The sequence below is a fragment of the Kitasatospora sp. NPDC032150 genome (genome assembly GCF_055579945.1).
In genome coordinates this window covers 112,356-159,129 of record NZ_JBVIMH010000018.1, presented here as the reverse complement: position 1 = coordinate 159,129, position 46,774 = coordinate 112,356, and the positions used below count along the sequence as shown (strand labels likewise).

General features: G+C 72.4%; 44 protein-coding genes, 1 tRNA gene and 1 pseudogene (1 of these 46 running past the window's edge). 26 read left to right on the top strand and 20 right to left on the bottom strand.

The genetic code is table 11. The features are described 5' to 3' along the window. Together ACZ5ON_RS22165 and ACZ5ON_RS22160 are read left to right on the top strand one after the other, a co-directional pair. Positions 1–84 (top strand): annotated as a pseudogene (locus tag ACZ5ON_RS22165) (transposase); the annotation flags it as partial. A gap of 209 nt (positions 85–293) precedes the next feature. After that, positions 294–1,175: an alpha/beta fold hydrolase gene (locus tag ACZ5ON_RS22160; protein ID WP_465595238.1), complete on the top strand. Its 882-nt coding sequence runs from the start codon at positions 294–296 to the stop codon at positions 1,173–1,175. Positions 1,176–1,281: 106 nt separating this feature from the next. On the opposite strand, the gene ACZ5ON_RS22155 is transcribed toward ACZ5ON_RS22160, so the two are convergent. After that, a complete protein-coding gene (locus ACZ5ON_RS22155) occupies positions 1,282–1,629 on the bottom strand; it encodes an ARMT1-like domain-containing protein (protein WP_465595235.1) in 348 nt (115 codons plus the stop codon). 287 nt (positions 1,630–1,916) lie between these two features. Between ACZ5ON_RS22155 and ACZ5ON_RS22150 the strand changes: the two genes are divergently transcribed. After that, entirely contained in the window at positions 1,917–2,792 is an 876-nt protein-coding gene (locus ACZ5ON_RS22150; RefSeq protein WP_465595232.1) for a sigma-70 family RNA polymerase sigma factor, read from the top strand. Between the two features lie 386 nt (positions 2,793–3,178). Here the strand turns inward: ACZ5ON_RS22150 and ACZ5ON_RS22145 are convergent, their stop codons facing one another. Beyond that, positions 3,179–3,664, bottom strand: coding sequence for a MarR family winged helix-turn-helix transcriptional regulator (locus ACZ5ON_RS22145; protein ID WP_465595229.1), 486 nt, complete (start codon positions 3,662–3,664; stop codon positions 3,179–3,181). A 133-nt stretch (positions 3,665–3,797) separates the two neighbouring features. Here ACZ5ON_RS22145 and ACZ5ON_RS22140 point away from each other — a divergent pair, with 133 nt between their 5' ends. From ACZ5ON_RS22140 to ACZ5ON_RS22125, 4 genes are all read left to right on the top strand, one after another. Further along, the gene (locus tag ACZ5ON_RS22140) at positions 3,798–5,159 is read left to right on the top strand and encodes an FAD-dependent oxidoreductase (RefSeq protein ID WP_465595226.1); all 1,362 of its coding nucleotides are present in this window, start codon (positions 3,798–3,800) and stop codon (positions 5,157–5,159) included. 75 nt (positions 5,160–5,234) lie between these two features. Next, the gene (locus ACZ5ON_RS22135; RefSeq protein WP_465595223.1) at positions 5,235–5,558 is read left to right on the top strand and encodes a DUF6191 domain-containing protein; all 324 of its coding nucleotides are present in this window, start codon (positions 5,235–5,237) and stop codon (positions 5,556–5,558) included. Between the two features lie 339 nt (positions 5,559–5,897). Beyond that, positions 5,898–7,433, top strand: a complete 1,536-nt coding sequence (locus ACZ5ON_RS22130; protein WP_465595220.1) for a hypothetical protein — start codon at positions 5,898–5,900, stop codon at positions 7,431–7,433. Between the two features lie 119 nt (positions 7,434–7,552). Continuing rightward, positions 7,553–10,978, top strand: a complete 3,426-nt coding sequence (locus ACZ5ON_RS22125; protein ID WP_465595217.1) for an AfsR/SARP family transcriptional regulator — start codon at positions 7,553–7,555, stop codon at positions 10,976–10,978. A 77-nt stretch (positions 10,979–11,055) separates the two neighbouring features. Here ACZ5ON_RS22125 and ACZ5ON_RS22120 read toward each other — a convergent pair whose 3' ends face one another. The 4 genes from ACZ5ON_RS22120 to ACZ5ON_RS22105 all read right to left on the bottom strand — a co-directional run bounded on the left by ACZ5ON_RS22120 (position 11,056) and on the right by ACZ5ON_RS22105 (position 16,306). Next, positions 11,056–12,828 carry an alpha/beta hydrolase gene (locus tag ACZ5ON_RS22120; protein WP_465595214.1) on the bottom strand — a complete coding sequence of 591 codons (1,773 nt, stop codon included), beginning with the start codon at positions 12,826–12,828 and terminating at the stop codon, positions 11,056–11,058. 214 nt (positions 12,829–13,042) lie between these two features. Next, on the bottom strand, positions 13,043–14,029 hold the full coding sequence (locus tag ACZ5ON_RS22115; protein ID WP_465595211.1) for an MASE1 domain-containing protein: 987 nt from the start codon (positions 14,027–14,029) through the stop codon (positions 13,043–13,045). Between the two features lie 131 nt (positions 14,030–14,160). Further along, positions 14,161–14,997 carry a PP2C family protein-serine/threonine phosphatase gene (locus tag ACZ5ON_RS22110; RefSeq protein ID WP_465595208.1) on the bottom strand — a complete coding sequence of 279 codons (837 nt, stop codon included), beginning with the start codon at positions 14,995–14,997 and terminating at the stop codon, positions 14,161–14,163. Positions 14,998–15,169: 172 nt separating this feature from the next. Then, complete coding sequence (locus ACZ5ON_RS22105) at positions 15,170–16,306, bottom strand: alpha/beta hydrolase (RefSeq protein ID WP_465595205.1); 1,137 nt, start codon at positions 16,304–16,306, stop codon at positions 15,170–15,172. 482 nt (positions 16,307–16,788) lie between these two features. On the opposite strand from ACZ5ON_RS22105, the gene ACZ5ON_RS22100 reads away from it, so the two are divergent. Together ACZ5ON_RS22100 and ACZ5ON_RS22095 are read left to right on the top strand one after the other, a co-directional pair. Next, complete coding sequence (locus tag ACZ5ON_RS22100; RefSeq protein ID WP_465595203.1) at positions 16,789–17,391, top strand: DUF6542 domain-containing protein; 603 nt, start codon at positions 16,789–16,791, stop codon at positions 17,389–17,391. Beyond that, positions 17,384–19,033: an LCP family protein gene (locus tag ACZ5ON_RS22095; RefSeq protein ID WP_465595200.1), complete on the top strand. Its 1,650-nt coding sequence runs from the start codon at positions 17,384–17,386 to the stop codon at positions 19,031–19,033. The genes ACZ5ON_RS22100 and ACZ5ON_RS22095 overlap by 8 nt, the downstream gene beginning before the upstream one ends. A 143-nt stretch (positions 19,034–19,176) precedes the next feature. Here the strand turns inward: ACZ5ON_RS22095 and ACZ5ON_RS22090 are convergent, their stop codons facing one another. Further along, on the bottom strand, positions 19,177–20,109 hold the full coding sequence (locus tag ACZ5ON_RS22090; protein WP_465595197.1) for a LysR family transcriptional regulator: 933 nt from the start codon (positions 20,107–20,109) through the stop codon (positions 19,177–19,179). A 96-nt stretch (positions 20,110–20,205) separates the two neighbouring features. Here ACZ5ON_RS22090 and ACZ5ON_RS22085 point away from each other — a divergent pair, with 96 nt between their 5' ends. From ACZ5ON_RS22085 to ACZ5ON_RS22075, 3 genes are read left to right on the top strand one after another with little or no spacing between them, the layout of a single operon-like run. Further along, positions 20,206–20,913: a succinate dehydrogenase cytochrome b subunit gene (locus tag ACZ5ON_RS22085; RefSeq protein WP_465595194.1), complete on the top strand. Its 708-nt coding sequence runs from the start codon at positions 20,206–20,208 to the stop codon at positions 20,911–20,913. Next, a complete protein-coding gene (locus tag ACZ5ON_RS22080) occupies positions 20,910–22,880 on the top strand; it encodes a fumarate reductase/succinate dehydrogenase flavoprotein subunit (RefSeq protein WP_465595192.1) in 1,971 nt (656 codons plus the stop codon). The genes ACZ5ON_RS22085 and ACZ5ON_RS22080 overlap by 4 nt, the downstream gene beginning before the upstream one ends. Beyond that, complete coding sequence (locus ACZ5ON_RS22075; RefSeq protein ID WP_465595189.1) at positions 22,877–23,611, top strand: succinate dehydrogenase/fumarate reductase iron-sulfur subunit; 735 nt, start codon at positions 22,877–22,879, stop codon at positions 23,609–23,611. Before ACZ5ON_RS22080 ends, ACZ5ON_RS22075 begins: the two co-directional genes overlap by 4 nt. 30 nt (positions 23,612–23,641) lie before the next feature. On the opposite strand, the gene ACZ5ON_RS22070 is transcribed toward ACZ5ON_RS22075, so the two are convergent. Together ACZ5ON_RS22070 and ACZ5ON_RS22065 are read right to left on the bottom strand one after the other, a co-directional pair. After that, positions 23,642–23,809: a hypothetical protein gene (locus ACZ5ON_RS22070; RefSeq protein WP_465595187.1), complete on the bottom strand. Its 168-nt coding sequence runs from the start codon at positions 23,807–23,809 to the stop codon at positions 23,642–23,644. Further along, positions 23,806–24,096, bottom strand: coding sequence for a hypothetical protein (locus ACZ5ON_RS22065; RefSeq protein ID WP_465595184.1), 291 nt, complete (start codon positions 24,094–24,096; stop codon positions 23,806–23,808). Before ACZ5ON_RS22065 ends, ACZ5ON_RS22070 begins: the two co-directional genes overlap by 4 nt. Before the next feature lie 128 nt (positions 24,097–24,224). Here ACZ5ON_RS22065 and ACZ5ON_RS22060 point away from each other — a divergent pair, with 128 nt between their 5' ends. The 3 genes from ACZ5ON_RS22060 (at position 24,225) to ACZ5ON_RS22050 (ending at position 26,206) form a co-directional block, all read left to right on the top strand. Beyond that, complete coding sequence (locus ACZ5ON_RS22060; protein ID WP_465595181.1) at positions 24,225–25,061, top strand: helix-turn-helix domain-containing protein; 837 nt, start codon at positions 24,225–24,227, stop codon at positions 25,059–25,061. Next, complete coding sequence (locus tag ACZ5ON_RS22055) at positions 25,042–25,275, top strand: DUF397 domain-containing protein (RefSeq protein ID WP_465595179.1); 234 nt, start codon at positions 25,042–25,044, stop codon at positions 25,273–25,275. The genes ACZ5ON_RS22060 and ACZ5ON_RS22055 overlap by 20 nt, the downstream gene beginning before the upstream one ends. Positions 25,276–25,438: 163 nt before the next feature. Then, the gene (locus ACZ5ON_RS22050; RefSeq protein ID WP_465595176.1) at positions 25,439–26,206 is read left to right on the top strand and encodes an SDR family NAD(P)-dependent oxidoreductase; all 768 of its coding nucleotides are present in this window, start codon (positions 25,439–25,441) and stop codon (positions 26,204–26,206) included. A gap of 83 nt (positions 26,207–26,289) precedes the next feature. On the opposite strand, the gene ACZ5ON_RS22045 is transcribed toward ACZ5ON_RS22050, so the two are convergent. Beyond that, positions 26,290–26,448 (bottom strand): hypothetical protein, encoded by a 159-nt coding sequence (locus tag ACZ5ON_RS22045; protein WP_465595173.1) that lies wholly within the window; start codon positions 26,446–26,448, stop codon positions 26,290–26,292. Between the two features lie 182 nt (positions 26,449–26,630). Between ACZ5ON_RS22045 and ACZ5ON_RS22040 the strand changes: the two genes are divergently transcribed. From ACZ5ON_RS22040 to ACZ5ON_RS22025, 4 genes are all read left to right on the top strand, one after another. After that, complete coding sequence (locus ACZ5ON_RS22040; protein WP_465595170.1) at positions 26,631–27,059, top strand: MerR family transcriptional regulator; 429 nt, start codon at positions 26,631–26,633, stop codon at positions 27,057–27,059. Between the two features lie 3 nt (positions 27,060–27,062). Beyond that, complete coding sequence (gene trxA, locus ACZ5ON_RS22035; RefSeq protein ID WP_465595167.1) at positions 27,063–27,395, top strand: thioredoxin; 333 nt, start codon at positions 27,063–27,065, stop codon at positions 27,393–27,395. 105 nt (positions 27,396–27,500) lie between these two features. After that, entirely contained in the window at positions 27,501–27,926 is a 426-nt protein-coding gene (locus ACZ5ON_RS22030) for a PPOX class F420-dependent oxidoreductase (RefSeq protein WP_465595164.1), read from the top strand. Positions 27,927–28,094: 168 nt separating this feature from the next. Beyond that, a complete protein-coding gene (locus ACZ5ON_RS22025; protein WP_465595161.1) occupies positions 28,095–28,859 on the top strand; it encodes a MerR family transcriptional regulator in 765 nt (254 codons plus the stop codon). A gap of 100 nt (positions 28,860–28,959) precedes the next feature. On the opposite strand, the gene ACZ5ON_RS22020 is transcribed toward ACZ5ON_RS22025, so the two are convergent. The 4 genes from ACZ5ON_RS22020 to ACZ5ON_RS22005 form a co-directional block, all read right to left on the bottom strand. Continuing rightward, positions 28,960–29,934, bottom strand: a complete 975-nt coding sequence (locus ACZ5ON_RS22020; protein ID WP_465595158.1) for a CAP domain-containing protein — start codon at positions 29,932–29,934, stop codon at positions 28,960–28,962. A gap of 122 nt (positions 29,935–30,056) precedes the next feature. After that, entirely contained in the window at positions 30,057–31,001 is a 945-nt protein-coding gene (locus tag ACZ5ON_RS22015; RefSeq protein WP_465595262.1) for a helix-turn-helix domain-containing protein, read from the bottom strand. Positions 31,002–31,330: 329 nt separating this feature from the next. Next, positions 31,331–32,842 (bottom strand): aminopeptidase P family protein, encoded by a 1,512-nt coding sequence (locus ACZ5ON_RS22010; protein ID WP_465595155.1) that lies wholly within the window; start codon positions 32,840–32,842, stop codon positions 31,331–31,333. 265 nt (positions 32,843–33,107) lie between these two features. Continuing rightward, positions 33,108–34,643: a PP2C family protein-serine/threonine phosphatase gene (locus ACZ5ON_RS22005; RefSeq protein ID WP_465595152.1), complete on the bottom strand. Its 1,536-nt coding sequence runs from the start codon at positions 34,641–34,643 to the stop codon at positions 33,108–33,110. A 626-nt stretch (positions 34,644–35,269) separates the two neighbouring features. Here ACZ5ON_RS22005 and ACZ5ON_RS22000 point away from each other — a divergent pair. Continuing rightward, entirely contained in the window at positions 35,270–36,001 is a 732-nt protein-coding gene (locus ACZ5ON_RS22000) for a bifunctional DNA primase/polymerase (protein ID WP_465595149.1), read from the top strand. A 408-nt stretch (positions 36,002–36,409) separates the two neighbouring features. On the opposite strand, the gene ACZ5ON_RS21995 is transcribed toward ACZ5ON_RS22000, so the two are convergent. From ACZ5ON_RS21995 to ACZ5ON_RS21980, 4 genes are all read right to left on the bottom strand, one after another. Beyond that, positions 36,410–37,411 (bottom strand): DUF5926 family protein, encoded by a 1,002-nt coding sequence (locus tag ACZ5ON_RS21995; RefSeq protein ID WP_465595146.1) that lies wholly within the window; start codon positions 37,409–37,411, stop codon positions 36,410–36,412. A gap of 169 nt (positions 37,412–37,580) precedes the next feature. Beyond that, a complete protein-coding gene (locus ACZ5ON_RS21990) occupies positions 37,581–38,159 on the bottom strand; it encodes an ATP-binding protein (RefSeq protein ID WP_465595259.1) in 579 nt (192 codons plus the stop codon). A 441-nt stretch (positions 38,160–38,600) separates the two neighbouring features. Next, positions 38,601–39,347 carry a glycerophosphodiester phosphodiesterase gene (locus ACZ5ON_RS21985; protein WP_465595256.1) on the bottom strand — a complete coding sequence of 249 codons (747 nt, stop codon included), beginning with the start codon at positions 39,345–39,347 and terminating at the stop codon, positions 38,601–38,603. Positions 39,348–39,570: 223 nt separating this feature from the next. Continuing rightward, positions 39,571–40,935, bottom strand: coding sequence for a purine-cytosine permease family protein (locus ACZ5ON_RS21980; protein ID WP_465595143.1), 1,365 nt, complete (start codon positions 40,933–40,935; stop codon positions 39,571–39,573). A 419-nt stretch (positions 40,936–41,354) separates the two neighbouring features. Between ACZ5ON_RS21980 and ACZ5ON_RS21975 the strand changes: the two genes are divergently transcribed. Together ACZ5ON_RS21975 and ACZ5ON_RS21970 are read left to right on the top strand one after the other, a co-directional pair. Then, positions 41,355–43,022: a S1C family serine protease gene (locus tag ACZ5ON_RS21975; RefSeq protein WP_465595140.1), complete on the top strand. Its 1,668-nt coding sequence runs from the start codon at positions 41,355–41,357 to the stop codon at positions 43,020–43,022. Positions 43,023–43,103: 81 nt separating this feature from the next. Further along, a tRNA-Ser gene (locus tag ACZ5ON_RS21970) sits at positions 43,104–43,191 on the top strand. Between the two features lie 162 nt (positions 43,192–43,353). Here the strand turns inward: ACZ5ON_RS21970 and ACZ5ON_RS21965 are convergent. Then, complete coding sequence (locus ACZ5ON_RS21965) at positions 43,354–43,521, bottom strand: hypothetical protein (protein WP_465595121.1); 168 nt, start codon at positions 43,519–43,521, stop codon at positions 43,354–43,356. A gap of 145 nt (positions 43,522–43,666) precedes the next feature. Here ACZ5ON_RS21965 and ACZ5ON_RS21960 point away from each other — a divergent pair, with 145 nt between their 5' ends. Together ACZ5ON_RS21960 and ACZ5ON_RS21955 are read left to right on the top strand one after the other, a co-directional pair. Beyond that, positions 43,667–43,810, top strand: coding sequence for a hypothetical protein (locus ACZ5ON_RS21960; RefSeq protein ID WP_465595118.1), 144 nt, complete (start codon positions 43,667–43,669; stop codon positions 43,808–43,810). 178 nt (positions 43,811–43,988) lie between these two features. After that, on the top strand, positions 43,989–44,477 hold the full coding sequence (locus ACZ5ON_RS21955) for an allene oxide cyclase barrel-like domain-containing protein (protein WP_465595115.1): 489 nt from the start codon (positions 43,989–43,991) through the stop codon (positions 44,475–44,477). Between the two features lie 414 nt (positions 44,478–44,891). On the opposite strand, the gene ACZ5ON_RS21950 is transcribed toward ACZ5ON_RS21955, so the two are convergent. Then, entirely contained in the window at positions 44,892–45,158 is a 267-nt protein-coding gene (locus ACZ5ON_RS21950; RefSeq protein ID WP_465595112.1) for a hypothetical protein, read from the bottom strand. Between the two features lie 707 nt (positions 45,159–45,865). Here ACZ5ON_RS21950 and ACZ5ON_RS21945 point away from each other — a divergent pair. After that, positions 45,866–46,585, top strand: a complete 720-nt coding sequence (locus ACZ5ON_RS21945; RefSeq protein ID WP_465595109.1) for an HAD family hydrolase — start codon at positions 45,866–45,868, stop codon at positions 46,583–46,585. 42 nt (positions 46,586–46,627) lie between these two features. Then, a protein-coding gene (locus ACZ5ON_RS21940; protein WP_465595106.1) for an SDR family oxidoreductase crosses the window boundary here: on the top strand, positions 46,628–46,774 show its start. Its footprint extends 618 nt past the window's final position; 147 of the gene's 765 nt are visible here — the first part of the coding sequence; it begins with the start codon at positions 46,628–46,630; its stop codon lies beyond the right edge, outside the window.

Below are 46,774 nucleotides of genomic sequence, written 5' to 3'. Positions count from 1 at the left end.
ATCCGCCGCTACATCATCTGGCGAAACAAGCACGCCCAGGACGAACGCCTACGCGAGGTCGTGAACAGGGCGAACGTTGCCTGATGCGGCACTAGTTGTGCAACGAACCCACCTGATCAGGTGTCGCAGCAGGTCAGAGTAGCTTTCGGGTCCGAAGGTCCAAAGATTCCCAAACTTAGAGAGCAAGTTCGATTCTCGTCGCCCGCTCCAGCGGTGCCGGGGAAGGGTGTGAAGGCCAAGCGCTGCCGGTAGTCCGGGTGTGCTCCGGCAGCCGGTGCGGGGAGACTCCGAGCATGCCTATTGTTGAAGTCTCGCCCGGAGTGTCCATCGCGTACGAGGCCTTCGGTGATCCCTCTGACGCACCGGTCCTGCTTGTGATGGGGTTCGGCGCTCAGATGATCGCCTGGCACGAGGATCTGTGCCGTGCACTCGCCGATCGTGGCCGCTACGTCATCCGGTACGACAACCGCGACTGCGGGCTGTCCACCAAGTTCGACGGCCACCCCGTCGACACGGGCCGGCTCATCGCCGCTGTGAGCTCGGGAGACATCCCGTCCGCCCTCGCGATGGTTCCCTACACGCTGCAGGACATGGCCGACGACGGTCTCGGCCTGCTCACCGCTCTCGGAATCGAACGAGCCCATGTGGTCGGATCCTCGATGGGCGGAATGATCGCCCAGACGATGGCCATCACCCGGCCGGAGCGGGTGCTGACCTTGACGTCGATGATGTCCTCGACCGGCGAACCCGAATACGGCCGGTCCACTCCCGAAGCCCAGGCGGTGGTCTCCAGTCCGAAGCCGGCAGACCGCGAGGGGTACATCGCGGCGGCGGAGAGGGAACTGGTGTGGGCCTCCAAGCGCTACGGCGACTCCGCAGTCCTTCGTGAGCTGGCTGCCAGGAGTTACGACCGTGCGTACTACCCGGCCGGGGTGGCACGCCAATTCGGAGCGATCGTCCTCGGTGGTTCACGCGCGGACGCGCTCCGGAGGCTCCGGGTGCCGACCCTCGTGATCCACGGCCTGGACGACACGCTGATCGACCCCAGTGGCGGGAAACGCACCGCGGACCTCGTGCCCGGGGCGAAGCTCCTGTTGATCCCCGATATGGGTCACGACCGTCCTCGCGAACTCTGGCCCGAGATCGTCGACGCCGTCGAGGCGCACACCGGCTGAGCGTCACTCGTCCTGCGTTCGCGCGGACCTGGTCGACGCGGTCGGAGTCCTCGGACACTCAGGCCATTCGGTTCCTCTCTCCCGATGGGCAGTTGGGGTGTTGCCGCTACCTCGGGCTGTGGAACTGGACGACGGCGTGTCGGCCGCTGGTGCGCCAGTCCTCGGTGGATCGGTCGAGTTCGGCGACCAGCGGAGCATCGAGGCCGACGATGACGTCGGATTTCAGGGTGCGCAGGGCGGCGACGGGTGAGGGGAAGTGGGCGGCGGATGTCGCGAAGGTTGTGGTCGGGGGCCAGAGTTGGTCGCCGACCAGGCGGCGGTAGTTGAGGTCGCCCTTGACGATGGTGACCGTCGCGCTGCTGAACTCGGCACGGAGGTCGGCGGGCATGTCGCGGTACGGCAGGGGTGCGCAGGAGAACGGGTGCGTTCGGACCGAGAGGGTGTCGCTGTTCATCGCCTGCCACAGGCGTCGGCCAACCAGACGACGGTGAGGCGCTGCTGACGATCAGTCGGAGAGGGTGAGGGGGTCGGCCGGAGGGTCGAACCGCTGCCCAGGGAAGCCCGGCCGGACGATGGACCGGTCGGGCTTCCGCGCTGTCCGGGGACGTGGGTTCTGCCATGGCCCGGCCGCCGTGCGTTCCTGCATGATCGCCTCCAGGGGACTCCATGGCCGCTGTCTGTCACATCGGCCGGGTTTCGCGGGTCAGTGCTTCGACACGAGGCGACGGAGGAATGGGACCGATGGACCGACACGACTTTCTGGCGGAGCAGTTCGAGACCCACCGCTCCCACCTGCGGGCGGTGGCGTACCGGATGCTCGGCTCGCTCAGCGAGGCCGACGACGCCGTCCAGGAGACCTGGCTCCGGCTCGACCGTGCCGACAGCAGCGGTGTGGAGAACATGGGGGGCTGGCTGACCACGGTGGTCGGCCGGGTCTGCCTGAACATGCTGCGCTCGCGCACCTCGCGGCGCGAGGACCCGCTGGACGTCCACGTGCCCGATCCGATCGTGAGCAGCGTGGACGGCGGGGACCCCGAGCAGGAGGCGCTGCTGGCCGACTCGGTGGGTCTGGCGCTGCTGGTGGTCCTCGAAACCCTGGCGCCGGCCGAGCGGTTGTCCTTCGTCCTGCACGACATGTTCGCGGTGCCCTTCGAGGAGATCGCCCCGATCGTCGGGCGGACCCCGGCCGCCGCTCGCCAGCTCGCCAGCCGCGCCCGCCGCCGGGTCCAGGGCACCCCGGCCCCCGACGCCGATCTGGCCCGCCAGCGCGAGGTCGTCGACGCCTTCCTCACCGCGGCGCGTGGTGGGGACTTCGAGGCGCTGGTCGCGGTCCTCGATCCGGACATCGTGCTGCGGACCGACAGTGGTGCACTGCGTCCGGGCGCTGTGCTGCGCGGTGCGCGGGCCGTGGCCGGCGGGGCGATCACCTTCGCGCAGATCGTCCAGCTCACCCATCCGGTCCTGGTCAACGGAGCCCCGGGAGCGGTCGCGATCGTGGACGGCGAGCCGGTCTCGGTCGCGGCCTTCACGGTCGCGCACGGGAAGGTGGTCGCGATGGACATCCTCGCCGATCCGGAGCGGGTGGCCCGGCTCGATCTGACGTTCCTCGGTGACTGAGGGAACCGAAGGTCGGCGGTGATTGACGGCCGGCGGTACGCCGCCCCGCGAGGCGGCGTAGCGCCGGACGCCGTGCCCAGCGGCGGCGCGGAGCAGTCCAGTTGCCCGGAAATGGATCGGGACGGTGCGGGTGCGGCGAGGGTAGCGTTCGGCCGCAACAGAGCGTGACCGACCGATGGGGGTAGCCGTGCACCCACAACTCGCCGCGGACCTTGCCCAGTTGCCCGACCTGCTGGAGGACACCCGGCAGCGCGCCGTGGCCTTCCTCGACGGGCTGGGCGAGCGTCCGGTCGTCCCCGTGTCGCGGGAGCCGGAGGTGGCGCCCCCGGCGCCCGTCCCCGCGCGAGGGGAGACCACCGCCGCGCGGGGGACCGGCGGATCCGGCCTCAGCCGCGTTCGGCCAGCCGGGCGGCGTGCTCCCGCTGCTGCTCGGTGGTGAAGCGCAGGAACTCGGTGATCCGGCGGATGTCCTCGACGCCGAGGTTGCGCAGGTAGGCCTCGCCCTCGGTGACGATCGGCCCGTAGATCTCCCAGACCAGCGTCCTGGCCTTCTCGGTGGGCTGGACGATCACCCGGCGGCGGTCGGCCGTGTCCCGGGTGCGGGCCGCGTAGCCGGAGCGCTCCAGCCGGTCGATGGCCGTGGTGACGCCGCCGGTGGTCAGGCCGGCGGCCGAGGCCAGCTCGCCGGGGCTCATCGGGGTGGGGCCGAAGAGCAGGTCCAGGCAGTGCATGTCGGTCCGGTTCAGCCCGAGGCGGTCGGCGGCCTGCTGGTCCAGCGTGTCGTTCGAGCGCTGGAAGTCCTGCATGGCCTGGCCGAGTTCCTCGATCAGGCACTCCAGGACCTCCTCCGGCTGCTCCCGTTCCTCCGCCATGGCGGCCTCCCCTCGCTGATTCCCTTGACTTTCTAGCGATCTGATTTCTAAAGTTACCCCATCGCTAGTCGCTAGAAAATCTAGCGACTAGATAAGCGACTCTGAAGCTTCGCTAGAGATACCTGGGGGAACCATGACCGCCGCTCCGCTCCACGTCCTGGTCATCGGCGCCGGCTTCGGCGGACTGGCGCTGGCCCACGGCCTGCGCCGGGCCGGCGTCTCGGTGGCGGTGTACGAGAAGCACCGCACCCGCACCGACGGCCTCTACGGCTACCGGGTGGGCATCGACCCGACCGGGAACCGGGCGCTCAAGGAGTGCCTGCCGCCGCAGCTCTTCGACACCTTCGTGGCGACCTGCGCCCGCACGCCCCGGTACTTCAACGTGCTGACCGAGAAGAAGAAGCGCACCGCCGCCATCCCGCTGCGCGGGGACGCGGACGAGATCAACTCCGAGCGCTCGGTGTCCCGCCAGACCCTGCGGCAGCTGCTGCTGACCGGACTTGAGGACGTGGTGCACTTCGACAGGCGGTTCACCCACTACGAGCAGCAACCGGACGGCACCGTGACGGCGTACTTCGCCGACGGCACCAGCGCCACCGGCGACGTCCTGGTCGCCGCGGACGGCGCGCACTCGGCGGTGCGCGAGCAGTACCTGCCGCAGGCCGTACTGCGGCCCGCCGGGATCATCAGCATCGGCGCCAAGATCCCGATGAGCCCCGGGGCGCTGTCCCTGCTCAGCAGGGAGGCTCAGCAGGGGCTCTCGCTGGTCTTCGCGCCGAAGGGCTTCATGTGCATCTGGCACGTCATGGAGTTCGGCTGGGACGCCCGCGGCGGGGTGAAGGAGGGCGTGGCGGGCAACGACGCCGAGCTCATCAGGGCCTGGCCGGGCCTGCTGTTCGACAACACCAGGGACTACATCTCCTTCGGCCTGTGGGCCTCGGAGGACAAGTTCCCCGCCGACGTGCTGTCACTGCGCGGACCGGACCTGATCGACCTGGTGCTGCGGCTGACCCCGAACTGGCACCCGGACTTCCGCCGGCTGTTCGCGATGGCGGACCCGTCCACGGCCTTCCCGCTGCAGATCGCCACCTCCGAAGCCGTACCGGCCTGGCCCACCAGCACGGTCACCCTGCTCGGCGACGCCATCCACACCATGACTCCCGGCCAGGGGGTCGGCGCCAACACCTCTCTGCGGGACGCGATGCTGCTCTGCCGCGCCCTCATCCCGGTCCAGGCCAAGGGGCGGGACCTGTTGGCGGCCATCGGCGAGTACGAGGCCGAGATGATCCCGTACGGCTTCGCCCGGGTCGCCGACTCCCTTGCGCAGAACGGAACCTCCGGCAGCGATCCGCTGCACAAGCCGGTCGTCGGCCGGGCCGTGCTGGCGGCCAACCGGGCCTACTTCAGGGCGGTGGACACCATCCCGCCGCTGCGCCGCAAGTTCCTCGACGACCTCTACGCCTACCGGGGTGCCGAACTCACCGCCGCCGACTGAGACCTGACGGGGCGGTTCCCCGGCACCTCGGCCCCGGCCCGTGCGTTGTCGGGAGGGCGGCTTCAGGGGGCAGGCGTGAACATCTTCATCTGGGCGGTCGCAGCGGTAGCGGGACCCTTCCTGCTGGACCAGGTGCTGCTGTGGCTGGAACGGCGGGGCTGGATCTACTGGCGGAGGCGGCGGGCCGGCATCGGTGCCGCCTCCACCGCCGGCCTGATGGGCGAGTTGCACACCTTCCTCTCGCCGGGCCGGCAGCATGTGGCGGAGGAGAAGGAGCGCCGGCTCGTCCTGCGCGACGACGACGCCGAGTCGGGCGAGCCCCTGGATCGCCGGATCGACCTGGACTCGGGCCACGCGGTGGTCCGGGTGCGGAGGCGCCGCGAGGGCGGCGGTGTGTGACGGGCCGTGAGCGGAACGGCGAAGGGTGGCGGGTGCGGGTCGCCCAGCTGACGGTCCGCCGGGTCTGCCGGGTCTGCCGGGTCTGCCGGGTCTGCCGGGTCTGCCGGGTCCGCCAGGTGCCGGCGCGGGGTCGGTTGGCGGTTCATGCGGGTTTGGGGTAGGGGTGCGGTGAAACCCTTGGCCCGTAGGGAAGTTGGGGTCGGAACCGCGGTCCGAATCGGCATGTCTTCGACAAGAAGATAACTCGTCAGTAACATCGCTTCGGCGGCTGTCTCACGCCGCCTGTGTCTACTGATCTCGCGCGGTCGTGTCCTCGTCCGCCGCGCCAAAGGGGACTTGTTGAACAGCTCCGCTCGCAAAGTCGTCCTGCCTGCCATCGCGGCGGCGATCGTCCTCGGCGGTTCCGCCTGTGCGGCACCCGGGGGCGGGCCGCAGGCCGCCGGGACGCCGGGGGCACCGAGTGCCGCCGACGCCTCGACCATCGCGGCCGCCCGCGCCGGCTCGGAGGCCCTCGTGGTGGCCGCCGCCCAGCCGGGAGCGGAGCAGACCGCGGTCAGCACCCCAGCGGCGGGTGGCCGTCCCGCGGCCGCCTCCGCCGCGCGCAACGTCCAGCTCGCCGCCTACGACCCGGCCACCGGGACCGCCGTGCTCAAGGCCGGTACGACCGGGGTGAACGGCGCGGCGTCGAGCGCCTCGCCCGTGTCCAAGTCGTCGGGTACGCCCGCCGCGAAGCCCTCGGCCGGGAGCTCGTCCGCCGGGAGCTCGTCCGCCGGGAACCCGTCCGCCGGGAAGCCGTCGCCGTCCCAGCCGGCCTCGGCCGCGCCGGCCGACAGCGTGCGGCCCGGCCAGCTGATAGCCAGCCCGCCGACCGCCGCCGCGCCGAAGGGGGCGTTGCTGGCCGTCACCGCGGTGCAGCCTGGCAAGGACGGTTCGGTCACCGCCGCCACCCGCCCCGCGACCCTGTCCGAGCTGCTTGGGTCCGCCGAGGCGGACGGGAAGATCGCCGTCGACCCGCACGCGATCACCGTCAAGCCGCTGGTGAAGGACCTGAAGCTGACGTTCGGCAAGGACGGCGGCACGTCGAAGGCCGACGCGTCCGGCACGCTCCAGCTGGACCTGAACGCGCCGGTCACGCTGCCGGGCGGCAGCGCCTCGGCCTCCGGCTCCCTGCAGCTGCGGCCCGCCGTGCACTTCGCGTACCACGGTGCCGCCCAGGGCAGCCCGCGTACCGCGTCGGTCGGGTTCGACCTCGGCGCGCACGCGCAGTGGAAGGTCAGCGGCGAGCTCGCGAAGACCACCGGCAACCCGGTCCGGGTCCCCTTCGCCGAGCTGCACGCCAACCCCGTGCTCACGGTCGGCGGCCTGCCGGTCGTGGTCAACCTCGGCCTGACCTGCTTCCTGGAGGTCAGCGCAGACGGCAAGGTGACCATGGACGCCGAGCAGCAGTTCGACGGCGCGTGGGCGGTGCAGGCCCAGTACACCGGCGGCCGGGGCTGGAGCCCGGTGACCGACACCGGTGACACCAAGATCTCGCCGGTCAAGGCACAGCTCTCCGGCAAGGCCGCCGTCCGCGCGGGCCTCGGCGCCGAGGTGAACGTCGGTCTGTTCAACGCGGTCGGCGTGGACGCCACGCTGGAGCCGTACGTCCGGGCCCAGGGCGAGGGCTCGCTCACCCTGGACACCTCGAAGGGCATCACCCCGCAGGTGCGCGGCAACCTCGCGCTGTACGGCGGCGTCGATCTGACGGGCGCGCTGTCGGCGCACCTGAAGATCTTCGGCACGCCGGTGGTGGACAAGGAGCTCCCGCTGCCCGGCTACCACAAGGAGTGGCTGCTGAAGTCGGTCGGCTCGGCCCCGGCGCCGTCGGCCGGCTGACCGCGGAGGACGCCCGCGGCCCGCTGCCGTCCGGCTGACGGCGGAGGGCGCCCGCTGCCGCCCGCTCCCGTCCGGTACGGAATGATCACCGTGCGGACGGGAGAAGGGGCGCGGGGGCGATGCGTATCGGGATACTGGGACCGCTTCAGGTCCTGAGCGGCGCGGACGGACCGCCGATCGGGATCGGCGGAGCCCGGCTGCGCGCACTGCTGATCCGGCTGGCGCTCGATCCCGGCCGACTGGTCGTCAGCGAGCGGCTGGTCCAGGACCTCTGGGAGGACCGGCCGCCGTCCGATCCGGCCGGCGCGCTGCAGTCCCTGGTCTCCCGGCTGCGGCGGGCCCTGGACGCCGACCCCGGGACTGGCCGGGCCGCGATCGGCTCGCACCCCTCGGGCTACCGGCTCGACCTGCCGCCGGACTGCGTCGACGCCTGGGACTTCGAACGGGCGGTGGCCGAAGGGCGGGCCGCGCTCGGCGCCGGCGAGTTCGAGCGGGCCGCGCGGGTGCTCCGCGAGGCGCTGTCGCTCTGGCGCGGGGACCCGCTGGCGGACGCCGGTGCCGCCGCCTTCGCCGCGGCGCCGGCGGCCCGGCTGCGCGAGGTACGGCTGGCGGCCGTCGAGGACCGGGTGGACGCCGAACTCGCGCTGGCCGGCACCGGCGTCCCGGGGATGCTGCCCGGGCTGATCGCCGAGCTGACCGGGCTGTGCACGGCCGACCCGCTGCGGGAGCGGTTCGCGGCCCGGCTGATGCGGGCGCTCTACGCGGACGGGCAGCAGGCCGCCGCGCTGGAGGCCTACGACCGCACCCGCCGGGCACTGGCGGACGAGCTCGGCACGGACCCGGGCCCCGAGCTGCGGGACGTCCACCTGCGGGTACTGCGCGGCGGTGCCCCGGCCGGCAAGGACACGCGCCCAGACGCACACCCCGGCGCGCACCCCGGCGCGCACCCCGGCGCGCACCCCGCCGCGCACCCCGCCGCGCACCCCGCCGCGCACCCCGCCGCGCACTCCGCGGACCGGAGCAGCGGCCCCGGCGCCCAGGCCGGCAGCGGACCCGGCGGGCTGCCGGCCCGGTCGACCAGCTTCGTCGGCCGTACGGAGGAACTGGCCGAGGTCCGGCGGCTGCTCGGCGAGCACCGGCTGGTGACCCTGACCGGGCCCGGTGGTGTGGGCAAGACCAGGCTGGCCGTGGAAACCGGAGCGGCCTTCGAGGCGCGGCGGCCCGGCGAGGTGCGGATGGTCGAGCTGGCGTCCGCCACAGGCCCGGGCGCCGTCGTCGCCGCCGTCCTGTCGGCCGTCCGCCGCCCGGTGGCCGGGGTGCTGTCCGGCGGACTGCCGGCCGGACCGGCGGCCGCGGGCTCCGCCGGCGACCCGGTCGACCGGATCGTTCAGGAGCTGACCGCTCGCCCGGCGGTACTCCTGCTGGACAACTGCGAACACGTCGTCGACGAGGCCGCACTCGTCGTCGGCCGCCTGCTGGCCGCCGCGCCGCAGGTCCGGCTACTGGCCACCAGCCGGGAGCCGCTGGGCGTACCGGGGGAGGCCCTGCACCCGGTGCGGCCGCTCGCCGTACCCGGGCCGGGCGCCGGCCCCGAGGAGGCCCGCACGCATCCCGCCGTGGCGCTGTTCGCCGACCGCGCGGCAGCGGTCAGCCCCGGGTTCACGGTCGACGCCGCGAGCGCTCCGCACGTGGTCCGGCTCTGCCGCGAACTGGACGGCATCCCGCTCGCCATCGAGCTGGCGGCGGCCCGACTGCGCTCGCTGACGCCGGCCCAGCTGGCGGGCCGGCTCGACGACCGCCTGCGGCTGCTGGCCCAGGGCAGCCGCACCGCGCTGCCCAGGCACCGTACGCTCCGTGCCGTCATCGACTGGAGCTGGGCGCTGCTGGCCGAGGACGAGCGGGTGCTGCTGCGGCGGCTGTCCGTGTTCTCCGGCGGGGCAGGGCTCGCCGACGCGCACCGGGTGTGCGCCGGCCACTGGCCGGGCGGCGAGCGGCCCGACGGGACCGCCGTGCAGGACCTGTTGGCCGCGCTGGTGGACAAGTCGCTGGTGGTGCTCGTCCCGGCGGCGGACGCGGTCGGCGCCGAGCGGTACCGGCTGCTGGAGACCGTCCGGGAGTACGCCGCCGGGAGGCTCGCCGAGGCCGGGGAGACGGAGACCGTCGGGGCGGCGCACACCGAGTGCTTCCTCGAACTCGCCGAGACCGCCGAGCCCTTGCTGCGCACCGCGGACCAACTGACCTGGCTCGCCCGGATCGACGCCGAGCAGGGCAACCTGGACGCCGCGCTGCGCCGGGAGATCCGGGCGGCGGGCGACGGGCCCGGGCCGGCCGAGCGGGGGCTGAGGCTGGCCGCCGCACGGGTGTGGCCGTGGTTGATGCGCGGCCAGGGGCACCAGGCCGGGGAGCGGACGGCCGAGGTCCTGCGGGCCTTCGGAGCCACGCCGCCGCCCGGTGCCGAACAGGCCCACGGCATCTGCGTGATCGTCGCGCAGCTCACCCTGTCGCTGCGCGGTGACGGCGACGCCGCCGTGGCCGAGGCCTTCGCCGGCGCGCTGGTGACGGGGCAGCAGGCCGACCATCCCATCGCCCTGGCCGCCGCCCTGATCCCCGCCATGGGCGGCCCGGCGCGCGGCGCGGCCCAGGTGGCGGAACGGTTCTCGGCCCACGCTGACCCGTGGATCGCTGCCCTCGCGCCGCTGGTCCTCGGCCGGATGGAGCTCAGCGGCGGCCGGGTGCGGCGCGCCGAGGAGTGCCTGCGCACCTCGCTGCTCCGGTTCCGGCGCCTTCGCGACCGGTGGGGCCTGGCCCTGGCACTGATCACGCTGGCCGGCCTGCTGTCCGTCACCGGGGACGTGGCCGAGGCGATGGCCGCGCTGGACGAGGCCCGCCGCTACGACGCCGAGGTCGGCGGCGCGGGCGAGTCCCCGATGCTGCTGGTGCTGTCCGGTCAACTGCGGGCGCGCGGCGGCGACCTGAGTGCAGCCAGGGCCGAGCTCGAGCAGGCGCACGACATCGCCCGGCGCAACCGCGACCCGCAGTTGCAGCTGGCGTCGCGGTACGCGATCGGCGAACTGGCCCGTCGGACAGGGAAGTTCGAGGAGGCACTGAACTGCCAGCAGAAGGTGGTGAGTTCCCTCCAGGACCGGATCTCGGCCGGGCCCGGTAGCCCGGACCAGGTCCAGCTGCTGGCACTGCTGCACACCAGCCTGGGGCGGATCCGCCTGCGCCTGGGCAGCCCGGAACAGGCCGCCGAGGCACACCGGCGGGCCCTGGAACTGGCCGCCGACTGCGGCGACCACCCGGTCCGGGCCGCGGCCCTGGAGGGCTTCGCCGAGTACTGCCTCGCGCACGGCGACGCCGGACGGAGTGCGGCGGCCCTGGGCGCCGCAGACGCGCTGCGCGGAACGCACGACGCGGGTGACCCGGAACTGCGCGAGCTCCAGGACGGCTGCCGCGCCGCGCTCGGTGCGGACGGCTTCGCCGCCGCCTGGCGGCACGGCCGGAGGCTGTCCCGGCCCGAGACGCTGTCCCTGCCAGCCGGGTGAGGCCGCATCGGCCCGCCGAAGCCCCTGCGCGGGGCCGCGGCGGGCCGACAGCGCCCCGTCGCCTCTGCCGGATCCCGTCAGCCGACGGTGTCGAAGGCCTGGTGGTCGGGCCGGCAGACCGTGTCGGACGGCGGCAGGACGCCGTCCACGAGGTAGCGGGTCTCGTGCGCGGCGGCGCAGTCGCTGGGGTTGGCGAGGACGGTGTGGCCGTAGCCGTCCACGGTCAACAGACGGGCGCGGGAGAGGGATCGGGCCATGGCCCGGGAGCCTTGGTAGGGCCAGGCCGGGTCACCGGTGTTGGCCACGACGAGGACCGGATTGGCGGTCGGGCGGTTCCACGGGCCGTCGTAGCGGTCGCGGTCCGTGGTCGGCCAGGTGGCGCAGGGCTCTGCGGCCCAGGCGAAGTAGGCGCCGAGCGGGCCTGACCTGGCCCGGGCGAGGGCGGCCTGCGCCGGATAGGCGGACGTGGAGCGCGGGTTGGCGCTGTCCGCGCACATCACACCGAAGGCCTGCTCCTTCCCCTGGTAGACGGCGGGGGCTGGGGCGTCTGCAGCGGGGGTAGTGGCGGTGGCGGTGGCGGTGGCGGTGGCGGTGGCGGTGGCGGTGGCGGTGGCGGTGGCGGTGGTGGTGGCGGTGGTGGTGGTGGTGGTGGCGGCGGTGGTGGCGGTGAGGGTGGCGGTGGAGCCGGTCCAGAGCTGCTGGAGCTGCGACCCGAGGCCCGTCCAGCCGGCCGCCAGCTTCGGTATCGGCCTGGTCGCGTAGAGCTGCAACTCGATGTTCTCCAACGCGGACGCGTAGCTGAAGGGGATCGCCCCCATCGGGGTGTCGACGGTGACCGGTCGCTGCCGCAGGCGCTGGAGCAGGGTGGCGAACTTGGCCCGGGTCGCGGTGGCGTCACCGGCGGTGAAGGCGCAGACCGTGGGCCCGGCCTGGCCGCACTGGTCGAGGAAGGCGTTCAGGGTGCGGTCGGCGGCCAGGTCGGTATCGGTCCGCAGGAAGGCGCCGAGCCGCCCGGCCTGACCACCGCCTCCGGTGGACCAGGCAACGGGGTCCACGGCGCTGTCCAGGACCATCGACCGCACCCTGCCGGGGAACAGGTTGGCGTAGGTGGCACCGAGGTAGGTGCCGTAGGAGACGCCGTAGTAGGTGAGCTGCCGGTCTCCGACGGCCTGGCGGAGCAGGTCCATGTCCCGGGCGACGTTCGCCGTGGACAGGTGCGGCAGCAGCGCCGGGTTGTTCCGGAGGCACTCCTGGCCGAAGCGCGCATAGGCGTCGGTCCAGGTCCGCTCCTGCTGACGTCCCACCGGGAAGCCCGCGGGCACGCCGGCGAGGAACTCCTGCTCGGCCGCGATGTCCGGGAAGCAGTGCGTCGCGGTGCTCGTGCCGACGCCCCTCGGGTCGAAGCTGACGATGTCGAAGCGCTTCTGCACCTGTTCGGGGAAGAGCGAGGTCATCGCCGGCAGTGCCTGGGTGCCCGGTGCGCCGGGGCCGCCCGGGTTGTAGAACAGCGACCCGATCCGGTGCGCCGGGTCGGTCGCCGGGTGCTTGATCACCTCGATGTCGACGGTGGCGCCGTGCGGTGCGCGGTAGTCGAGCGGCACGTGGGCGGTGGCGCACTTGAAGGCGGTGTCGGCGCACGCGTGCCAGACGAGCCTCGGGACCGGGGCGCCGGCGGTCGAGACGGTCGCGGCGCTCGCCGTTCCGGTGGCGGCCGGGAGGGCCGCTGCGATCAGTCCGGCGACGGCTGCCGCGGCGCGTGCCCGGCGTACGGCCGCGGTGGGGCGCTTGGCGCGGGGGAGGGGGCGGCGGAGGCTTGCGGTCAGACCTCCGGGCCGGAGTGCGGGAGTCATCGGGTGCCCTTTCGGTGTCCTGCCGGGACGGCCGCGGCGTCGTCGGCCACGACCCGCCTACCCGGCGCGGCACACCCTGCCGGTGCGTGCTGTCAGGCCACTGGCAGCGCGCTGGCACCGTCGCGGCGGGCGGGCCGGCACCCCTCGGTGGCCGTCGCTCCGCCCCGGGACGCGGGCGCGCCGGCCGCCGACCGGGATGGCGCATCGCGGCGGATCAGTGGCGGGGCGGGGGCCAGCGGGGGGTTTCGCCGGGGGCGAGGCGGGCGACCACTTCGGCGAGGCCGACGCAGGCCTGTTCGATCTTGCGGTAGGTGCTCTTCCGTTCGGCGATGACGGCCGACAGCAGCAGTCCGGTCAGGGCCGCGGAGCCGTTGAGGGCCTGGAGGGTGATCATGGTTCCGAGCAGGCTGCGGTGGGTGAAGGGCCCGGTGTGGTCGGTGGCGGCCAGCACGGTCAGGACGGAGACCAGCAGGACGCACGGCGCCGCCCCCGCCAGCTGGAACCGCAGCGCGGCCCAGATGAGCAACGGGAAGACCAGGAACAGCAGATCGAGCGTGGTGTTGGTGACCAGCAGCGTCACCGCGGCGGTGGCGGCCAGCAGGCCTGCCGGTTCGACCCAGCGGTACACGGCGACGTCCCGGGGAATCCGGGCGGTGCGCAGGACGAGCAGCATCGGGGCGACCACGAGTACGCCCATCGCGTCGCCGGTCCACCACGCCGACCAGGTGGGCCAGAAGCCGCTCGAAGGCAGGTCGCCGTGCAGGACCAGGGAGCCGGCGCCCGCGGTCGCGCTGATCAGCATCCCGGTGAGTGCGCCCAGGAAGACCAGCGCCAGCCCGTCGCGCAGCCGGTCGAGTTCGACCCGGAAGCCGATCCGGCGCAACATCAGGTAGGCGCAGATCGGAGCGAGGGTGTTCCCGGGGACGATCCCGAGGGCGGTGAGGTTCACCGGGCTGACCGTCACGGTCACCAGCAGGGCGCCGAGGGCGATCCCCGGCCAGATCCGCAGGCCCAGGAGGAGCAGGGCGGTCAGGGCGATGCCGGTGGGCGGCCAGAGCGGGGTGACCTGCGCCCCCGCGACGACCACTTTCTGCAGCAGGCCGAGCCGTCCGCTCACGAAGTAGAGGGCGGCGACGGCGATGATCTGGAGGCCTGCCGCGGTGAAACGCTGGAGTTCCTCGTTCCGGACCACAGCAGCCATCAGACAACGTCCGGTAGCCGAGCCCGTACGTGACACGCGCAGCGCGGGTGCGCGGTGCGCTTCCGCACGGACGGGTGCCGGGCGGACGGGCGCCCGGGCGCGGCGGTGCCGAAGCCGTGCGCTCAGCCGGGCTAGTCGGCCGGCTTCTCGTGGCAGAGGACCAGGACGGCGGCGTCGTCGGAGTGGCCGGTGAGGTCGGCGACCTTGAGGACCTCGGCGGCGAGGATGCCGGGGTCGAGACCGGTCTGGCCGACGACCTGGGCCCGTAGCGTCCCGATCACCCGGTCGAGTCCCGCCTCGATCGGGAAGGACGGGCCCTCGACCACCCCGTCCGTGAACAGCGCGATCGCCCCGGCCTGCGACAGCCGCCGGGCGGCCACCGGGTACACCTCGCCGGGCATGATGCCGAGCGGCAGTCCGCCCTCGTCCTCGGCGATGTCGCTGCGGCCGTCGGCGGTGGCCCAGACGGCCGGGACGTGGCCGGCCCGGGCACCGGCCAGCTCCCAGGTGAGCGGGTCGAAGCGGAGGAAGGTGCAGGTGGCGAAGAGCCGGGTGTCCATCGACAGCAGCAGGTCGTTCGCCCGGCTGAGCACCTCGCCGGGGTCGGTGGAGGCGGCGGCCACCGCGCGCAGCCCGATCCTGACCTGGCCCATGAAGGCGGCCGCCTCCACGTCGTGGCCCTGGACGTCGCCGATGGAGAAGCCGAGCGTTCCGTCGGGCAGCCAGAACCCGTCGTACCAGTCACCGCCGACGTCCAGGCCGTTGCGGGCGGGCGTGTACCGGGCGGCGGTCCGCAGGCCCGGTAGCTCGGGCAGGACGCTGGGGAGCAGCTCGCGCTGCAGGGCCTCGGCGAGTTCCACCCGGGCCTGCTGGAACTCGGCCCGCTCCAGCGCCTGGGCGGTCAGCCGCCCGAGCTCGTTGAGCAGGTCGTCGGCGCTGGTGGGCCGGGGGGAACGGTGTCGGGGCATGGACCCTCCGAGGTGCCTCAGCGGCGGGCCCAGCCCGCCTGAGCTGGGCTCATGGCGAAACCCCGGAATCATCATATTTCTGCGACGGGGGTACCGCCGGACGGAGCAACGGCCGGAGGACATCGGGGCCGCGAGCCGGGCAGCGCCGCGCGGCCCCGGTCCCGTCATCCCGTCATGCCCCGGGCCCGCTCCACAGCGTGTCGAAGTCGTGGACGGCCCGCTGGGCGGCCGGGGCGAGGGCGGTGGTGCCGGCCTGGGCGCGGGCGGGCCGGAGGAGGTGGTCGACGTCGGGGAGGGTGACCAGGCCGGGGCCGGTGGTGCCGGCGGCGGTCAGGGCGGCGACCAGCGGGCCGGTGGTCGAGCAGGGGAGGTCGGCGTCGGCGGTGCCGCAGGTGACCATGGCCCTGGTGCCGGCAGGCACCTGGCCGGCCGGGTCGGGCGGGTGGACGGCGTCGTCGGTGCGGACGTACGCGGCGCTGGAGTTGAAGTCCGCGAAGACGGCAGCCGTCTGCGCGGGCATGTCGGTGGTGTCGGCGGTTCCGCCCGCGCGCAGGTCGGCCACGCCCTGGGCGATGGACTCCTTGACGGCGGCGGCCTGGTCGGCGTCGATCCGTCCGGCGGCGACGTCGGCGTCCAGCTTCCGGTCCAGCCTGAGGGTGACGAGGTCCAGCAGGCGTTCGTCCTGGGGCTGGAGCAGGGCCAGACCGGCGGGGGCGGGCCGGGCGGTCCGGACGGCCTCGAGGGCGATCACGGCGCCCTCGTCGTGCCCGGCGAGCAGCAGCCGGTGCGGGTCGGTCGTGCCGCGGGAGGCGAGGAACCGGTACGCGGCCTCGGCCTGCCGGACGTACGCGCCGAGGTCGAGTGTGGCGGCCCTGTCGGTGTACGCGCCGAGCCCGGTCAGCCCGGTGCCGTACTTGTCGTAGCGCAGGGTCGCGATGCCGTCGTCGCCCATGAGTCGGGCCAGTTCGGCGAGGGTGCCGGGGCTGAGCCGGGACTGGTTGCCGTCGCGGTCGGTGGGGCCGCTGCCGGGGAGCAGCAGGGCGGCCGGGAGCCGGCTGCCGGGGGTGTGGGCGGGGATGTGCAGGGTGCCGTACGTGGTGGTGCCGTCCACCGTGAACGAGATGTTGTGGTCCCCTGATCCCAGGTCGGTGTCGAGGACGGTGGTGGCCGAGGGGGTCACCGGGGCGGGAGCGGTCGGGACGGCGGGCGGAGCGGCCCGGCCGCTGCCGCAGCCCGTCAGCACTCCCGCGCTCAGTGCCAGGGCGGCCAGGATCGGCGCGACGCGGTACGGCTGCCCGGGTGGGCGCATGGGCTGCTCCAGGGTAGAGCGGCGGCCGCTCCCGGCGGACCGGTGGTGGAGTGCTTCGCGTCGGGGGCTCAGCACCCAGGTATAGGCCATGGCGTGACGTTCCGCGAGGCGACGGCGCTCTCCCGGATGCCGGGGTCGGGGGCGGTCGCGGTGCGGTGCCGGGGCGGTCGCGACGCAGGCAGCGCCACCGCTGTGGCTGTCGCTCGTTGCACGTAGGCGAGTGGTGGAGCCGTTACACCCCTGCGGGTGACTTCGAGGGAGCGCCTTTGTATGCTTCGGTCATTATCTACACGTCTGTAGAAGTAAGTGGGAGGCCCGTCCGGGCGGCTCGAACGTCGGAACCGGCGCTCGGGCGCCGCATGTCCCGGTAGGTGACGAGGACGCACTCGCGTGCCTCCGCCGCCCGTCGGCCGGTGTCCGCACCGGCCCGGGTCGAGGCGGGACGTGGCGTTTCAGCAGCCGAGCGAACGAGGGGTGTGGGCATGGCGGGACAACGGGCGCGTGCGCCCTACGGTGAGGCGGAAGCGCGGCGTCAGCGCCCGGTCCCGCCCGCGCGGCGCTCGGACGAGGGCCTCGCGCGGAGCACCGGCGCCACCGCGCAGCGGCGTCCCGGCGCGGCCGCCGGGCAGGTCCCGGGCAGCCGGCGGTCCATCGAGGACGCCGACGGCCGGGGCCGCCGGGACGCCCGTGCGGCGAACGCCGGACGCGGTACCGGAGAGCGGCTGCCCGCGGTGTACCCGGCGCTCGGACTGCCGGTGCTCGGCGCCGTGGTCGACGCGGTGACCGGGTCCGGGGTCGGCGTGGTCTTCGCGGTCTGCGCGGTGCTGGGTGCGGCGCTGGCCACGCTGGTCAGCAGCCGGGCCGGCTGGTGGTGGGTGGTCACCTCCGCGCCGGTGGTGGTGCTGACGGTGGCCGTCGGGACCGAGTACCTCGTCAACGGGGACAAGTACCAGGGCAAGGCGCTGGCCAGTGGGGCGCTGCGCTGGGTGACCCACGCCTTCCCGGTGATGTCGGCGGCCGTGCTGGCCGTACTGCTGGTGATCGTGGTCCGCGTGCTGCGGGAGGGAAGGGGCCGTCGTGGCTGAGGGCAGGCAGGGTCAGGTGCGGTCGCGCAAGCCGGGCGGCGGCCGCGGCGGACGGCGGATCTCGCGGCTGCTGATGGCCGGCCGGACCGCGGCCTGCGTCGTCTCGGTGGCGGTGCTCGGCTCCAGTGGCTTCACCTGGTACACGCTGAAGGACCTCCAGGCCGGGCTGACCACCTCCAGCGCGCTGGACGAGGCCAAGCGCAACGCGCCGCCGCACCTGGACAAGTCCGTCAACCTGCTGCTGATCGGCCTGGACAGCCGCAAGGACATGGACGGCAACGACCTGCCGCCACAGGTGGTCGAGGACGACCTGCACGCCGGCAGCAGCAGCGACATCGGCGGCTACAACACCAACTCCCTGATCGTGCTGCACATCCCGGCCAACGGCGGCAAGGTGACGGCGCTGTCCGTCCCGCGCGACGACTACGTCCAGACGTACGGCGCGGACGGGAAGATGCACAAGATCAAGGAGGCGTACGGGATCGCCAAGGACGCCGCCGAGGGCAAGCTGCAGGGCAAGGGGCTGTCCAAGTCGGAGTTGGAGCGGCAGAGCCGGGAGGCCGGGCGCTCGGCGACCATCCAGACGGTGCAGAAGTTCCTCGACATCCCGATCGACCACTTCGCCGAGGTCAACCTGATCGGCTTCTACGACATCGCCAAGGCGCTGGAGCCGATCCGGGTCTGCCTCAACCACCCGGTCAGCGACCCGATCATCTCCCGCACCGCCACCCACGAGGGCGGCGGCACCGGCCTCAAACTCCCCGCCGGCTACAGCGACCTGAACGCGGCGGACGCCCTCTCCTTCGTCCGCCAGCGGCACAACCTTCCGGGCGGCGACCTCGACCGCACCCACCGCCAGCAGGCCTTCATCGCCTCCGTCGAGTACAAGCTGAAGCAGCAGGGGGTGATAGGCGACCTCGGGCAGATGCAGAAGCTGTTCGACGTGGTGAAGAAGGACGTGGTCATCGACAACCAGTGGGACATCCTGGACTTCGCCCAGCAGGCGCCCAACCTCACCGGTGGCAACGTCGAGTTCAACACCCTGCCGATCAGCGGCTTCAAGACCATCGGCGGTGAGGCCGTCAACACCGTCAACCCCGATCTGATCAAGAGGATCGTGCAGCAGCTGTTCGGCCACGACTCGGCGCCGGTGCCCGCCCCCTCCGACACCGCGGGCGGTGACTCGGAGGCCACCACCGCTCCGGCGGACGACTCCGGAGGCGGTTCGCTGAAGGGCACGGCGGACGTGTACAACGCGTCCAAGGTCAGCAAGGCGGCGGCGAACGAGTCCAAGGCGCTCACCGACATGGGCCTCAAGGCCGGCCGGACCGGCGAGGCGACCAGCCACCCGAGGACCACCACCGTGGTGTACGGCTCCGGGGAGAAGGGCGCCGCCGAGAAGGTGGCGGCCCGCTACGGGGTCACCGCAACCGCCTCCTCGTCCGTGCCCGCGGGCCGCATCGTGGTGACCCTGGGCACCGGGTACACCCCGCCGTCCGCCAGCACCGGCCTCGACTCGGCCCCCAGCAGCGGCTCGGACGACCCCGCCTCCCCGTCCGGCAGTGACACCCCGGACCCGGCCTCCACCCTCCCGATGCAGGGCCCCGCCGTGAAGGCGGGCGGCATCCCCTGCGTCGACTGAGCGGCCGGGCCACCGCCCCGGACCTCCCGGATCCCGCCGCCCGAGCCATCCCTGAGTCCGTCGCCAACCGTCTGATCGCCGCCATGCTCACCCCGCCCCAGGGCGCCACCGCCCGCTGAGCCGTCCCGGCGCTGCGGGTGGGGCTACTTCGCCATCGGGAGGAGCCGGGTGCCCGTGGGCAGGGAGCCCTGGGCGGCGGCGGTGCGGAGGTGCTCCAGGAGGGTGGTTCGCAGCTGAGTGGCGGCGCGGGTGAGGGGGAGGTCGCGGCCGTGGGCCAGGGCGATGGTGCGGCCCAGGCCGGGCCCGGCGAAGGTGGCCAGGTGGAGGCCGGAGCGGGCGGCGACCATGCCGGGGACCACCGCGGGGCCGAGCCCGGCCCGTACGAAGCCGAGCACCGCGTCCAACTCCCCGCCCTCGACGGCGAACTGCGGCTCGAACCCGGCCGCCCGGCAGGCCGCCAGCGCGCTCTCGCGCAGCGCGTACCCCTTGCGGAACATCACCAGCGGCCTCTCCCGCAGTTCCTCCACCCGGATCCGCTTGCGCGGCAGCCGCGTGGAGGAGACCAGCACCAGCTGCTCGTGCAGCAGCTCGGTGACCGCGAGCTGGGCCGGCCACGCCTCACCCGCCTGCGGGGCGATGACCAGCGCGAGGTCCAGCTCGCCGGTGCCCAGCGCGGCGACCAGGTCCTGCGAACCACCCTCCTGCACCGCCAGCTCCACCCCCGGGTAGCGGTGCCGGAAGGCGCTGAGCACATCCGGCACCAGGCTCCCGCACAGGCTCGGCGGCGCCCCCAGCCGCACCCGTCCGCGCTGCAGCTGGACCACCTCCTGCACGGCGAGCCGGGCGCTGTCCGCGTCGGCGAGGATCCGCCGGGCGAGCGGCAGCAGCGTGGCGCCCGCGTCGGTGAGGGCGATGTTGCCACGGGTGCGGTGGAACAGCTCCGCGCCCAACTCCCGCTCCAGGATGCGGATCTGCTGCGAGAGCGACGGCTGGGAGACATGGGTCTGGTCGGCGGCCCGGGTGAAGTTGCGGGTCTCGGCCACGGCGGCGAAGTAGCGGAGCTGCTGCAGCTGCATGCCCCGACTATAGGCAGCCTCGATAGGCCCTGCCTATCGTGACCAGCCGCAGCATGTCTTGGACGTACCGTGGGCCGGATTCCTACCGTCGTGGTCATGGCATTGGCGACTGGGACGGGCCGGAGGCGTCCGTCCACTCTGACGACCCTGTGGCGCTCGACCGTCGGCAAGAAGGCGGTCATGGCCGTCAGCGGCGGGATCCTGCTGCTCTACTTGGTCGGGCACCTGCTCGGCAACCTGAAGGTCTTCTTCGGCCCCGACGAACTCAACGGCTACGCGGCCTGGCTGCGCACGATCGGCGAGCCGTTCCTGCGGCACGGCTGGTTCGTCTGGCTGGCCCGGCTGGTGCTGCTGGCCGCCGTCCTGGCGCACGGCACGGCCGCGTACCAGCTCAGCAGGCGCGACCGGGCGGCCCGGCCGCAGGGCTACGTCCACCGCCGGCGGCAGACCAGCTACGCGACCAGGACGATGCGCTGGGGCGGGGTGATCCTGGCGCTGTTCATCGTCTGGCACCTGCTGGACCTGACCACCCTCACCGTGAACCCGAGGGCCGAGGCCGGCCACCCGTACCAGAACCTGGTGGCCTCCTTCTCCACCTGGTACGGCGGCGGGACCTACATCGTGGCGATGCTCGCGCTGGGCCTGCACATCAGGCACGGGTTCTGGAGCGCCGCGCAGACCCTCGGCGTCAACAACCCGCGCCGCGACCGGGCGTTGAAGCTCACCGCGAACCTGCTCGCCCTGGTGCTGACGGCGGGCTTCATCTCCATCCCCGTGGCCGTCATGACCGGAGTCGTGCAATGAGCTCGTACCTCAACTACACCGTGGGCACGCCGATCCGCGACACCAAGGCGCCGGACGGGCCGATCGAGGGCCGCTGGGGCCGCCGCCGGTTCGAGGCGAAGCTGGTCAACCCGGCCAACCGGCGCAAGCACCGCGTGATCGTGGTCGGTACCGGTCTTGCGGGCGGCGCGGCCGGTGCGACGCTGGCCGAACAGGGCTACCACGTCGAGCAGTTCTGCTTCCAGGACTCACCGCGCCGGGCGCACTCGATCGCCGCCCAGGGCGGGATCAACGCCGCCAAGAACTACCGCAACGACGGCGACAGCATCCGCCGGCTGTTCTACGACACCGTCAAGGGCGGGGACTTCAGGGCGCGCGAATCAGGCGTCCACCGCCTGGCGGAGATCTCGGTGGAGATCATCGACCAGTGCGTCGCCCAGGGCGTGCCCTTCGCCCGCGAGTACGGCGGACTGCTGGACACCCGCTCCTTCGGCGGCGTCCAGGTCTCCCGCACCTTCTACGCCCGGGGCCAGACCGGGCAGCAACTGCTGCTCGGCGCCTACCAGGCGCTCTCCCGGCAGATCGCGGCCGGCAACGTGGCGATGCACCCGCGCACCGAGATGCTGGACCTGATCGTGGTCGACGGCCGGGCCCGGGGCATCGTCGCCCGCGACCTGGTCACCGGCGAGATCACCGCCCACCTCGCCGACGCCGTGGTGCTGGCGACCGGCGGCTACGGCAACGTGTTCTACCTCTCCACCAACGCCAAGAACTCCAACGCGACGGCGATCTGGCGCGCCCACCGCCGGGGCGCCCACTTCGCCAACCCCTGCTTCACCCAGATCCACCCGACCTGCATCCCGCGCTCCGGCGACCACCAGTCCAAGCTCACCCTGATGAGCGAGTCGCTGCGCAACGACGGCCGGATCTGGGTGCCCAAGGCCGCCGGGGACACCCGTGCGCCGCAGGACATCCCCGAGCAGGACCGCGACTACTACCTGGAACGGATCTACCCCTCCTTCGGCAACCTCGTCCCGCGTGACATCGCCTCCCGGGCCGCCAAGGTCGTCTGCGACGAGGGCCGCGGCGTCGGCCCCGGCGGACAGGGCGTCTACCTCGACTTCGCCGACGCGATAGGCCGGTTGGGCCGGGCGGCCGTCGAGGAGAGGTACGGCAACCTGTTCGAGATGTACGAGCGGATCACCGCCGAGGATCCGTACCGGGTCCCGATGCGGATCTACCCCGCGATCCACTACACCATGGGCGGCCTGTGGGTGGACTACGACCTGCAGACCACGGTTCCCGGCCTGTTCGCGATCGGCGAGGCCAACTTCTCCGACCACGGCGCCAACCGGCTCGGCGCCAGCGCGCTGATGCAGGGCCTCGCCGACGGCTACTTCGTCCTCCCGGCCACCCTCCCCGACTACCTGGCGCGGCAGGACGGTCCACCGGTACCGGCCGACCACCCGGCGGTCGAGGAGGCCGTCGCCGACGCCGCCGACCGGCTCAACCTGCTGCTGGCGATCGACGGCGACCGCACCCCCGACTCCTTCCACCGTGAACTCGGCGAACTCCTCTGGGACGAGTGCGGAATGGCCCGCGACGAGGCAGGACTGCGCAAGGCGCTGGAGCGGATCCCGCAGCTGCGGGAGGAGTTCTGGCGGCGGATCAAGGTGCCCGGCACCGGTGAACAGCTCAACCAGTCGCTGGAGAAGGCCAACCGGCTGGTCGACTACTTCGAACTCGCCGAGCTGATGTGCCTGGACGCGCTGCACCGCACCGAGTCCTGCGGCGGCCACTTCCGCACCGAGAGCGCCACGCCGGACGGCGAAGCGGCCCGCCTGGACGAGGAGTTCACCTACGTGGCGGCCTGGGAGTTCCGGGGATCGGCGGCCCCTGGAGAGCACGGTGCGGGAGGCGCCCCCGTGCTCCACCGCGAACAGCTCACCTTCGAGTACGTCCACCCCACCCAGCGGAGCTACACATGAACCTCACCCTGCGGATCTGGCGGCAGGCCGGTCCCGAGGCACCGGGCGCACTCACCACCTACCAGGTCGGCGGAATCAGCCCGGACATGTCCTTCCTGGAGATGCTGGACACCCTCAACGAGGAGCTGATCCTGCGCGGCGAGGAACCGGTCGCCTTCGACCACGACTGCCGCGAGGGCATCTGCGGCGCCTGCGGCATGGTCATCAACGGCCAGGCGCACGGCCCGGAACGCACCACCACCTGCCAGCTGCACATGCGGCACTTCAACGACGGCGACACCATCGACGTCGAACCCTGGCGCGCCGCCGCCTTCCCGGTGGTCCGCGACCTGGTGGTGGACCGCTCCGCCTTCGATCGCGTCATCGGCTCCGGCGGCTACATCACCGCCCCCACCGGCAGCGCCCCCGAGGCCCACGCCACCCCCGTCCCCAAGGAGACCGCGGACCTCGCCTTCGAGCACGCCGAGTGCATCGGCTGCGGCGCCTGCGTGGCCGCCTGCCCCAACGGCTCCGCGATGCTCTTCACCGCGGCCAAGGTGGTCCACCTCAACCTCATGCCACAGGGCGCTCCCGAACGCGGCAGCCGGGTGCGGAACATGGTCGCCGCGATGGACGCCGAGGGCTTCGGCGGCTGCACCAACACCGGCGAGTGCGCCACCGCCTGCCCCAAGGGCATCCCGCTCTCCGGTATCGCCGCGCTCAACCGGGAGTACCTGCGCAGTCTGCGGTGACGTGTGCTCGCCAGTTCTCCAAGTCCCGTGTCATGTCAGCTTGTTGATGTGCCTGAGCCTGCGCAGGAGTGTGACCCGGTTGGCGTACTCCTCCGGACTCAGCGGGCGGTCGGTGTGCTCTTCGGGCGTGAGGATCGGCCGAGGGTCCTGCTCCGACGGCTGCGGGTCGGAGTCTTCGGGTGTCGGTTCGCCGTTCACGGGCCCGACTCCCCGGCCGCCACCCCGCGCCGGACGATCGCCGCGAGCCGTGAGACCACGTCGGGCCGGGCTCTGCCGAGGTCCACCAGGACGATGCCGGTGATGAAGTAGCCGGCCTGGCGTTCCGTGGCCAACGAGGGCAGTACGAGGCCCGCCTGCCGCAGCGCATCGGCGAGTTCCGCCTCCGCCGCGAGGGCGGCGGCCCGGCTCTCCGTCGCGATGCGCTGGAGGCGCGAACGTCCGTGCTTCGCAGGGGTGTTCGGTCTCGGGCCGGTACTTGCAGCCATGGCGCGCTCCTCGGTGGGGCCGCAACCCCGATTGTTACATTCCGTACTCCAATCGTCGCTCTCCGGTACTAGTCTGTGAAGAGGGAGGCTCCCAACAACGGGACTGTCGGAAGGGAAGGTGCCGCGCTGTGGCGAACCCCAAGGAGCTTGACTCTTCCGAGTCTCCGCAGGCTTTCTACGGGGCCGAACTCCGCCGTCTTCGGGAGGCCAGGGGGCTCTCGCAGGAGGCGCTGGGGGCACTGGTGTTCTGCTCGGGCGCCTACATCGGGCAGATGGAGTCGGCGACCAGGCAGCCGCAGAAGGATCTGTCCGAGCGCCTTGATGCCGCTCTGGATACTGATGGGTACTTCGCCCGGCTGTATCCGATGGTCACGCGCAGCCGGTTCCCCGAGTACTTCAAGAATGTCCGAGAGCTGCAGGCGATGGCATGCGGGATCAGGGAGTACGACACGGCTCTGGTGCCAGGGCTCCTGCAGACCGAGGGCTACGCGCGGGCGGTTTTTCGATCGGTAGATCCCTGGCGGCCTGCTGCAGTGATCGACGAGCTCGTACGCCTTCGCCTGGAGCGGGCACGCATCTTCGAGGCCTCAACAAGGCCTGAGTATTGGGTGGTCCTGGACGAGGCTGCCATCCGTCGATGTACGGGCGGTCCGACGGTGATGCGAGATCAACTATTGCGCCTGGTCGAACTGGTGCGCAGCAGCAAGATCGCTCTGCAGGTACTGCCATTCCGAGCCGGGGCGCATGCATTGCAAGAAGGGTCGCTCAGTCTCATGTCCTTTGCCGACGCGCCTCCTGTGGCCTACTGCGAGGGCCCGCACTGGGGTCAACTCCTCGATGATCCGACTTTTGTGGCGAACTGCTCGCGGAACTACGATCTGGTGCGGGCCGCTGCGCTGCCATTGGAAGCGTCCCTGGCCCTGATCGAGGCAGCAGCGAAGGGCTATGAAAATGAAAGCAGTTGACAGGAATTCACCGGCTGATCGCTGGCGAAAGAGCAGTTACAGCGGTGGTGCTGGTGGCAACTGCATCGAGTTCTCGCCGGAGTTCGCCACCACCAACGGCGTAGTCCCCGTCCGTGACTCGAAGGACCCTGAGGGTCCGCAGCTCCGCTTCTCAACAGAGGCCTGGTTGGCGTTCGCCGCCGCCACCGCCCGAGGTGAGTTCGGCGCCATCTGACGGGCCGCCGGCGCCGTGCCCGAGGCTCCGACCGGATCCCCGTTCCGGTCGGGGCCTCGCGTGTTGCTGCTTCCGGTCGATTCCCCCGGTTTCTACCGCAGTTGGGGCGGCCGGGGTGGGAAGGTGGTCCGTACTCGACCGGTGGCTGATGGGAGCGTGGCGGATGGCAGGCGGACGGATGCGGGGCAAGGCGGCCGTGGTGACCGGGGCGGCGGTCGGGATCGGGCGGGCGACGGCCCGGCTGTTCGCCGCCGAGGGCGCCCAGCTGGTGCTCACCGACGTGGACCGGGACGGCCTGGAGGCGCTGCGGGAGGAACTGGCCAAGGCGGGAGCGGAGATCCGGACCGTGGTCGGGGACGTCTCGGTGTCAGAGGACGCCCGCGAGATGATCGCGGCTGCGGTCGAGGACTTCGGGCGGATCGACACCCTGGTCGCCAACGCCGGGATCATCCCGCTGCAGACCGTCCTGGAGACCACCCCGGAGGACTGGGACAGGGTGATGGCCGTCGACGGCCGGGGCATGTTCCTGACCTGCAAGTACGCGATCGAGCAGATGCAGCAGACGGGTGGCGGCTCGATCGTCTGCCTCTCCTCCATCTCAGGGCTGGCCGGGCAGTCGGGTCAGGCGGCGTACGGCCCGGCGAAGTTCGTCGCCACCGGCCTCACCAAGCACCTGGCGGTCGAGTGGGCAGCCAGGGGCATCCGGATCAACGCGGTGGCCCCCGGGACGATCAGGACGGAGCGGGTCCGGAAGCTGGCCGACGAGCCGGGCGGACCGGAGTACCTGGAGGAGATCGAGAAGCTCCATCCGATGGCCAGGTTCGGTGAGCCGGAGGAGGTGGCGGCGGCGATCCTGTTCCTGGCCTCCGACGAGGCGAGCTTCATCACCGGGGCGGTGCTGCCGGTGGACGGCGGCTACCTCGCACAGTAGGGCCGGCGGCGCCGCCCTTGGCAGCTGTGGAGCCGGACTTCCTTCGCAGGGTCCTGGGCGCCGGCCGCCCGCCGGCGGGGCGGTCAGCGCTTGCGGGCGAGGGTGACGCCGTCGCGCACGGGCAGCATCACCGCGTCGACCCGGTCGTCGCCGGCGATGAGCTCGTTCAGGCCGCGCATCGCCACGTGGCGCTCCTCCTGGAACGCCGGGTCGAGGACCCGGCCGCCGAGGAAGACGTCCACGGGGCGAGGCTTACGGAATGCTGCTGAGCCTGTACCCGGCCGACATCCCGAACCTGTCGGCCGAGGAGGACTGACCGCGCTCCCGGCGGGGCCCGCCACCCTCGGGCCGGACGGGCATCCGAGGACTCGGCCCGCCGATTCCGCTGGCCTTGACGTCGGGGTCAAGGTCTACCGTCGTTCCCATGCGGATCGGAGAACTGGCCGAGAAGGCGGGCACCACGACGCGGACGCTGCGCTACTACGAGTCGCGTGGCCTGCTGCCCGCGCGGCGCAGCGGCAACGGCTACCGGTCCTACGGCGAGGAGGACTTGCGGCTGCTGCGCCAGATCCGGCTGCTGCAGGACTTCGGCTTCGAACTGGAGGACACCCGGCCGTTCGTGGAGTGCCTGCGGGCCGGTCACCCGGCCGGTGACTCCTGCCCGGCCTCGCTGGAGGTCTACCGCAGCAAGCTGGCCGAGCTGGACCGCTGCATCGCCGGGCTCCAGGAGGTCCGCGACCGGGTGGGGGCCCAGCTCGCCAGGGCGGAGCTGGAGGCGCAGGCCGTGCAACCGGGCGGTCCGCAACCGCGCTGCGAGCTCAGCGCGCATCCGAACGAGACGGAGGGGAACTGAACCATGGTGCAGATCACGGGAGTCGAGGCGGTCACCGACCAGAACTTCGCGGCGGAGGTGCTGAAGTCCGAACTGCCGGTGCTGGTGGACTTCACCGCCGACTGGTGCCCGCCCTGTCGGATGATCGCGCCGGTGCTGGCCGAGATCGCCCGCGAGGAGGCGGGCCGGCTGAGGATCGTCCAGCTCGACGTGGACGAGAACCCGGAGACCCAGGCGGCGTACGGGGTGCTGTCGATGCCCACGCTGATGGTCTTCCGAGACGGGCAGCCGGTGAGGAGCATGGTCGGTGCGCGGGCCAAGGCGAAGCTCCTGCGCGAACTGTCCGACGTGCTCTGAGCGGATACCGGCGGGCGGTCGGAGGCTCAACCGATCGGTCGACCCGGTGGGGGGCCGGGCGGGTTGTCCCGGTTCGGCGGGGTGGCCTGGGCCAGCATGGGGCGCATGCCGCAGATGACCGAATCCCAGTGGCGGGCCTTCCTGTCCGCCGGTACCCGCACCGCCAAGCTGGCCACCACCAAGGCCGACGGCAGCCCGCACGTGGCGCCGATCTGCTTCCTGCTGGACGGCGACGATCTCGTGTTCAACACCGGCCGGGACACCGTCAAGGGCCGCAACCTGGCCCGCGACCCCCGGGTGATGCTCTGTGTGGACGACGAGCGGCCGCCCTTCTCCTTCGTCGCGGTCAGGGGGACGGCGGTGCTCAGCGACGACCTGCCCGAGGTGCGCGAGTGGGCCGGACGGATCGGCGCGCGGTACATGGGGGAGGACCGGCGGGAGGAGCTGGCGGCGCGCAACGGGGTGCCGGGCGAACTGCTGGTCCGGGTCAGGATCGACCACGTCATCGCGGTGGCAGACCTGGCCGACTGAGTGCCGGCCGAGCACTGGCCGAGTCCTCGACGACGCGGAGGCCGTGCCCGCCGCGAAGTCCTTCTTCGCCGGGTAGGGTCGCTCGGCGCACGGCCCGCCCTCGTACCGGGTTGACCCTCACGCAACGTGAGGCGGCAGGCTGAAGCCATCGAGGAGGGAGCGGACCCGATGAGCACGTACTCGGTGGGACAGGTGGCGGCGATCGCCAAGGTGACCGTACGGACCCTGCACCACTACGACGAGATCGGACTGCTGTCGCCGAGCGGTCGCACCCCGGCCGGCTACCGCCGGTACGAGGACGCGGACCTCGACCGGCTGCAGCAGATCCTCTTCTACCGCGAACTCGGGTTCTCCCTCGAAGAGATCGCGTCCATCCTGGACGACGACTCGGTCAGCCCGACCGAGCACCTGCGCCGTCAGCACCAGCTGATCACCTCACGGATCGCGCAGCTCCAGGAAATGGCCGCAGCCGTCGAACAAGCCATGGAGGCGAGAAGGATGGGCATTCAGCTGACGCCCGAGGAGAAGTTCGAGGTCTTCGGTGCCGACTACCAGGAGAGCTGGGAGACCGAGGCCGAGCAGCGCTGGGGCCACACCGAGGCCTGGAAGCAGTCCCAGCAGCGCACCGGCCAGTACAGCAAGGCCGACTGGCAGCGGATCCAGGTGGAGACGGAGGCGCTCAACTCCCGTCTGGTGGAGGTGTTCCGGTCCGGCGCCGCCGCCGACGGCGCGGAGGCCATGGAGGCCGCCGAGGCCCACCGCCGGCACATCAGCAGCAACTTCTACGACTGCACCTACGAGATCCACCGCGGCATCGCCGGGATGTACGTCGCCGACCCCCGGTTCACCGCCACCTACGAGAAGCTCGCGGTCGGCCTGGCCCAGTGGCTCCACGACGCCGTGATCGCCAACGCCGACGCCCACCAGGCGTAGCCTCCGCCGCCCGCGGGGGAGGTGGCGGCCAACGGTCGCCGGGACAGGGGCGTCGACCACGGCGGCAGACCCGCCGCCGTGGTCAACGCCGCCCGGGGACTCAGCCGTTGCCGAACTCGTGGACGCCCCACCAGCCGCTCTCGTCGTGGTAGATGCCGACGCCGATCTCGGTGTACGCGGGGTTGATCTGGGCCAGGTAGTGCGGGAGGTGGTTGCGCCACATGTCCTGGAACTTCACCGCGGCCTGTTCGGCGGTCATCGAGGGGTCGCTCCACATCACTATGCACTCCCCGGTGAGGGTGCGGTGCGCGGTGCGGCTGGGACCCGCGCCGGAGGCGTTGGCGGAGTGGGCGAAGCCGGTCTCGCGCATGTGCTTGGCCCACTGGGTGGCGAAGTCGGCGAGATCGGATGCGGGCTTCAGCGCCGGGACCCCGGCCATCGCGCGCTCCTTGTTGATCAGCTGCAGCGAGATGGCCTCGGCATCGGCCACGGACTGCGAGGCGGGCCAGTTGCCGCTGACCGTGGGCGCCTGAGCGGGCGGACCGCTGGGCGTGGCGGACCGGCCTGACGTGCGGTCACCCGGCCGGTCCTGAGCCGATCCGTCCGCCGCGGCGGTCCGTTCGCCCGGGGAGGCGGCGCGGCCCTTCGCAGCCGCGGAGCCGGACTGCTTCGCGGACTCCTGGGCGGCGGTCGAGGAGCCGGCGGGGCCGGGAGCCGCGACGGTGGCGTTGCTGGTCGGGCTCGCCGACGCGGCGGCGGTGGGCGTCGCCCCGGCGGTCGTGTTCGAGGGAGCGGCCGAGGGCGTGCCGAGGACCGGTGCGGGGGCACCGAAGTCCGGGAGGGCGGCGGCGGTCTGCGGCCGCGGAGCACCGCCCGAGGCGGCCAGGATGCCGAAGCCGGCACCCGCGGCGGCGACGACGAGCGCGGCCGCCCCGGCCATGGTGGCGATCCTGCGAGCCCGTCCGGCGGTGCCCGGGGCCGCCCGGCGGCGGTCGCGCCTGCGGGTCCGGCCTCCGGCACGCCTGTGTCCCTCTCCGGAGGGCGCCGTCACCACGGTCTCGAAGTCGCTGCTCATGGCCTACCTAGCGTCGGGGTCGTGTACCAACGCTTGGGAGACCCGCCACCCGCCCCGGGATAACGGAAAACGGGCCGGATGTGCGCAGTGATCTGGGTCTCGGAGGCCCACCGGACCGGGGACTACGCGACGCCGCGGCCGGAACCGCGCCGGTAGGCCGTCGGCGAGGTGTGCATCGTCCGCCCGAAGTGGTGGCGGAAGGTGGCGGCGCTGTCGAAGCCGACGGCGGCGGCGATCTCCTCGACCGTGCCGTCGGGGGATTCGAGCAGCGGCAGGCTGGCGGCGATGCGCTGGGTGATGACCCAGCGCATCGGGCTGGTCCCGTTGCGCGCGGTGAAGTGCCGCAGGTAGGACCGCTCCGACATCCGGGCCTGCCGGGCGAGCAGCGGCACCGTCAGCGGAGCGGACAGGTGGTCCAGCGCCCACTGCATGGAGCGGGCTATCCCGTCCTCGTCCTCATCGACCGGCCGGACCGCCGCCTCGATGAACTGGGCCTGCCCGCCGTCGCGGTGGGGCGGCACGACGAAGCGGCGGGCGACGGTGTTGGCGACCTTGGCGCCGTGGTCGCGGCGGATCAGGTACAGGCAGAGGTCGATCCCGGCGGCACTGCCCGCGCTGGTGAGCACGTCGCCGTTGTCCACGTACAGCACGTCGGGGTCGACCCGGACCAACGGGTAGCGCTGTTGCAGGAGTTCGGCGTACCGCCAGTGGGTGGTGGCCGCCCGGTGGTCGAGCAGCCCGGCGGCCGCGAGGGCGAAGGCGCCGGAGCAGATGGAGACGATCCGGGCGCCGCGATCGTGGGCGGTGCGCAGGGCGGCGACCAGGCCGGGCGAGACCTCGCCGGCGAACGGGTTGGGCACGCCGACCACCACGACGGTGTCGGCGGCGGCCAGTTCGTCCAGCCCGTAGCGGGCCGTGATCGAGAAGCCGCCGACCGCGCCGAGCGGTGTTCCCGGCCGGTCGGCGCAGACCCTGAGGCCGTACCAGGGTGCCGCCAGCAGCCCGCTGAGCTCCGGCCGGGCCAGGCCGAACACCTCGACGACCACGCCGAGTTCGAACGGTGCCATGCCGTCGAAGGCGTACACCGCGACGGTGTGGACGGGCTCCGGCCGGGACCCGATCGTCACGGCGACCGGGCCGCCCGTGGCCTGCTGAGCGGACATGTCTGCCCCATTCCTCGCTGGCGGAATCCTGGCGAGTGTAGTCGTCCCGCCACCGCCGGAGCGCGGTCTTGGCACCGGACGGCCGGGGTGTCGCGGAAGGCCGGGGAAGACCCCAACCGGCCGTCGGGTGAACGCCGGTGAGCGGCCCCTTCGACAGACCGACAGGGGCGCGGGCCCCGCGCGGCCGCCTGGTGCCGCGCGCGGGTCCCCGCGCCCCTGGTGCCCGGTGGCCGTCAGGCGTTGAGGCTCGCCATCCAGGCCTCGACGTCGTCGGAGCGTCGGGGCAGCCCGGCCGACAGGTTCTCGTGACCGTCGGCGGTGACCAGGATGTCGTCCTCGATCCGGACGCCGATGCCGCGGTACTCCTCGGGGACGGTCAGGTCGTCCTGCTGGAAGTACAGGCCGGGCTCGACGGTCAGCACCATGCCGGGCTTCAGCAGCGCGTCCACGTGCTCCTCGCGGCGGGACACCGCGCAGTCGTGCACGTCCAGGCCGAGCATGTGGCCGGTGCCGTGCAGGGTCCAGCGGCGCTGCAGGCCGAGCTCGATGACCTTCTCGACGTCGTAGACCGTGGCGTCCAGCAGGCCCCAGGCGAGCAGGTGCTCGGCCAGGACGCGCTGCGAGGCCTCGTGGAAGTCACGGAACCGGGCGCCCGGCCGGACGGCCGCGATACCGGCCTCCTGGGCGGCGTACACGGCGTCGTAGATCTTCCGCTGCAGGTCGTCGAAGCGGCCGTTGATCGGGAGGGTGCGGGTGACGTCCGCGGTGTAGAGGGTGCGGGTCTCCACACCGGCGTCCAGCAGCAGGAGCTCGCCGGGGCGGACCTCGCCGTCGTTGCGGACCCAGTGCAGGGTGGTGGCGTGCGGGCCGGCGGCGCAGATGGAGCCGTAGCCGACGTCGTTGCCCTCGACCCGGGCGCGGCGCCAGAAGGTGCCCTCGATCCAGCGCTCGGAGGTGGCCACGGCCTGACCCAGCTCCCGTACCGCGTCGGTGAAGCCCTTGACGGTGGCGGCGCAGGCGGCGCGCAGCTGCTCGATCTCCCACTCGTCCTTGACCAGGCGCAGCCCGCTCAGGAAGACCTTCAGCTCGTCGTCCTTGTCGGCGTCCAACACCTCGGCCAGCACGGCCTCCAGGCCGGCGTCGTAGCCGCGCACCATCCGGGTCGGGACACCGTCGGCAACGGCGGCCGCCAGCTCCTCGGCGGCCTCGCGGACGTCCCGCGCGGGCAGGCCGAGCAGCGCCTCGGCCTCGGTGAGGCTGTGGCGGCGGCCGACCCAGAGCTCGCCGTTGCCGTCCAGCCAGAACTCGCCGTTCTCGCGGTTGGAGCGGGGCAGCAGGTAGAGGTGGAAGTCGTGGCCGCGCTCGCCGGCCGGCTCGGCGACCAGGACCGCGTCCTCGGTCTGGTCACCGGTGAGGTGCACGTACTCGGTGGCCGGGCGGAAGTTGTAGTCGGTGTCGTTGGAGCGGGTCTTCAGGTTGCCCGCCGGGATCACCAGACGCTCGCCGGGGTACGCGGCGGAGAGCGCGGCGCGCCGCTCGGCGGCGTACGGGGCCTGCTCGACCGGCTGCAGGTCGCGCAGCTCGGTGTCGGCCCAGCCGGACTTCATCGACGCGGCGAGCTCGTCGGAGATCTCACCGTAGAGGCCGTTCTTCCGGCCCTTGATGGGCTGCTCGGCGGCTTCCTGGCCGCCGTCGGCAGCGCCTTCGGGGTTCTCCGCCGCCGCCGGGGTACGGTCCTCGGTCACTTACGTCGCCTCCTCGCGAGTGGTACCGCCCCGGACGCGTCGGATCGCGACACGCGTGGGCGGTCGTGCGTCCCATGGTACGGATGCCCGGCCGAACGGCTGCGCGACCGGTGGAGCCCCACCCGCCCGGAGGCCAGCGGGCGAGCTACGGTGCCCGGACCTGCGACAGCGGCAGCGGACGGCTCTCCGCGCCCCTGGCCGGCCCGTCCCCGGCCCCCGGACGGCCGGCGAGGACGCCTCGCTCGCATCACCCGCCTCACCCGCCTCACTCGAAGCGGGCCGCCAGCAGCACCAGGTCGTCCACGGCGCCGGCGTCCCCGGCCGCCGGGCAGATGTCGAGGAGGTGGCCGCAGAAGCGGTCCGGGTCGAGGCGGACGTCGCGCGGGGCGTCGGCCGCGGCCCGCCGCAGCGCCGCCTGGCCGGCGTGCAGGGTCGGCCCGAAGCGCCGGGCCAGCCCCTCGGTGTAGAGCAGCAGCAGGTCCCCGCGCTCCGCGTCGAGCTCGACCCCGGGCGCCTCCCAGCAGGCGAGCATGCCGAGCGGCGCGGAGAGCGAGGTCTCGACGAAGTTGGCGCCGTACCGGGTGACCAGGACCGGTGGGCAGTGGCCGGCCCCGGCCAGGGTGATCCGCCGCTCCCCGGGCTGGACCCAGGCGTAGACGGCGGTGGCGCTGCGCGCGGGCTCGGTGGTCTTGAGCAGCAGTTCGAGGTCGCCGAGCACCGAGACCGGGTCCTCGCCCTCCAGCACCACGTACGCCCGCAGTGCGGCCCGCACCCTGCTCATCGCCGCCGCCGCGCCGGGGACGGAGGCAGGGCCGGCGCCCGGTCCGTCGCCGGAGACGCTGCCGACGGTGAGGCCGAGGGTGCCATCCGTGAGCGCGATGGCGTCGTACCAGTCGCTGCTGGCGGCCGCACCGGCCGAGCCGCCGGCCCGGCCGCCGGTGCAGCGGTCGAGCGCGGCGGGGACGCAGCGGGCGGCGAGCCGCAGCCCGGCGACGGCGGGCAGCCGGTCGGGCAGCAAGCCGCGGCGCAGCGCCTCGGTGGCCCGGCGGGCGCGGTCCGCCTCCAACTGTTTGGCCACCAGCGGCGCGGCGAACGCGCAGTACATCCGGGCCAGCTCCCGCCGCCGCTCGTCGGGTTCGGCGGGTTCGTCGTAGAACCAGACGGCGGCGCCGAGCGGTCCGTCCTGCTCGGTGGCGAGCGGCAGCGCGTAGCAGGCGCCGAGGCCGAGCTGTCCGGCCACTTCGCGGAAGCGCGGGCCGACGGAGGGGTCGGCGGCGAGATCGGCGACCAGCAGTTGTCCGGAGCTGCCGGGGCGGCTGAGCAGTCCGGCGAACGGTCCGTGCTCGGCGGGGACGGTCTCCAGCGCACCGACGCTGGCGCCGTCCAGGCCGAGGCCGACCGGGCGTCCGGAGCCCGGGACGGTGGTGATCAGCCCGCGGTGGGCACCGAGCAGGGCGGCACCGGAGTCGAGGACGGCGGTCAGGGTGGCGGCGAGCCCGCGGGCGGCGGCGAGCCTGCCGGTGTGCTCGTGGAGCGAGGTGAAATCGGACAGCCATCCGGTCAAACGGTCCTGCAGCTCAGGCGTGTTGGGGACGGCGGCGGTCGAGGTTTCCGAGTCCGTGCCGACGGGACCGGCGAACGCCGGACCCCGGACGGAACACTCCGTCAGCATGCGGCCGCCGCAGTGGCCGGACCCCGGGGCGAGGAGGGCCGGCCCCGACGGCAGGCCGGGTACGGCTTCCTGGCCGGCCGGGCCGGCGGGCCCGGGCAGCGGTAGGTCAAGCGGCTTGGCGTCGGTCATTCCGCCCCAACTCCCCACAGACTGGTGTGTGCCACGCAGGACTCCCAGGAGCGCACAGAAGGACAGCGGCGCACAAAGGATCGCACCGCGCAAAAAAACTGCTACGTCACTACTCGGCACCAATCCACCACTTGTACACAGGCCGATCGGGGCATGTCCAGAATCGGCGTGGGCGGCCGAGCGGCCGACTCCGTGCCCGACGGGGCTTGGGTGACAACGTATGTGACGGCCCGTCGGCGGCTCGGATCGTAGGCGGCCATGCCCGGCAACCCGGCACGGTACGGCCCGACTCACCCGTACGGTGGAACCGTCGCGCTTCCGACGTCGTCCATCCAGACGGATGCGGGATTCTCCTCGAGGGGCCCGAAGGCTGGGCTCGTGCCTGCCCGTTCGCGTTCCGTGTCGTGGTGTCCTGCCGTGGCGCCGGTGGTGGTGGCAGCGAGTATGACGTGCCATCAGTTCGAATGTTCCGAACGGTCAGCGTGGCCAGTGCAGTTCGAACAGCCAGTGCGGTTCGATTGGTCGGGGCTGCCCGGACCGCACCCGCGGCCCGGAGTCCGGTGATCGAGCCTGAACCCCCAGCGGTCGCGCCTGAGCCAGGCGGTCTCGGAAAGGAACGAGTGCTCATGCGACGTACGAGCCACGGGCGGGCTCGGAGCGGCCGGAACCTCCTGGGATGGACCTTCCCCGGTGCGAACCCCCGGTGGGCGTGCCGCAACTGGCTGCGCTGGCCCGGCAGTCGGCGCCGCAGGCGGAAGGCGCTGCTGCGCACCGCACTGGCGACGGCCGGCCGCGGTTGGCCGGTACTGCCCGGCGCCCGCGCCGTGGCCGGACTGCTCGGGCCGTGCTCCTGCGACGATCCGTGCTGCCCGGCTCCCGGCGCGCACCCGCACGACCCGCCGCTGCTGGCGGCCAGCACCGATGCGCGGATGGTGAGTTGGTGGTGGGGCGAGCGCAGCCCGGGCTCGCCGGTGCTGCTCGCCACCGGCCGGGCGGTGTGCGCGGTGAGCCTCCCGGCGGAGGCCGGGCAGCGGGCGCTGGAGTACTTCGACCTGCTCCGGCTGCCGCTCGGCCCGGTGCTGGCGAGCCGGCGGCGGTACGTCCTGCTGGTGGCCCCGTACACGCTGGAGGCGCTCGGCAGCGTGCTCGCGGACCTGCCCTGGGTGCCCGGGTCGCTGCGCTTCCACGGGCCGGACGGCTATCTGCTGATGCCGCCCTCGCAGGCTGCGGCCGGTCCGGTGCGCTGGATCAGGCCGCCGGCCGAGGGGACGCCGCTGCTGCCCCAAGTCGAGCCGCTGCTCGGCGGGTTGATCGCGGCGAGCCGGGTCGCCCCGGACGGCAGCCGGCTGGCGTTCTGACCGCGGCCGGGGCCCGCAGGGTGGGGCGGGCGGCGCAATTCCGTGCCGCGGTCGTTCCCTCGTGGGTGTTCTGTCGCGGTCGCTCTGTCGCGGTTGTCGCGCGGTGGTTGCCGCCGAGTCGCGGTTCTCGTGCCGCGGTCCTCGCGCTGAGGTTGTCGTGCCGGGCTTCTCGTGCCGGGCTTCTCGCGCCCGGCTTCTCGAACTCGGGGAACCTGCCCGGAAAATGGAAGATCCGGCCGCTGGCGACGGGGGATGCACCAGCGGCCGGACTGTTTAAATGGTAACAAAGATCCGCGTCCGCGCAAATTGTCCACGGGATGTCCACGAGGCGTTCCACCTGGACATTTCCCGAAACGCGGGAGAAATGTGACGCGAGTCACTTTATCTTCTCGGCGGACCTGAGAACCGTCAGTTGAGCGTCACCTGACGGTTCACCAGGTTGGCGCGGGTCCGGCGCTCGTCGGCGTTCAGCGGGGCGGCACCGGCCGAGGCCAGAGCCGCGAGGGTGTCCGCGAGGCGCTCGGCGAACTCGGCGGCGGGCTTCTCGCAGTCGTCCGCGGTCATCGCCGAAGGCAGGTCCCAGACCGGCACGGTGAGACCGTGCGCGCGGAACGAGCCGACCAGCTTGGTGTCCTGGCCGAGCGAGGACTGGCCGGCGGTGCTCAGCCGGGCGAGCGCGTCCAGCAGCTGCTCCTCGGGGACGGTCATCACCCAGCGCAGGTGGTTCTTGTCCGGCGCGGCGCACCAGTACGCGGAGTCCACGGACGAGAGCTTCTCGGTGGGGATGGCGGAGGCGTTGGCACGCTCCAGCGAGGCGGCGACCTCGCCGGTGGCGCCCTCGGCGTCCTCCAGCCAGAACTCGAACCCGGTGAACACGGTCGGGGAGAACTCGGCGTCCAGATCCAGCAGTTCCTGCAGGCGGCGCCCACCCGGGGTGGTCCGGCGGGCGGGCACCGGGGTGCCGGGCTCGGTGGCCAGGGCCAGCTCCAGGGCGTCGGCCAGGTCACGGCTCAGGTCGCCGGAGGAGGACTGGGTCTGCAGACCGATCAGGATCGAGCCGTCCTGGCGGCGCAGCGCGGGCCAGGCCAGCGGCAGCACCGTCGCCAGGGTCACCGAGGGCACCTCGCCGACCGCGAGTTCCCTGGCCTCGGTGCTCAGCGCCAGCGGGGCGGTCGCGGCCGGGACCAGCTCGCGCAGCGCGACCCAGTCCGCCTCGCCCGGCAGACCCTCGAACGGGCGGTGCACCAGCGTCTGCACCGCGTGCGCGGCCTCCCGGCCGTGGCAGGCCTTGTAGCGGCGGCCCGACCCGCACGGGCAGTCCTCGCGGGCACCGACGACGGGGATCTCCCCCGTGCTCACGGCGGTGGACGGACGGCGCTGCGGCGACTTCTTCGCGGCCTTCTTGGCCATGGTGCGGCTCTCCCGGAAACGGCGATGACTTGCTCCCGCGCAGCCTAGCTCCAGGGAAGCGGGCGAACACGCTCTTCGGAACGCCACTGGGGTGTCCGTCAGTCCTGGGCCCGGTCGGGAGCCGACCCTGGGCCCGGTCGAAGAGCGCGCCCGCTCCGGCGGGGGAGGGTCAGGCACTCTGGGCGCTCGTCACGTGGTTCACCCGAGCCGGCAGCAGGGCCCAGACCGTCACCTGACCGGGCTCGTCGCGAACGCCCCAGTCGCTCGCCAACTGCCCGACGATGCTCAGGCCGCGGCCACCGCGCGAGGTCATCGAGGGCCGGGCGGGCAACGGCCGGGTGGCCGCACCGCCGTCCGTCACCTCAAGGCCGAGCAGGCCGTCGCCGTGCAGCTGCCAGCGCACCAGAATGCCGCACCCGTCACCGAGATCCGGATCCAGTAGATCGGCCACCGATGTCACGGAGTTCACGGAGGTTCCCGAAACCCCCGGCGCCCCCGAACTCTCCCGGCTCTCCCCGTCCCCGTCGAGTGCCGCGAGAAGCGGCAGCGGACGGGCGTATCGACAGGAATTGCTGAGCAGTTCGGAAAGGATCAGTACCGCATCGTCAATCACCGCGTCCGGTATCTCGCGTTCTCCCAGATCGCGTCGTAGCCGCCTTCGTGCGACTGCGACACTGGCCGGGCCGTGCGGAACGGCCACGGTCGATGAAGTGGGACCGGACTTGACAAGCACAGCGTGCGCGACCATCAATGCCACCCCCGGACCTCCTTCAGCGTTCGCCGAGGGATGGATGCCCCCTGGGAATCCGTCGGAAACGACCGGTCGGCGATCCTGATCCGACATTTCCGGGGATCGCAACTCACGGTACGCAAATGGTGATTAACTGCTCACGCGCTGTCGTGAAAGCGCATGGAATTCGCCAACAAGGTTGCCTTCGGCCTTGTTTGCGCTGTCCTTTGCGCCCCCACTTCACGCCCGCGTACACCAAATCGCCTGCCGTGGTTGGCGGCTGCCGCAGGGCGAACGCCGGTGGCCGAGGACGGCCGCTGTGGCGGGTGTCCGCCACGGCCGCCGTCCGTCACGGTCAACGCGCGTCACGGCTCATGTGGGCCCACGGTCCACGCGCGTCACACTCCACGCCGGTCTCGGACCGTTCTAGCCGGTTCCGGCCTGCTCGGAGAGAGGCCGTTATCGGCCGAGTTGGGCCAGTACCTCGCGCGGACGGTTGGTGATGAGCGCCTCCACGCCGAGCTCCAGGCAGTACTCGACGTCCGCCGGATCGTCCACCGTCCACACGTGCACCCGGTTCCCGGCCCGCCTCAGGGCCGGCACCAGACCGGGGTCGGCCCGGATCAGCTCGATGCCGGGACCGGCGATCCGGGCGCCGCCGGGCAGCCTGCTGGTCCGGCCGAGCAGCGGCAGTCGGCGCTCCGCCAGATAGACGGTGGGAATGGCGGGCGCCGCGCGGCGGATCCGCTGCAGCGAGAGCTCGGAGAAGCTCATCACCCGCACCGAGGACTCGGCGGACATCGCGGGCAGCAGCCCGTAGTGCCCGAGCATGCGCAGCAGTTCGGTCTCGATCCCGCCGCCGTGCCGGGTCGGGTGCTTGGTCTCGATCGCCAGCTCGATCCGCCGTCCGGCGTCGGCGACCAGTTCCAGCAACTCGGCCAGGGTGAGGATCGGGCTGGGTTCGGGTGCCCCGGGCGACTTCCAGGAGCCGAAGTCCAGCCGGGAGAGCTCGGCCAGCGTCATCGCGGACACCGTGCCCCGCCCGTTCGAGGTGCGCTGGACGGTGCGGTCGTGGACGCACACCAACTGCCCGTCGGCGGTCAGCCGTACGTCGCACTCCAGGCCGTCGGCGCCTTCCTCGATCGCGCGGCGGTAGGCGGCGAGGGTGTGCTCGGGGAGGGCGGCGGAGGAACCCCGGTGCGCGATGACCCGGACGGCCGTGCGGTCGATGGTTCCTGGTGCCGTCGCTGAGAGGTCACGGGTTTCCACGGGACCAACCCTACGGGGCGGCAGATGGCCCGGAACCATCGGCACGGGGAACTCGCGGTGAAGAAGGCCGGCAGCGGAGGGGGAACGGCGCGGGAGAACAGGAATCCGTCCCCGGGCCCGGCCCGGGGACGGATCGCTGTTCAGGCGGCCGGAGCCGCGGTCAGCCGGCCGACCCCTCCCGCCGGACCAGGGTCAGCAGCCAGGTGGCCAGCGCCGGCACCAGGAAGCCGAACAGCGAGGCCGAGCTCCACTCCTGCGGCGTGAAGTGCACCGCGGACTGCAGACCGGTCCACAGGTCGGTCCACCAGCCGGCGATCGGCGTCGGGGCCAGGAACTGGTAGACGGCGAAGCCCAGCAGCCACGGCGCCAGCATCACCCAGCGGGCCGGGGCGTCCTGGCCGAGGTTCCAGCCGTGCCGGCCGGCGCCGAAGAAGTAGTCCACCGCGAGCACGGCCAGCAGCGGCACGAACACCGAGCCGATCAGGCCGAGGAAGTTGTAGTACGAGTCCGTGAACTCCTGGATCTGCAGCGCCAGCACGGTGACCAGCACGCCGATCCCGCCGGTCAGCAGGCGGCGGTCCACCCGGGGGAGCAGGTTGTGGATGGACATCGCGGTCGAGTACACGTTGGCGAACGACTGGTCGCTCTCGCGCAGCACCAGCACCAGCAGGAAGAGCCAGCCGGCCGCGACCCCGGTGAACGAGGAGAAGATCTTCGAGGCGTCGCCGCCGGACTGCAGCAGCGCGATCAGGCCCACCACGTAGCACCAGACCTGGGCCAGCGTGTAGCCGGAGAAGGTGCCCCAGTACGCGGCCGAGGAGGTGCGCGAGTGCCGGGTGTAGTCGGCGGCCATCGGGACGAAGGAGATCGAGACGGCGATGATCGCGTCGGTCGCGTGCAGGAACCCGTTCCAGTTGCCCGCGCCCGGGTCGGGGAAGCCCTGGCGGCCCAGCTGCACCGTGAAGTACACCATCGCCAGGCCGACCGCCGCCGCGACGTACTTGCGCAGCACCGCGATCGAACCCAGCGGCCAGATGGTCAGCGTGGTGGTCACCGTACCCGCCAGCACCACGAACAGCCAGCGCCAGCCCTCGGTGCCGGCCACCGCCTGCGCGCCCATCGCGATCACCATGAGCTCGTAGACGCCCCAGCCGATGCACTGGGCGATGTTCAGCACCGTCGGCAGGTACGAGAGCTTCGTGCCGAACAGCCCGCGCAGCGACGCCATCGCCGGGGCACCCGTCCGGGCACCGATCAGCGCGGCCACGCCGAGCATCGCGGTACCGATCACGGTGCCCGCCACCACCGCCGTCACCGAGGCCGCGAAGGAGAGCTCGGAACCCGCGGTGCCCAGCACGGTGGCCGCGCCGCTGAAGCCCATCAGGCTGACGCCGAGGTTGGCCCAGAGCGCGAACTGGTCGCGGAAACCGAGGGTGCGGGGAGGCGCGGTGTCCAGCGTCAGCGGCGCCTCGGGGCGCGCGGCGGTCGTTGACGCGTCAGACGGTGGTGCAGAGACAGCCGACATGGCCAATGCTCCCTACGCCGGCATTACCCGGACAGGTTCGAGCGGTCTGCGCCCCCTCGCCCCATCGCCGGTGTGAATGGCGTACGGTCCGATCAGCGCACTCTCAGCCTGGACGGTCCAAGCTCCCGCGTGTCAGTTTGGAGCGGCCAGGGTAACCGCAGGGCCCCGGGAACCCCAAGGCCGAGGGCGCTGGTCCGGATCGCGGACGGCCGGCGCGCCCGGTCGGCGTAGTTGGTCGGCGCGCCGGTTGGTATACCCGGTCGGACCGCTCGGACGGAGCGCTCGGACGGGAAGCCTGTCGGGAGCATGTCGGGAGTACTTAAGGATTCTCACGAGTTCTTCAGAGGGCTCCTTACGGCAACTGAATCCTGGATGCGAAAAACTATGGGTCAAGGTCCTGTCAGTTATGGAGGTCGTCCGTGAGCACCGAGCACGCGAGTGGGTCCGCCGGGCCGGAGGAGGAGCGCTCCTCCTCCGGCCAGGGGGCGGTGGGTCCGGCTCCTGACGCCGCGTCGGCTGGTGCTGCACCGGTCGTCGAGTCCGCGCCTACGGTCGCCCTCACCAAGCTGAGCGACGCGGAGGCCGCCGAGCCGTCCGCCCCCGCCCCTGCCGGGCCCTCGGCCGCCGCGGGCGAGTCCGCCGCTCCGGCCCCCACCTACCTGGACGCGCCGCCGCCGGCCGCGCCTGCCGCGCAGAGCTACCTGGACGCGCCGCCGCCGGTCGTCCAGGCCCCGCCGCCGGCCGCCGGGAACCCCTACGCCGCGCCGGCCGCCGAGCACCCGCATTCCGGGTCGGCCGGTTCGGCCGAGCAGACCACGGTGCTGGGCGCCGAGGGGCAGCCGCACCACCCGTTCGGCGCGGGACAGCCGCTCGGCGGCTGGGGCGCGCCCCCGGCCGGCCCGGGCGAGCCCGGCGTCCCCGGCTACCCGGGCGAGTTCGGCGCCCAGGGCACCCCGCAGCCCCGCAAGCGCGGCGGCCTGGTCGCCCTGATCGCGGCGGTCGCCCTGGTGGCCGGCCTCGCGGGTGGCGCGATCGGCGCGACCGTCGGCGGCAACAGCGGAAGCTCCGCCAACTACGGCGCCAGCCACACCAGCACCACCATCCAGGCCGGGGACAAGACCATCGACCGGGCCCCGAACTCCATCGCGGGGATCGCCGCCAAGGCGCTGCCCAGCGTGGTCACCATCAAGGCCCAGGGCTCGCAGGAGTCCGGCACCGGCACCGGTTTCGTCTACGACACCGAGGGCCACATCCTCACCAACAACCACGTGGTCGCCCCGGCGGCCAACGGCGGCAAGCTGACCGTCAAGTTCTCCGACGGCTCCGCGTACACCGCCTCGGTGGTCGGCCGCGCCCAGGGCTACGACGTGGCCGTGATCCGGCTCGACAACCCGCCGAAGGACAAGCTGGTCCCGCTCCCGCTCGGCGACTCCGACAAGGTCGCGGTCGGCGACGCCACCATCGCCATCGGCGCGCCCTACGGCCTCGAGGGCACCGTCACCACCGGCATCGTCAGCGCCAAGGACCGCCCGGTGGCCTCCGGCGACGAGACCGGCGCGCAGTCGTCCTACATGAACGCACTGCAGACCGACGCCTCGATCAACCCGGGCAACTCCGGCGGGCCGCTGCTCAACAGCGCCGGCGCGGTGATCGGCATCAACTCGGCGATCCAGTCCAACACCGGCGGCTCGGGCGGCCGCGCGGGCAGCATCGGCCTCGGCTTCGCCATCCCGATCAACCAGGCCAGCCGGGTCGCCCAGGACCTGATCAAGACCGGCACGCCGGTCTACGCGATCATCGGCGTGCTGCGCAACGACGACTACAAGGGCGACGGCGCGCAGATCCAGACCGGACCGGTCCAGGGCACCCCGGCCGTCACCCCCGGCGGCCCCGCCGACCAGGCCGGCCTCAAGGCGGGCGACGTCATCACCAAGCTGGGCGACCACCCGATCGACAGCTCCCCGACCCTGGTCAGCGAGATCTGGACGTACAAGCCCGGCGACAAGGTCTCCGTCGAGTACATCCGGGACGGCAAGACCGCCAAGACCACCGTCACCCTCGGCGAGCGCAAGGGCGACACCCCCTGACCCAGCCACCCCGGAAAACGCCCCGCTCCGGAAAAGCATGTGCACCGAACCCCTCCGGACCCGTTAGGCTGACCTCCGCCAGGAGGGTTGCCCGAGCGGCCTAAGGGAACAGTCTTGAAAACTGTCGTGGCGTGACCCGTCACCGTGGGTTCAAATCCCACACCCTCCGCACGTGGGCGTAGTCCCAGCTCAGGGCGGGTACCGACTCCAGTCGGTACCCGCCCTGACTGCTTCCTGCCCCACGGTGTGTCACCCGTGTGCCGCCTCTGACCAGCACGTGTGGGCCAGCTGTGGACCAGGATGGACCGCCCGTGCGGCCGATTTCCGGGCCCTACACGGCGGTGTCCTCGCCGTCGAGGAACCGCTCGATCTTGCTGTTCGCCCGCTCCTGGCGACCATTGATGATCTTTGCGTAGAACTTGAGCAGGACAGCGACGCTGTGACCCGCCCGTCGGGCCACCTCGGTCTGGTCGACGCCAGCGGCCAGCCATCCAGACACGGCGGTATGCCGTGTGGCGGCGCGGATGGCGCTGTGTTGTCGGGGCATGCGCCGCGCACCCGGACTGGGATGCCCAGAGGGTCATCGCTCAGCTGAAGGACACCGGTGCAGCAGGTGGTCCGGTCCCCGTCGGCTGTGGGGCGAGGTGGAGACCGCGTGGCGCTGGTGGGATGCGGCCGGGCGGCCCGGGTTCGAGCGCTTCGGTCTGACCGTCGCCCGCGACGGCCACACGTCGTGGCTGGATGACCCGGCCAATGAGCTGCCGGGCTTCGGGGAGGCGGTGGGGTGATGGCCCGGGGAGGGCCGCCATACCGGAGGCACGCCCATCCGATGGACTCGATTGGGCCGGACCCCACGCACGCCCGGCGTGCCGTGATCTGCAGCAAAGCCGATGAGGTAAGCAGGAAGAGATAAGTGATTAACCGTCACTTATGCAACTTTCATCAATTCTCACCAGGAGACGCACAATGCGCCGTTTCAAGGCACTGGGGTCGGTCGCGGGGGCCGCTCTGGCCGCTGTCCTCGCCTGCGCGCCACTCGCACATGCTGCCGCCCCGGCTCCCGACACCCTCGGTGGCAAGGGCAAGGTCAAGGTCATCAAGCTCGTCGCCCTCCTGCGACAGGCGGCCGGCATCCCGGTGGACGGTGGGCTGAGCCTCGGAGACCGGCAAGTCGGTAACGACGAGCTCTTCCAGAACGGCAACAGGGTCGGCAGCGACGGCTTCGTGTGCACGGTCACCAGCCTTTCGCCGGACGAGCGCGAGTGTGAGATCACCCTCCACCTGCCCAAGGGCGACATCGCCATCCAGGGGCTCGCCCCCGTGATCGAGAGCTTCCCCACTGAGTTCACGCTCGCGATCACCGGCGGCACCGGCGTCTACAAGAACGCCCGCGGCTTCGTGACCGGCACCAACGTCAATCCCACGGAGACGGACATCACGCTCTACCTCACCTAGCGATACCCGGGGGCGGCGGCCGCGACGCCCCGCCATCGGCCGACTCCGGCGGCCCGGCCACCCCGGCAACCGGGGCACAGCCGAGGGCGCCGAGTGCCGCGCTCTCACCGAACGCAGGGAAAGTGCACCAGAGGCCCTGCATGTGGGGATCACCTCAGCTCAGGGCGGGTACCGGTGAGCAGCCGGTGCCCGCACTTCGCTGTTCCCGCTGTCGTTCAGCGCGCGTGGAACGTCCGTGGAACGCCCATGGAGCGCGATCGGGCGGGTTGGCCGGGGCCGGTAGTGCCTCGACCCGCCCGGCCCTAGGCGGGTTGCGGCCATCGACGGGCAGCGGCCGGGCTCGCCCGCGTGGTGCGTTGTGGGCGGGTCCGGCCGTTCTGCGACGTGGGCGCCGTGGCGCTGATGCCGGCTCCGCTACATGTTGGCGCGGTGCCTTGCGCAGTAGGCGACTTCAACGGCGGTCAGGCCCCAGAAGAAGGCGGTCGCTGCCACCACCGCTGGGTTCAGCGCCATAGCTGTCGCCCCCAGCCCGGCGGCGGCAGCGCCGGCCCCACCGGTTGCGAGAGCGATGGGGTCACCGAAGGCACCAAGGCCCGTCATGCGGTTCTTCCCGGCTTGCAGGAATCCTCTAGACACGGTCACTACGCTCAACACGATCGCGCCGCCCCACAGGAGCCACATGCCATTCCCCCTTTTGTGATGGCCTGTCGGCTGAAATATTCGCCACTGTAGCCGTCGCGACTTCGCAGGACTTGAGCTTCACGCACTCCGCCCTGCCGGCCTGGGCGACGGCGGCCCGGCAGTGGGGTCGACGGCGAGGTCGAACGGTCCAGACAACGCCGTGAGGGCGGCCAGGGTGGTCGTGCCGCCAGCGGCTCGCGGCCGTGAATCCGGCCTGGTGGTGCCGGGGTTCGCGGGCCGACGTGGCCTGAGGTGGCCTGAGAAGCCAGGCGGATCCGCGTACTCGCCCTCCTGGACGCCGAGTTCGGCCTGGTGTCCGCGTCCAGCACGCCAAGCAGGTTGACCCGCCGGTTACGAGAGTCCTCGAGGCACCATTGCGCACTGCCCGACGCGCGACCAGGTGTAGCCGGTGGGCACGGCCGGGTGCGAAGTCCGGCTCGTCGAGGAAGGTCACATCGCCCCTGCCCGCGCCCGCGTCGGCTTCTATTCGCAGTCACAAGACCGCAAGTCCTCCGGATCGGTGGGTGTCGCCTGGGCGTCCGGCGCCGGCCACCGCCGGGGCGTCCCGGCAGAGCGCCCGGGCGGGGAGCGGAACACCGGTATGGCTTGATTGGTGGCAAGTTGACGTCGAATCAGATCCGTACACCAGTTGATCTTTTCCGGTACCTCCCGTCTAACATGGGCCGCAGATCTGAGGGGGGCTACCGATGACAGGACCGTTGACGCGGCTCAGGGCCGCCGCCGTGAACATCGACGGCGTGATGCTGAACGACACCTTCAGCCCGGTGATCCACCACTTCATCACCAGCAGGGGCGGCCGGTACTCGGCCGAGGTCGAACGCCGGATCTTCTCGCAGCGGCAGGCGGACGCCGCCGTTGTGCTCGCCGAGGCCGCCGGGGTCGACTGGCCGGTCGAGCGGACCCTGGAGGTCTACTTCCAGGAGCGGGCCGAGTACCTGGAGCGCGATCCGAACCGGGTGCTGGACGGTGCGGTCCGGCTGGTCGAGCGGCTGCGCGCGCTCGGGCTGCGGACCGTCTGCTACGGCGGCCTGGACCGCTCCCACTTCGACCGCTATCTCGGCGAGCACTCCAGGCTGTTCGACGAGCCCGGGTACGTCTGCACCAATGACTTCCGTCCGGGAGTCAAGGAGATCGTCACCGACGTGTTCGGCCTCGGCCACGACGAGGTGCTCTTCATCGACGACGTGGCCCGGGTGGCCGAGCACGCCAGGGCGCTGGGCGTCCCGTTCATCGGCCACCCCTCGGACTTCGAGCACGGCCACCAGCGGGAGTTGATGCGGAAGGCGGGTGTTCGCCACATCGTGGACTCGCTCGACGTGATCGACGAGACGCTGGTCCGCGAACTGGATTCGGCGGCCGAGGCCGGCCGGCTCTGGCCGAAGCAGGCCGGGGCCGTCACGGGCTGAGCACGCCCGCAGCTGATCACCCACGCGGAAGGGGAGCACACGGTGGGCGTACTCGGCGGGAAGACCGCTCTGGTGACCGGGGCGAGCCGGGGGATCGGCCGGGGGATCGCCCGGCGGCTGGCGAAGGACGGTGCCCTGGTCGCCGTCCACTACGGCGGCAACCGGGCGGCGGCTGAGGAGACCGTGGCG

Bases quoted from the DNA above. Each gene is read 5' to 3' on its own strand.
- ACZ5ON_RS22160 (WP_465595238.1), top strand. From the start codon at position 294: ATGCCTATTGTTGAAGTCTCGCCCGGAGTGTCCATCGCGTACGAGGCC.
- ACZ5ON_RS22155 (WP_465595235.1), bottom strand. From the start codon at position 1,629: ATGAACAGCGACACCCTCTCGGTCCGAACGCACCCGTTCTCCTGCGCA.
- ACZ5ON_RS22150 (WP_465595232.1), top strand. From the start codon at position 1,917: ATGGACCGACACGACTTTCTGGCGGAGCAGTTCGAGACCCACCGCTCC.
- ACZ5ON_RS22145 (WP_465595229.1), bottom strand. From the start codon at position 3,664: ATGGCGGAGGAACGGGAGCAGCCGGAGGAGGTCCTGGAGTGCCTGATC.
- ACZ5ON_RS22140 (WP_465595226.1), top strand. From the start codon at position 3,798: ATGACCGCCGCTCCGCTCCACGTCCTGGTCATCGGCGCCGGCTTCGGC.
- ACZ5ON_RS22125 (WP_465595217.1), top strand. From the start codon at position 7,553: ATGCGTATCGGGATACTGGGACCGCTTCAGGTCCTGAGCGGCGCGGAC.
- ACZ5ON_RS22120 (WP_465595214.1), bottom strand. From the start codon at position 12,828: ATGACTCCCGCACTCCGGCCCGGAGGTCTGACCGCAAGCCTCCGCCGC.
- ACZ5ON_RS22115 (WP_465595211.1), bottom strand. From the start codon at position 14,029: ATGGCTGCTGTGGTCCGGAACGAGGAACTCCAGCGTTTCACCGCGGCA.
- ACZ5ON_RS22110 (WP_465595208.1), bottom strand. From the start codon at position 14,997: ATGCCCCGACACCGTTCCCCCCGGCCCACCAGCGCCGACGACCTGCTC.
- ACZ5ON_RS22105 (WP_465595205.1), bottom strand. From the start codon at position 16,306: ATGCGCCCACCCGGGCAGCCGTACCGCGTCGCGCCGATCCTGGCCGCC.
- ACZ5ON_RS22100 (WP_465595203.1), top strand. From the start codon at position 16,789: ATGGCGGGACAACGGGCGCGTGCGCCCTACGGTGAGGCGGAAGCGCGG.
- ACZ5ON_RS22090 (WP_465595197.1), bottom strand. From the start codon at position 20,109: ATGCAGCTGCAGCAGCTCCGCTACTTCGCCGCCGTGGCCGAGACCCGC.
- ACZ5ON_RS22085 (WP_465595194.1), top strand. From the start codon at position 20,206: ATGGCATTGGCGACTGGGACGGGCCGGAGGCGTCCGTCCACTCTGACG.
- ACZ5ON_RS22080 (WP_465595192.1), top strand. From the start codon at position 20,910: ATGAGCTCGTACCTCAACTACACCGTGGGCACGCCGATCCGCGACACC.
- ACZ5ON_RS22075 (WP_465595189.1), top strand. From the start codon at position 22,877: ATGAACCTCACCCTGCGGATCTGGCGGCAGGCCGGTCCCGAGGCACCG.
- ACZ5ON_RS22065 (WP_465595184.1), bottom strand. From the start codon at position 24,096: ATGGCTGCAAGTACCGGCCCGAGACCGAACACCCCTGCGAAGCACGGA.
- ACZ5ON_RS22055 (WP_465595179.1), top strand. From the start codon at position 25,042: ATGAAAATGAAAGCAGTTGACAGGAATTCACCGGCTGATCGCTGGCGA.
- ACZ5ON_RS22050 (WP_465595176.1), top strand. From the start codon at position 25,439: ATGGCAGGCGGACGGATGCGGGGCAAGGCGGCCGTGGTGACCGGGGCG.
- ACZ5ON_RS22040 (WP_465595170.1), top strand. From the start codon at position 26,631: ATGCGGATCGGAGAACTGGCCGAGAAGGCGGGCACCACGACGCGGACG.
- trxA (WP_465595167.1), top strand. From the start codon at position 27,063: ATGGTGCAGATCACGGGAGTCGAGGCGGTCACCGACCAGAACTTCGCG.
- ACZ5ON_RS22030 (WP_465595164.1), top strand. From the start codon at position 27,501: ATGCCGCAGATGACCGAATCCCAGTGGCGGGCCTTCCTGTCCGCCGGT.
- ACZ5ON_RS22025 (WP_465595161.1), top strand. From the start codon at position 28,095: ATGAGCACGTACTCGGTGGGACAGGTGGCGGCGATCGCCAAGGTGACC.
- ACZ5ON_RS22020 (WP_465595158.1), bottom strand. From the start codon at position 29,934: ATGAGCAGCGACTTCGAGACCGTGGTGACGGCGCCCTCCGGAGAGGGA.
- ACZ5ON_RS22015 (WP_465595262.1), bottom strand. From the start codon at position 31,001: ATGGCACCGTTCGAACTCGGCGTGGTCGTCGAGGTGTTCGGCCTGGCC.
- ACZ5ON_RS22005 (WP_465595152.1), bottom strand. From the start codon at position 34,643: ATGACCGACGCCAAGCCGCTTGACCTACCGCTGCCCGGGCCCGCCGGC.
- ACZ5ON_RS22000 (WP_465595149.1), top strand. From the start codon at position 35,270: ATGCGACGTACGAGCCACGGGCGGGCTCGGAGCGGCCGGAACCTCCTG.
- ACZ5ON_RS21995 (WP_465595146.1), bottom strand. From the start codon at position 37,411: ATGGCCAAGAAGGCCGCGAAGAAGTCGCCGCAGCGCCGTCCGTCCACC.
- ACZ5ON_RS21990 (WP_465595259.1), bottom strand. From the start codon at position 38,159: ATGGTCGCGCACGCTGTGCTTGTCAAGTCCGGTCCCACTTCATCGACC.
- ACZ5ON_RS21980 (WP_465595143.1), bottom strand. From the start codon at position 40,935: ATGTCGGCTGTCTCTGCACCACCGTCTGACGCGTCAACGACCGCCGCG.
- ACZ5ON_RS21955 (WP_465595115.1), top strand. From the start codon at position 43,989: ATGCGCCGTTTCAAGGCACTGGGGTCGGTCGCGGGGGCCGCTCTGGCC.
- ACZ5ON_RS21950 (WP_465595112.1), bottom strand. From the start codon at position 45,158: ATGTGGCTCCTGTGGGGCGGCGCGATCGTGTTGAGCGTAGTGACCGTG.
- ACZ5ON_RS21945 (WP_465595109.1), top strand. From the start codon at position 45,866: ATGACAGGACCGTTGACGCGGCTCAGGGCCGCCGCCGTGAACATCGAC.